The following is a 54,780-nucleotide window of genomic DNA, read 5'->3' as shown; positions in this document are numbered from 1 at the left end:
GAACAGCACCTTCGAGCCCTTGGAGAACGCCCACTCGAGGGCGCGGCGGGCGTTGGACGAGGTGCAGACCGTGCCGCCGTGGCGGCCGACGAACGCCTTGATGTCGGCCGAGGAGTTCATGTACGTGATCGGCACGACGTCGTCGGCGATGCCCGCGTCCTCTAGGGCCTCCCAGCACTCCTCGACCTGGTCGTAGGTCGCCATGTCGGCCATCGAGCAGCCGGCGGCCAGGTCCGGGAGCACGACCCGCTGGTCCGGCGAGGTCAGGATGTCGGCGGACTCGGCCATGAAGTGCACGCCGCAGAAGACGATGTACGGGGCCTGGGGCCGGGCCGCGGCTTCCTGGGCGAGCTTGAAGGAGTCGCCCGTCACATCGGCGAACTGGATGACCTCGTCGCGCTGGTAGTGGTGGCCCAGCACGAACAGCCGGTCGCCCAGGGCGGCCTTCGCCGCGCGGGCCCGCTCCACCAGGGCCGGGTCCGAGGCGGGCGGCAGGTCACCGGGGCAGTTGACGCCGCGTTCGCTCGCCGGGTCGGCGCCACGGCCGAGGAGCAGCAGGGGACTGCCGATGTCGATGGTCACTGGGAGGCTCCCTTGGCAGACTTATCGTCTATCTGACGATACGTCATCGTACGCGGCGGTGGTCAAGCCGTCTGAGACCGCCGTGAAAGAACCCGCCCATTGGGGAATGTCGCCCGGCAGCGGGTACGTTGTGCGGAGAGGCAAGCAACGACGACGGCCGCCACGGAGCGACCGAGCCAATCGGGAGTCAGCACATGACGGTTCCAGCAGAGACCAGCACGCAGCAGGGCGTGGTCCTCACCGACGCCGCGGCGGCGAAGGCCAAGAGCCTGCTCGAGCAGCAGGGCGAGGAAGGCCTTGCGCTCCGCGTGCAGGTCCAGCCGGGGGGGTGCTCGGGCCTGATCTACCAGCTCTACTTCGACGACCGCGAGGTGGACGGTGACCTCCTCCAGGACTTCAACGGCCTCAACGTCCGTGTCGACCGGATGAGCGTGCCGTACCTCACGGGCGCCACGATCGACTTCGTGGACACCATCGAGAAGCAGGGCTTCACGATCGACAACCCGAACGCCGGTGGCTCCTGCGCCTGCGGCGACTCGTTCCACTGAGCGTCTCTGATTAGCTAAGCGATCCCCCTCTGGATGAGGTATCCAGAGGGGGATCTGCCCATCGCGGTGGGGTGGCGTGGGCGTGCAGGTGGAAGCCTGCGCCCAGTGCCGCTCCTTTTGGCCGGTGCCGTGGGTGGTTCCGGCGGGTGGTGGGTGTGGTTGAGCTGATCGTGTGCACGCCCTGGTACCGGCAGGCCGCGCGGGGCGGTCTGTGGTCCGTGTGAGCGTGTCCCTCCGGACGCTGACCCGCTGGCCCGTGAGGGCTGGGGGTGGAGGGTGCCCCGCGTCGCCTGGGCGCGGGGCGTGGAGTTCGGCGCGGGGTGGGTCCGGTCTTGGACCGATCGCCCCCGCTGGCCTGGTGTTGCTCGGGTGCGGCCGGGGTGATGACCGCACCGGTTTCGAGTCTGTCGATCACGCGGGGGATTGCCATCTGGCAGGTGGCGCGGTCGACGATGGTGTTGGTCTGGTGGGTGAGGCCGCGAGCGGCGATGCGGCGCCATGCGCCGTGGTCGCGGTCGCCTTGCCAGCCGCAGTCGGGGTCGGGGCAGATCGCCCATTTCCAGCCGGGTGTGGTGGGGCGGTCGGGTGCCTTGCAGTGCCGTAGCGGCAGCAGGCAGTGCGGGCAGTGCTTGGAGGTGTTACGGGCTGGGACGGTGACGACGGCGATGCCGGTCTCGGCGGCCAGGTGCCGCATGTTGCCGACGATCTGCCCGCGCACGGCCTGGGACAGGCGGGTGTTGAGGGTGCGGCCCATGCCTTTGGCCTCTATGGACCGCAGATCCTCGACATAGATCACGCTTGCGCCCGCGGCGATCGCCTGATCTACTGCCCAGCGCGCCGCCGACCAGGCCAGCGCGTCATTCAGACCGGTACGGCGGTCGGCCACGTGCCGGTGTTCGGCCTTCAGCACGGCGTGCTTGGCGACCAGACGATGGTCCTCCCGGTCGGCGATGAGGTGAGCGTAGGTGTCGGTTTTGGCATGCAGGTGTTCGCCGTGGCGGCGAAGCCGGTGCTGGCGGGCCATCACTCCGGCGGCTCGGAACATCGCCCCGGTCCCTAGCGCGGTGATGGTGCCATCGGGACGCAACCGGCAGGCTCCGGCGCTGAGCAGGGTGTTCAGGCCCCAGTCGACGCCCAGCGCCGTGGTGTGGCCTTTCGGTTCGGTTTTGGGTGCGGGGTAAGAGAAGGCTAGGTCCGTGTGTACTTTCTGACGCTGCGGGCGGAGTGTGGGCAGGTGCAGTACCGCGTCGGGCGGGACGGTAGGCGGCAGGGCGAGCGGGCAGGCTACCCAGGTCCAGTCGGTGTAGGAGCGCGGGTCTGGGCGGGTGGGCAGTTGCAGGCGCAGCAACACCCTGGCCGGGTCGTCGTCGGAGCGTTGCAGGGTGGCCTGCTGGCGGTCGACGGCGGCCAGCACCAGCAACCGCGCCGCGTTCGGCGCCTCCTCCAGGTCGAACACATCGACCGGAAACCGCCCATGCCGGGCGAGGAATGCGGTGACCTGCCTGGTGCGCGCTCTGATCACACCGCTGGACAGGGACCGGCCGTCGGGGATCGCCTCACGGACGGCGCCCCACTCGACCACGGTGCGCTTGGCCGGGTCCGCGGGCCAGGTCGCCAGGACCCCGGAAACCATCTCGGCACGGTGCTGCACACCGCGCAGGATCCGGCCGGCCTGTTCTTGCGCCATCCGCACGATCCGATCATTGACCTTGATCCCATCGGGGATGGTCACGGCCCAGCCCAGGCGGCGCAACGCCATCCACGCATTCGACGGCAACACGCGGCCCGCCTCGTCCACCCCACCGGCCAGCCCGGCCACGTCATCGGCGTTCCAGTGCCCGGCCAGCAGACCGGCGGCCATCCCAGCGACCAGGTCCGCGGCCCAGCCCACCCGCTCGGCCACCACCCGCGCCGTCAGGGCCTCACCGGTCCTCTCATCCACCCCGCCGCGCAGCAGCACGCGAGCGGTCGCGGTCCGGGCCACCTGACCGGCGGCCAACGGAAGTTTCCGGCTCATGCGACACGACCGGACGGAACTCGTCCACTCTCGGCCAGCAGCCGCCTGCGCGCTTGGGCCGATCGCATACCGTACGGCCGCTCGGAGAAGGTCGTGACCAGGGACACGAGATCTGCTGCCAGCGCATCCTGGGCACCGGACCTGCCGGGATGCAGTACCTCCACCTCAACGCCATACGCCGCGAACAGGCGCTTGCGCCAGGTCGGGTAGCGGTCTGGCAGGGAGCCGCCCCCGACATGCCGGTGCGCGATGAGACATATGCGCAGGGTAGCGAATCTCATCGCCATCCCCCTCGATGATTCGAAAGTTCGAGCGATGCCAGTCCGTCAAGGCGTCGACCACCCAGTGGCGAAGCGTCGCGTATCCCGTAACAGAGGTATGACTGATTCCTGGGAAACCTGTCGGCCTTAAGGTCTCCTTATCGAGCCTTGAACGGTCTGCGCGATGATGTCCGTGACCGGGTCTGCCGGGCACGGGCATCTGGCGTGTTCGGAGCCGGTGAGGCAGTAACCTTGCCGGGTTTGGACCGCCATTCGAGATGGCCTCGCGACAATGACGGGGCCGCCGAACCGACGAGGAGATCGACGTCGTGCGCATCGCTGTTGCCGGCTCCATCGCAACCGACCATCTGATGAGCTTCCCGGGCCGGTTCGCGGACCAGCTCATCCCCGATCAGCTGCACACCGTTTCCTTGTCGTTCCTCGTGGACGAGCTCGAGATCCGGCGCGGCGGCGTCGCGGCCAACATCTGTTTCGGCATGGGCCTCCTCGGCCGGCGCCCGATCCTCGTCGGCGCGGTGGGCGACGACTTCGCCGACTACCGCTCCTGGCTGGAGCGGCACGGCGTCGACACGGCCTCGGTGCACGTGTCCGACCTTCACCACACCGCCCGGTTCCTGTGCACCACCGACCAGGACCACAACCAGATCGCGTCCTTCTACACCGGCGCCATGAGCGAGGCCCGCCAGATCGAGCTCCAGCCGATCGCCGACCGGGTCGGCGGTCTCGACCTGGTCCTCATCGGGGCCGACGACCCCGACGCGATGATCCGGCACACCGAGGAGTGCCGGGCCCGGGGCATCCCGTTCGCCGCCGACCCCTCGCAGCAGCTTGCTCGCATGGACGACGTGCGTGACCTCATCGACGGCGCCGCGTACCTGTTCACCAACGAGTACGAGAAGTCCCTCTGCGAGCAGAAGACCGGCTGGACGAGCGAGGAGGTCCTGTCCCGCGTCGGGGTCCGCGTGACCACGCTCGGTCCGAAGGGCGTTCGGATCGACCGCGCCGGCGAGCCGAGCCTGCACGTCGACGCGGCCCCCGAGGTCAAGAAGGTCGAGCCGACGGGCGTCGGTGACGCGTTCCGCGCCGGCTTCCTCACGGCGCTGTCCTGGGACCTGTCCCTCGAGCGCGCCGCCCAGGCCGGCAACCTCCTCGCCGCGCACGCCCTGGAGGTCGCCGGGCCCCAGGAGTACACCCTGCACGGCGAGCACTTCGTCGAGCGCTTCGCGGACGCGTACGGCAAGGACGCCGCCGGCGAGGTCGCCCAGCACCTCTGAGCCACCTCTCCAGCGCTCGCTCCGCTCCCCGGCGGGGCGAGCGCCCAGAGATTCACGGGTGCGAAAGACCCAAGGCGGATCGCTCGGTAATATCGCGTAGAGATCAACATCTTGGCCCCACTACCCGGTCGACGATCTGCAGGGGGCTTGACCATTGACGGCGTACGCGGCGGTCCTTCCGGTTCTGGCGTGCATGCTTCTCGCCCTCGCCGGACTGGAACGTGCCTGGGTCAGAATCACCGGCCGTGGAATACTGCCATGGCTTCGCCGACGCTCCGGAACTCCGCTGTCGGCGACCGGGTTCGACGAGTTGACCGCAGCCTTCCAAGGCAGCAAACGCACCGAACTGGAGCACCGGCAGATCGAGCTCGTCCTACGTCAAGATGACAGCGACGGCGCGCCGCCCGCCAACCGGGTCGACCTCGATCAAGGCGTCGCCTTCATCACCAGACCAGGCGGCTCTCCGGGACGATGAGCGCTGAACATGGCCGGATGCGATGGGCGGCCTACGGCACCTGCGTCTGCACCGCGGCGTACGGGCTGATGAAACTGGCCCAGGCCCTCGGCGCGACGGCTCTGGCCGACAAGGATCCACTCCGCCCCGACCTGCGCGAACGGCTCCTTGCCCGCGACCCGCTGTTCGTCGCGAGCCACTGGATCCTCTTCACCGCCGCCGTCGTCGGCATCCTGCTGGCCCTGGCCACCGTCCGCCCCTGGGGGAACCGTCTCCCCCGTAGACTCATCGCCTTCACGACCTGGGCGCTCGGAGTATTCATGGTCATCCGGTCGATCGGGCCGGTCGGCTTCGGGTTCCTCGGCGACGCCCTGATCCTTACCGGACTGCGCCCACCGCCGGCCCGGTATGCGGAGTTGACCCGACATCTAGCCCATTGGGACCTCATGCTCTGGTCCCCGTTCTTCCTCACCTGGGGAGTGCTCTGGATCGCCACCGCCTGGCACTTCACCCGCCGGAAAGGCGTTCGGCAAACGGGGACCCGACACCCGCTCGAGCCTGTGCCCTGACGCCGGAGAGCGCCAACGGGGCGAGCGCCGTCGGGATGCGAGAGCCCCGGGTGCCGCCGGGCTCGCCGCACCGGGGGAGCGCGCCGTTCAGTAATTACGGCGTATGTGGAACGCCCAGCCGCGGGGGAGTGTCTCCTCGCGGACGAAGTCCTGTGACTTCATGCGGCACCAGGCCGGCACGTCGGTGCGCGCGGCGACGTCGTCGGCCTGCACCGCGATGATCTGGCCGACCGGCACCTCGTGGATGCGCTCGGCCAGCATGATGATGGGAATCGGGCACTTGCGGCCCAACGCGTCGATGGTCAGGACCGGCATGGGTCCGTGGTACGCCGGGGGGGTCGCCTCCCGGGGGGTCTCCCGCTCGGCCCGGCGGCGCCTCAGCCCCATCGCATGATCTCCCTGTTCACTGACTGGTCACCCCCGCCGTACGGCGGAGACGGGCCACGGCGCCGGGCAGAACCGCAAGGAAACGGTCGACATCCGTCGCGCTTGTGCCGCGAGGGAGCGATACCCGGACGTTCCCATGGGTAATCACCCCCATCGCCTCGAGGACATGGCTCGGACGCAGCGTATCGGCCGTACAGGAACTGCCGGAAGAAACGGCGAAACCGAGTCGGTCGAGTTCGGTCAGGAGCGCCTCGCCCTCGACGTACAGGCACGAGAAGGTCACCAGGTGGGGGAGGCGGCGCACGGGATCGCCGATGACCTCGACGTCCTCGATGAGGTGGGGCACGCGTTCGCGGATCCGGTCGACGAGCGCGGACAGCCGGGGCCCGTCGCGGTCCATCTCCGCGGCGTACGCCTCCAGGGCCGCCGCGGCGGCCACCGCGCCCGGGACGTTCTCGAACCCGGGGACCCGGCGGCCCTCCCGCTCGTCCTCCGGCAGCGGCGACCGCCACCGGGTGTTCTTGCGGACGACGAGCACGCCGACGCCCGGCGGACCGCCCCACTTGTGGGCGCTGGCGGCCAGCAGCGACCAGCCGGCCGGGACCTCGGTGCGCCCGGCCGACTGGGCGGCGTCGACGAACAGCGGGACGCGTGCCGCCCGGCACGCCTCGGCCACCTCGGCGACGGGCTGGAGGGTGCCGACCTCGTGGTTGGCCGACTGCAGGCAGGCCAGCGCCGTGTCCGGGCGCAGCGCCGCCGCGAACTCCTCCGGGTCGACGCGCCCCGTACGGTCGACGCCGACCGTCGTCACCTTCCCGCCGTCCCGCTCGTGCAGCGCGGCGGTGTGCAGGACGCTGGAGTGCTCGACCGCGCTGACGACGAGGTGCCGGCCGGTCCGCCGGCGAGCGGACAGCGCGCCGAGCATCGCCAGGTGCACCGCCTGGGTGCCGGAGGTGGTGAAGAACGTCTCGTCGGGTCGTACGCCGAACGCGACGGCGATCCTGGCTCGCGCCTGGTCGAGCAGGAGCCGGGTGCGCCGGGCGTCGCCGTAGAGCCGCTGCGGGTCGGCCCAGCCGCCGTCCAGGGCTGTGATCAGGGCCTCCCGGGCCGCCGGATGCAGGGGTTCGGTGGACGCCGCATCGAAGTAGGCCACGGACAAGACACTAATGGGGGTCCCACATGGGTGTCCGCGACCCTCACGCTAATGTTTGGTCGACAAGCGTGAACATCGAACTGATCGCCCGGTGATTCGGGCTTCATCGTGGGAAGGCAATCCGTGAGTCCGACCCGCCGTAGGAAGCGGCACATGCCCGCGCGCACTGCAGCGCCGAGTCCGCGCCGGCGCATGCTGCAGGGCGCTGCGGCCCTCTCGATCCTGGCGCTCGCCGCGACGGCGTGCTCCGACCAGGAGAAGCGCCTCGGCCTGCCGACGCCGGTGACCGAGCAGGCCAAGCGCGTCGTGACCCTGTGGCAGGGGTCCTGGATCGCGGCGTTCGTCGTGGGCGCGCTCGTGTGGGGGCTGATCATCTGGGCGGTGTTGTTCCACCGCAAGCGTTCCGATCAGCTGCCGCCGCAGGTGCGGTACAACCTGCCGATCGAGATGCTCTACACCGTCGTGCCGTTCATCATCATCGCGGTGCTGTTCTACTTCACCGCGCGCGACGAGACGTATCTCAACAAGGTCAGCAGCACCACGTCGACCGGACAGGTCACCCAGGTGAACGTGACCGCCTTCCAGTGGAGCTGGCAGTTCGACTACCCGCAGTACCACACCAAGCCGATCGTCGGTCAGCCCACGTCCCCCGACGGCAACGACAAGCCCGTGCTCGTCATCCCGGTCGGACAGAAGGTGCGCTTCCACCTCGTCTCGACCGACGTCATCCACTCCTTCTGGGTACCCTCGTTCATCTTCAAGCGGGACATCCTCCCCGGAGCCAAGTCCGGCCAGGACTTCGAGGTCACCCCGACCAAGACGGGAACGTTCGAGGGACGCTGCGCTGAGTTCTGCGGTGTCGACCACAGCCGGATGCTCTTCCAGGTGAAGATCGTCTCGCCGCAGGAGTTCCAGCAGTTCATCTCGAGCCACCAGGCGAGCGGGAGCGCTCAGTGACCACCACCATCACTCATTCCACCCCCTCCGCCCCGGCCTTCCAGCCGCGGCCGAGCAAGGGCCGCGTCATCGTGTCGTGGCTCTCGTCCACGGACCACAAGGTGATCGGGTACATGTACCTGATCACGTCGTTCGTGTTCTTCGGCATCGGCGGCATCATGGCGCTGCTCATGCGTAGCGAGCTCGCCAAGCCGGGCCTGCAGATCATGAGCAACGAGCAGTTCAACCAGCTGTTCACCATGCACGGCACGATCATGCTGCTGATGTTCGCGACGCCGCTGTTCGTCGGCTTCGGCAACGTGATCATGCCGCTGCAGATCGGGTCGCCGGACGTGGCGTTCCCGCGCATGAACATGCTGAGCTTCTACTTCTTCCTGTTCGGCAGCACCATCACGCTCCTGGGATTCCTCACGCCGGGCGGCGCCGCCAGCTTCGGCTGGTACGCCTACACGCCGCTCTCGGACATCGTCCGGTCCCCGGAGGTCGGCGGTGACCTGTGGATCATGGGTCTGACGCTCTCCGGTCTCGGCACGATCCTCGGCGGCGTCAACTTCGTCACCACGATCTTCTGCATGCGGGCGCCGGGCATGACGATGTTCCGGATGCCGATCTTCACGTGGAACATCCTGCTGACCTCGATCCTCGTGCTGATGGCCTTCCCGGTGCTGGCCGCCGCGCTGCTCGCCCTGGAGGCCGACCGCAAGCTCGGCGCGCACGTCTTCGACCCGGCCACCGGCGGTGCGATGCTCTGGCAGCACCTGTTCTGGTTCTTCGGCCATCCCGAGGTCTATATCGTCGCGTTGCCGTTCTTCGGCATCATCACCGAGATCCTGCCGGTCTTCAGCCGCAAGCCGGTGTTCGGTTACATCGGCCTGGTCGGCGCCACGATCGCGATCGCGGGCCTGTCGGTGACGGTGTGGGCGCACCACATGTTCCCCACCGGCCAGGTGCTGCTGCCGTTCTTCTCGTTCATGACGTTCCTGATCGCGGTCCCGACCGGGGTGAAGTTCTTCAACTGGGTCGGCACGATCTGGCGCGGGCATCTGACGTTCGAGACGCCGATGCTCTGGTCGCTCGGCTTCCTGGTGACGTTCCTGTTCGGTGGCCTGACCGGCATCATCCTGGCCTCGCCGCCGCTGGACTTCCAGCTCAACGACTCCTACTTCGTCGTCGCGCACTTCCACTACGTGCTGTTCGGCACCGTGGTGTTCGCCATGTTCGCGGGCTTCTACTTCTGGTGGCCCAAGATGACGGGGAAGATGCTCAACGAGACCCTCGGCAAGATCCACTTCTGGCTGCTGTTCATCGGCTTCCACACCACCTTCCTGGTCCAGCACTGGCTGGGCGCGGAGGGCATGCAGCGCCGGGTCCCGGACTACGCCAAGCAGTTCACCTCGCTGAACGTCGTCTCGACGATCGGCGCGTTCATCCTCGCCGTGTCGATGATCCCGTTCCTGTGGAACGTCTTCATCACCGCCAAGAGCGGCAAGCGGGTCAACGTCGACGACCCGTGGGGCTTCGGCAACTCGCTGGAGTGGGCGACGTCCTGCCCGCCGCCGCGGCACAACTTCACGTCGATCCCGAGGATCCGCTCCGAGCGGCCGGCGTTCGACCTGCACTACCCGCACGAGGACAAGCCCGCGGTGACCGCCGCCGCCGGGGCGGAGGACTGACATGAAGATCGAGGGTTACCTGTTCGTCTTCTGCGCCCTGTTCTTCGCGATCATGGACGTCATCTACTGGCTGTGGTCGCACGACCCGACCGGTACGACGGCCCTGGCGCTGACCATCGGCCTCGCCGGCCTGACCGGCTTCTACCTGCTGTTCACCGGCCGGCGGATCGACCCGCGGCCGGAGGACGACAAGGACGCGGAGATCTCCGAGGGCGCCGGCCAGCTCGGGTTCTTCAGCCCGCACAGCTGGTGGCCGCTGTTCACGGCGCTGGCCGCCGCGACCGCCGCTCTCGGCGCCGTGTTCGGCTGGTGGCTGCTGCTGATCGGCATGCTCGCGGTCGTCCTCGCCGCGATCGGGTTCGTCTTCGAGTACTACCGGGGCCACTTCTCGCACTGAGAAGCCCCCGTACGCACGGCAGGAAGGCCGGCACCGCGCCTGCGGTGCCGGCCTTCGGCTTGTCAGTGGGGTGCCTCGCAGACGAGCGCAGGGCGCCGCGTACGCGGCCGTCGGCGGCTGCGGGGTCAGGCGGCTAGGGCGTGTCTGACAGATCCCGTTCGTAGCGAGCGGCGTCCAGGCGGCGCGTCGCAAGGCGAAGGAGGGAGTCAGCCTGGTTTTGGCTGGCGACTCCTCCCGGGGTCCCCGCGGAAACGCGGAGGTCGGCGAAGCCGTCTCTGCGCGTTTTCGTGGGGTGGGGGGCGACAACGCGGCGAGGCGTCGTCTGGGCGCCGCGCAGCCGGACAGCGGATTTGTCAGACACGCCCTAGGCGACGTGTGGCGGCGATCCAGCGGTCCAGGAGAGCGGTGGCGGCTCCGGAGTCGATCGCCTGCAGGGCCCGTGCGTACGCGTCGCTGAGCGTCTCGGTCAGCGCGTCCGCGGGCGGGGTGCCCTCGGCCGCCACGAGCGCCGCAGCGGCGTTCAGGGCCACGATGTCGCGTACGGGACCGTGCTCGCCGCCGAGCACCGCGCGGGCCACCCGGGCGTTGTGGGCGGCGTCCGCGCCGCGCAGGTCGTCGGGGGTGGCGCGGGGGATGCCGAGGTCCGCCGGGTCGAAGACGGTCTCGGTGGCGGTGCCGTCGCGGACCACCCAGATGATCGACGTCGAGGTGGTCGTCAGCTCGTCGAGCCCGTCGTCGCCGCGGAACACCAGCGACGAGCAGCCCCGCTCGGCGAACACCCCGGCGACGATCCCCGCCATGCGCGGGTGGAAGACGCCGACCGCCTGCGCGGTGGGACGCGCGGGGTTGGTGAGCGGCCCGAGGAAGTTGAAGACGGTCGGGACCCGCAGCTCGCCCCGGGTCTTGGCGGCGTACTTGAGCGCGGAGTGGTAGAGCGGCGCGAAGCAGAACGTGATGCCGACCTCGTCCGCGACCTTCGCCGTCGCCTCCGGGGGCAGGTCGATGACGACGCCGAGCTCCTCGAGGAGGTCCGCCGCGCCGCATGAGGAGGACGCGGCGCGGTTGCCGTGTTTGACCATGCGCGCGCCCGCGGACGCCGCGACGATCGCGCCCATCGTGGAGACGTTGACGGTGTGCGCCCGGTCGCCGCCCGTGCCGACGAGGTCGACCGCCGGCCCGGGAATGGTGATCCGCCGCGCGTGGGCGAGCATGCCCTCGGCGAGCCCGGCGACCTCGGCGACGGTCTCGCCCTTGGCGCGCAGCGCCACGGCGAAGCCGGCGATCTGCACGTCGGTCGCCTGGCCCGACATGATCTCGTTCATCGCCCAGGCGGTCTCGTCCGCCGACAGCGACTCTCCGTCGATCAGCGCGTTGAGCAGCGCGGGCCACGTCGTACGCGGGTCCATGGGTGCCCCTTCGGGGAGCGGACGGCTACTGGAGGGAGAGGCGTGGGTCGGAGTCGCCGAGGCGCCCCTCGAGGCGGCGGCGCATCAGGTCGGCGACGCCCTCGGCGAGCGCGATCGGGTCGATCGGCTGGCTCGCCACGGCGTCGGCGCGCGACCAGGTCGCCAGCCAGCCGTCGTCACGGCGGGCGATGATCACCATGATCGGCGGGCAGTGGTAGATCTCGTCCTTGGCCTGCCGGGCGATGCCCATGCCGCCGGCGGGGCGCGCCTCGCCGTCGAGGATCACCACGTCGATGTCGCCCCGGTCGAGGTGGACGAACACCGCAGGCTCCGTCGCGACCTCGACGAACTCGACCTTCGGCAGGCCGGGCGCGGGACGGCGGCCGATCGCGAGCATGACCTCATTGCGGGTGTTCGCGTCGTCGCTGTATACGAGGACCTTCATGGTCTCTTCGGTGCTCATCGGCTCATCCATGGGTGACGTGGTCGCGGGATACGAGCCGATGCTACCGGCAGATGACGCCGCGGGTCGGGCCGCCCGGCCCTGGCGTGCCGGGACGTGCCTCGTGAGGAGGGGAATCGCCTCTGCAGGGGGGTCCTGCACGGAGCACGGACAGGTGCCGCAATAATGCTGCCCGTGGCAACAGCAACAGCGACAGAAGCGGCACCCCGGTCCCACGCCAACCGGCCCAACCTCGTGAGCGTGGGCACGATCGTGTGGCTGTCGTCTGAGCTCATGTTCTTCGCAGCGCTGTTCGCGATGTACTTCACGATCCGGTCGGTGACCAAGGGGGACGGCGGCCCGTGGCCGGAAGCCCACTTGGACATCCCGTACGCCTCGGCCAACACCTTCATCCTGCTGATGTCCAGTGTGACCTGCCAGATGGGCGTGTTCGCCGCGGAGCGCTCGCAGGTCAGGCGCCTGGGGTCGATCTTCAACCTCAAGCGGTGGGGCCTGCGCGAGTGGTACGTCCTGTCCTTCCTGATGGGCGCGGTCTTCGTGGCCGGCCAGCTGAATGAGTACCGCACTCTCATTCACGAGGGCACGACGATCTCCAGCAGCGCGTACGGCTCGGTCTTCTACCTGACGACGGGCTTTCACGGCCTGCACGTGACCGGTGGACTGATCGCGTTCATCTTCATGCTCGGACGCACGTACGCCGCGAAGAAATGGACACATGAGCAGGCGACGAGCGCCATCGTCGTGTCCTACTACTGGCACTTTGTCGATGCGGTCTGGGTGGGGCTGTTCTTCACCATCTACGGGATCGACAAGATCTTCACCTGACCCAGAACGAGGGATCTTCCGTGAAATGGATCACCGCATGGCGACGGCGCCCATGGGCGGGCTACGCCGTTGTGCTGGCCGCGCTCGCGATCATCGGCGTCGCCTACGCCGGTGTTTCGCCGCGCACCGACCGGGCCCAGGCGGCCGCCGCGGCGGCGTCCGACCAGGACGTGGCCAAGGGCAAGCAGCTGTTCAACCAGGCCTGCTCGAGCTGCCACGGCGCGAACGCCGAGGGCACGAAGAACGCCCCCAGCCTTCTCGGCGTCGGCGCGGCCTCGGTCGACTTCCAGGTCAGCACCGGGCGGATGCCCGCCATGAACCTCGGCGCGCAGATTCCGCGTAAGAAGCCGGTCTTCAACGAGGAGCAGACGCGGCAGCTCGCCGCGTACATCGCCTCTCTCGGCGGCGGCCCCGCGGTCCCGTCGAAGGACCAGGTCAACCCGGACACCGGCGATGCGGCCATGGGCGGGAAGCTCTTCCGGGCCAACTGCGCGCAGTGTCACAACTTCGCCGGCTCGGGTGGCGCGCTGACCGGGGGCAAGTACGCTCCGCCGCTGGACAAGGCGACGCCTCAGCAGATCTACGAGGCCATGCTCACCGGTCCGCAGGCGATGCCGGTCTTCAACGACACGACGCTGACGCCCGCGCAGAAGCGCGCCATCATCGCGTACGTCACCCAGACCCGTGACGAGCCGAACCCGGGTGGCAACGGCCTCGGCCGGATCGGCCCGGTGGCCGAGGGCCTGACCGGCTGGCTGCTGGGTCTCGGACTGATCATCATCGCGGCCATGTGGATCACCGCCAGGAAGCCCAAGAAGAAGCACAATGTCTGATACCAACGACACCCACGGCGCGCCCTCCGAAGAGGAGGAGCGGACGCCCAAGCGCGTCATCGGCACGCCGCCGCAGGTGCAGAGCCAGGACCTGCTGCCGTCCGAGGAGAAGGGCGGGGAGAGCGACCAGTACGTGCTCGACCCGGTCAAGGCGCGTAAGGCCGAGCGCGCGGTCGCGTTCTTCTTCACGCTGACGTTCCTCGCGGGCGTCGCGTTCATCGTCTTCTACGCCGTCTGGCCGGGCTACGTCGGCAACGACGACATCGTCCGGGCGATGCACTCGAACTACGCCCTGGGCAGCGCGCTGACGGTGATCTTCCTCGGTCTCGCGGTCGGCATGACGATCTGGGTCCGTCACCTGATGACGACCAAGGAGATCATCCAGGAGCGGCACGAGCTGTCCTCCCCGTCGGAGGACCGCGAGGTCTTCAACGAGTACTTCATGCAGGGCACCGACGAGAGCGGCCTCACCAAGCGGCCGCTGCTGCGCCGCACCCTGCTGCTCGCCTCCGCGCCGCTGGGCCTGCTGCCGCTGATCCTGCTGCGTGACCTGGGCCCGCTGCCGGAGAAGAAGCTCCGCCACACCACGTGGAAGAAGGGCACCCGGCTCGTCGTCGACGGCACCGGTCAGCCGCTGAAGCCGTCCGACTTCAACTCCCCGGGCAGCATCATCACCGTGATCCCGGAGGGCGCCGAGGACAAGCTCGACGAGCTCGCCAAGTCCACGGTGCTGCTGATCAACGTGCCGGAGGACCAGCTCAAGGTCAAGAAGGGCCGGGAGAACTGGAACGTCGGCGGCATCATCGCCTACTCCAAGATCTGCACGCACGTCGGCTGCCCGGCCGCGCTGTACGAGCAGACGACGCACCACATCCTGTGCCCGTGCCACCAGTCGACGTTCGACGCGCTCGACGGCGCCAAGGTGATCTTCGGCCCGGCGGCCCGGCCGCTGCCGCAGCTGCCCATCGGGGTCGACTCCGAGGGCTACCTGATCGCGACGAGCGACTTCCACGAGCCGGTCGGACCCAGCTTCTGGGAGCGGGGGAGGCCGAAGGCATGACAACTCTCATCGACGACCGACTCGGTGAGCGAGGATCGGTGAGCGACCAATGACGACGCAAGCACCTCCGAAGGCGGTCGACGCCCCGATCGGGTGGCTGGACGAGCGCTTCGGCACCGCGGGATTCCTCCGCGGGAAGATGAAGAAGGTCTTCCCCGACCACTGGTCGTTCATGCTGGGGGAGATCGCGCTCTACTCCTTCATCATCCTGCTGGCGACCGGGACCTTCCTGACGCTGTGGTTCAAGCCCAGCATGTCGGAGGTCGTGTACAACGGGCACTACACCAAGCTCGTCGGCGTGAAGATGAGCGAGGCGTACAGCTCGACGCTGCACATCAGCTTCGACGTGCGCGGCGGTCTCCTGATGCGGCAGATCCACCACTGGGCCGCGGTCCTGTTCCTGGCCTCGCTTACGGTGCACATGCTCCGCGTGTTCTTCACCGGCGCATACCGCAAGCCGCGTGAGGTCAACTGGCTGATCGGCCTGGGCCTGTTCACGCTCGCGATCTTCGAGGGCCTGTTCGGCTACTCGCTGCCGGACGACCTGCTGTCGGGTACCGGCCTACGGGTCACCCAGGGCATCCTTCAGGCGACCCCGCTGATCGGGACGTACGCGTCCTACTTCGTCTTCGGCGGCGACTTCCCGGGCCAGGACGTCATCCCGCGTCTGTACACGGTGCACGTGCTGCTGATCCCCGGCATCCTGTTGGCGCTGATCGGCGCGCACTTCATGATCCTCTGGCACCAGGGGCACACGCAGTTCCCGGGCAAGAACCGCGCGGAGAAGAACGTCATCGGCAAGCCGTTCTACCCGGTGTTCATGATCAAGGCCGGTGCCTTCTTCATGTTCACCTTCGCGGTCACCGCGCTTCTCGGGACGTTCGCCCAGATCAACCCGATCTGGCTGTTCGGCCCGTACACGCCCGACTCGATCACGGCGGGCTCGCAGCCCGACTTCTACATGGGCTTCCTCGACGGCGCTCTCCGAATCATGCCCAACTGGGAGACCAACCTGTGGGGCCACACGATCTCGTGGAACGTCGTCGTTCCCGCGATGGTGCCGCTGGGGCTGATCATGACCGGCGCCGCGTTGTGGCCGTTCATCGAGCAGTGGGCCACCGGCGACAAGCGGATCCACCACATCGCCGACCGTCCGCGGAACGCCCCGTTCCGCACGGCCGTCGGTATGGCCGCCGTCACCTTCTACGGCCTGCTGTGGGCGGCCGCCGGCAACGACCCCATCGCCGACAAGTTCCACGTCAGCCTCTTCGCGATGACCTGGTTCTTCCGCGTCACCGTGTTCGTTGGCCCGGCCATCGCGTTCTTCGTCACCCGGCGGATCTGCCTGGGCCTCCAGGCCAAGGACGCGGACATCGCGCACCACGGCGTGGAGTCCGGCAAGATCGTTCGGCTTCCGAGCGGCGAGTTCATCGAGGTCCACGAGCCGGCGAGCGACGAGCAGAAGGCCGTCCTCACCGGCAAGGTCCCGCTTCCCGAGTTGAAGCTGGAAGAGGAGGACGGGAACGGCATTCCCGCGCCGTCGGCGCACGGCCCGCTGGGCAAGCTGCGCAAGGGCCTCAACCGCGCCCTTACCGAGGACGGCGTCTCCCCCGACGGGCACGACGAGGGTCACGACGACACGAGTTCGCACGGCGACGAGGAGATCGAGCCGGGCGGCGTCGAGTCCGACGGCAGCAGGGCGATCAGCCGCCACTGACGGTCACCGTCCCACGTGATCGGCCCGCCACCCGGATCCGGGTGGCGGGCCGATTCGCGTTTCGGGCCCGTGCCGCACGGGGCGGGCCGTGGGTTCGGGCGGCCGCGCGCCGAGGGCGGGCGCCGGCGCCGAGAGGAGGCGGTCAGTCCGCGTCGGGCAGGCCGAGCGCGAAGGCGGCCTCCAGGTCGTGCTGGGAGTACGTGCGGAAGGCGATGTGCGTCTCGGTGTGCGTCACGCCGGAGACCTTGTTGAGGGCGCCGGGGATGACGTCCGCGATCTGCTCGTACTGGCGCACACGCACGAGCGCGACCAGGTCGAACTCGCCGGTCACGGAGTAGACCTCGCTCACTCCGTCGAGCCCGGCGATGGTCTCGGCGACCTCCGGGATGCGCGAGACGTCGGCCTTGATGAGCACGATGGCGGTGATCACGGTATGCCTCCTGCGGTGGTTGCGCGCGGCGTCGGGTCGCCCGCCGCAAAGCCTAGTGGAGCCCTCTGAGCCGCCCGTTCACCGTGCCCGCGATTGAGGAGGCGCGCCTATTGCCAGCTGAGAGCGGCCGACTTCCGGGCGACGGTGCCGCGCCGCACGAGGAAACCGGCGATCATTCCGGCGACGAAGCCGTAGATGTGCGCGACGTACGCGGTCTGGCTCTGGCTGTCCCCGAGGCTGAGCCACTGGAACACGAAGAACTGGGCGAGCAGCGCCCACGAGGGCAGCCGGAACGGGAAGATCGACAGGATCAGCGCGATCGTCCGCGACCGCGGGTAGAGCACCAGGTGCGAGCCGAGCACGCCGGCGATGGCGCCGGACGCCCCGACGAGCGGGGTGTTCGAGTCGGGGTAGGTGATCGCGAAGCCGTACGCCGCGATGTAGCCGACGAGGAGATAGAAGGCCAGGAACCGGAGCCGTCCGAGCCGGTCCTCGGTCGCCGCGCCGAAGATGAACAGGTAGACCATGTTGCCGAGGATGTGGGCGACGCCGCCGTGCAGGAACATCGACGACAGCGCCGACAGCCACGGCCGCTTGTGGTACGGCTTCGGGTGGCAGGCGGCGGTGACGTCCTCCGGCACCGGGTTCTGCCGCTCGGAGAGCAGTTCGTTCGGGACCGCGCCGTACTTCAGCAGGAACGTCACCTGCTCGCACTTGCGCTGCTCCATGCTCTCGTCGTGGTGCCCGATCGAGGCGATCGGCGACAGCAGGAAGACGACGACGTTGGCGGCGATCAGGAAGTAGGTGACCAGGGGCGCGCGCCGCGTCGGCTGGTTGTCGTACAGCGGCAGCGCCACACCTGCTCCTATCGCATCGGCCGACCGGCGCGGTCAACCTTACGGGAATCGGGGCCCTGTACGGCATTCTCGATCCACCGGCGGACGCTCTCCGCGCCGTGGGGCGGGCAGGTCCACGTGCCGTCGACCTCGACCAGGCGCACGCCCGGGGAGTCCAGCCAGCGCAGGACGCACTCCATCTCCTCGGCGGAGGCCCGCGGGGTCGCCCCGATGCCGGGACGGACGGTCTCGGCGGTGGCGACGAGCGCCTCGACGTAGGGGACGGGGTGGGCGTTCGGCGGGACGGTGCCGGCGGCCGCGAGCCGGCCGTGGCGGACGACGTGCAGCTCCCAGCCGCCGTCGAAGGCCGGGCGGGCCGCGACGAGCTGCGCGAGCCCGGCCAGGGCCGACAGGCGCTGGCAGCGGGCGGCGCCGCGGACGAAGGCGGCCAGGCGGTCACGCTGGACGGCGGCCTCCTCGTAGCGCAGCTCGGCGGAGAGCCGGTCGATGCGGGCCCGCGCGGCGGCGACGACCGGCCGGACGTCGCCCTCCAGGACCGTGCGGGCGAGTGACGCGTGCCGGGCGTACTCCTCCGGCGGCTCCCGGCCGTCGCACGGTGCGCCACAGCGCCCGAGCTCGGCCAGCGCGCACGTGGTGGCACGGCCGCTCTCGACGAGCCGCAGGGTGAGCCGCTGGGTGCACTGGCGGAGGGGGACGGCGTCGTGGACGGCGGCGCGCGCCTCCTCGGCCGTCCGGACGCTGCCGAACGGGCCGAGGTAGGTGGCGCCGTCGTCGCGCACCTCCCGGACGATCGACAGCCGGGAGAACGCCTCGGCGGTGAGCTTCAGCCACACCGCCCGCTCCGGGTGGCGCGACCGCCGGTTGTAGCGCGGCTTGTGCGCCGCGATGAGCCGCAGCTCGCGGACCTCCGCCTCGAGCGGGCTGGCGCACACGATGGTCCGGACCCGCTCGGCGATCCCGATCATCTCGCGGACGTGGCGGCGGGTCTCGGAGGCGGTGAAGTAGGAGGTGACGCGGCTGCGCAGCCGGCCGCTCTTGCCGACGTACAGCACCTCGCCGCGGGCGTCCTCGAAGAGGTAGACGCCGGGCGCGGCGGGCACGTCGTCGGCCAGGTGGCGCTTGCTGCGCTGCTCCGGCGTCGGCGCGTGGGTGAAGCCGGTCAGCTCCTCCAGGGTGTCGACGCCGAACGCGCCGGCGCGCTCCAGCAGCCCGTGCAGGACGTCGACCGTGGCCCGCGCGTCGGCGAGCGCGCGGTGGCAGGGCTCGACGCCGGTCCGGAAGAAGCGGGCGAGGGTGGCGAGCTTGCAGTTGGGGACCTCGTCGCGGGTGAGGAGGCGGCGCGCGAGGTCGGCGGTGTCCACGACCGCCGGCGTCGGCCAGGGACGCTCCTGCGCGGCGCAGGCGGCCTTGAGGAAGCCGATGTCGAACGGCGCGTTGTGCGCGACCAGCACGGCGCCCCTGGCGAACTCCAGGAACGAGGGCAGGACCTCGCCGATCCGGGGAGCGGCCACCACCATCTGCTGCGTGATGCCGGTGATCACCGAGATGAACGGCGGGATCGGCATCCCCGGGTCCACCAGCGTGGCGAACTCGCCGACGACCTCGCCGCCGCGCACCTTGACCGCGCCGATCTCGGTGATCGCGTCCTCCTTGGCCGAGCCCCCGGTGGTCTCGAGGTCGACGACGACGAAGGTGACGCCGGCCAAGGGGGTGCCGAGGTCATCGAGGGTGCCCTGCACGGCAGGGCCGACGGAGGCCATGGCGGCACCGTACGCGGGACTGCCGACAATCGCCCCTGCGGACCAGCGCCGGATACCGCGCGGTATTCGTCGGGGGGATTGCGGACCGAAGGTCGCCAGGGCGTCTACGCTGGGCAGCGACGGCGACACGGAGCCCGGTGCACGCGTCCCGCACCAGCCCCATCCGCGCGACACGTGAGGAGTAGATCATCGACACCGGCCCGGGCGAACACCTCGATCAGCCGCTCCCCGAAGCGGTCCGGCAGCGCGTCGTGGAGGCCGCGGCCGACGTGATCGGCGCGCTCCGGCCCGACGAGATCCCTCCACCGCTCCGGCGCGTCGCCCGCTTCGAGCCGCGCCGCCGCGCCCGGCTCGCCGCCACGCTCATCGCCACCCAGCTCGAGGACGACGGCCCCTTCCGCGAGCGCGTCGCCGACGTCGTACGGGAGAGCGAGCCCGTGCTGGGCGAGGCGATCCTGTCGGGGACGGTGCCCCCGGCCGCCGACCCCGTCACCGTCGCCGCCCTCGCCTACCTGCTCCGCCCGGACGGCTGGACCGAGCGCGTGGACACCGCGCGCCGCGACCTCGAGCAGTCGGCGACGGCGGCCGAGGAGGCCAAGGTCATCCGGCAGGTGGCCGAGCTGCGCGAGCAGATCGCCGCCGCGAAGGCCACCCGCTCCGAGGAGGCCGACCGGCTCCGCGCGGAGCTGCGCGACCTCCGCGGCGAGAACACCGAGCTCCGTAAGCGCCTGCACGAGGCACGGGGCAAGGCCAAACGCGAGCACGCGCGCGCGGAGGACCTCGATCGCCGCCTCGGCGAGGAGCGCGCCGCCGCGTCCGTCGCGGCGGCCACCGCCGAGGCCGAGCTGCGCCGGCTGCGCAGCCGCCTGTCCCACGCCGAGTCCTCCGCGGAGAACGCCCGGCGTGCCGCCCGGGAGGGCCGCAACGTCGACGAGGCCCGGCTGCGGGTCCTCCTGGACGCCCTCACCGACGCCGCCAAGGGGCTCCGCGACGAGATCGCTTTGCCCCCGGGCATCACCCGGCCCGCCGACAGCGTCGGCGGCATCACGCCGAGCCGCCCCGGGCACCGCACGCTGCCCGGACGCGCCCTCGCCGACAGCGACCCCGCGCTCCTCGACCAGCTGCTCACCCTGCCGCAGGTCCACCTCATCGTCGACGGATACAACGTCACCAAGACCGGCTACGGCGACCTGCCGCTCGCCGACCAGCGGACCCGCCTCGTGTCGGGCCTGGGCGTGCTGCACGCCCAGACCAAGGCGGAGGTGACGTGCGTGTTCGACGGCGCGGAGCTGAACGCCCCGGTCGCGGTCCAGGCGCCCCGCGGCGTGCGCGTGCTGTTCAGCGCGCCGGGCCAGACCGCCGACGAGCTCATCGCCCAGCTCGTACGCGCGGAGCCCAGCGGACGCGCCGTCGTGGTCATCTCCTCCGACCAGGAGGTCTGCGACTCCGCCCGGCGGGCCGACGCCCGGCCGGCCCCCTCATCCCTCCTCCTGCGCCGCCTCGGCCGCACCTGACGGCCGCTCGGACGTCCTACGGGTCTTCGGGTCGCTCTTTTGTCGGTGGGTGCTCTTAACGTCTCGTCATGACGAAGACACGAGGAGGAATTCGTGCTCATCGACTGCGAGAAGTGTGAGGTACGCAACGTCGCCTGCGACGATTGCGTCGTTTCCGCCATGCCGTTGATCCCGGCGTCGGGCCTGGAGATCGGACCACTGGAACGTCGGGCGCTGGGAGTTCTCGCCGCCGAGGGGCTCGTTCCGCCCCTGCGGATGACGATCTTCGTCGACCGCGCATCGTGACGATTCGCGCGCGCACTGTTGCGTGAATGACATGAATTGCTGGAATTCCAGGAGAAGCGGTTGTTACCAGCGTGAGACTTGACTAGTCTCACGCGCTGAGCCGCTCGCTGGTTCGTCGCCCCCCAGGCGACGGCGACGGCTACCGCCGAGTCGTCACGTTCGGTGGGGTCGCCCGAGGTTCGGGCCCCAGCCCCTCACCGACACGACGAGCCGGGGAACCAGGTTTCCGGGGTGAATCGGAGCACCACGCGCTCCGTAGGGCGCCTTCCACGCCCGAATCCGTCAGCTAACCCGGTAGGCGGTCAGTGGGAGAGGGGCGTGCCGCAATCGTGGCAACACAGCGCAGTGCCGACGGCTCAGCCGTCGGATGGTCGGTGAGCGGCGGCATCAGCGGTCGTGTGCTGGCCACCCTGTGCATCGCCGCCTCAGCGGCCCTGGCTTTGCCCGCCGGCACGGCGGACGCGAAGCCGAAGGAGACGCTGAGCCAGGCGAAGGCCAAGCTGACCAAGCTGAACTCTCAGGTCGATCACCAGGACAACGTCTACAACAAGGCCAAGTCCCAGTGGGAGGCCGCGGACAAGCGGCTGAAGGCGCTGAACTCCTCGGTGAAGCAGCAGCGCCAGTCCTGGGCGGACCTGCGGGTCCGCGTCGCGCAGATGGCCGCGTCGGCGTACAAGGACGGTTCGAACGGTGCGGACATCCCGACCTTGGTGTCGGCCAAGGATCCGCAGACCGTGCTCGACCAGATGTCGGCGTTCGCGCAGGTGTCGAAGAACCGCTCCACCGAGCTCACCCAGTTCCTGAACGCCGCACAGCTGCTGCAGCGGCAGGAGGCGCAGGCCAAGCAGGCCGCCACCGACCTGGCGCAGAAGAAGAACGCGGCCCTCGCCGAGAAGAAGAAGATCGAGAAGTCGATCGAGCAGCAGAAGGCGCTGATCAAGAAGCTGGGTCCTGCGGCCGACACCGGCGGCGGTGACGACGGCGGCCCCGTGTCGAGCAGCTGCGGCAGCTACAGCGGGTCGGCGACCGGCAAGGCGCGCACCGTGCTCGTGTGGGCCTACAGCAAGTGCGGCATCCCGTACCTCTACGGCGGCACCGGCCCGCGCTACGACTGCTCGGGCCTCACGATGAAGGCCTACGCGGCCGCCGGGGTGAGCATCCCCCGCGTCGTCCCCGACCAGTACAACGCGACCAGCCGGGTCTCGCGGGCCAACCTGTCGCCCGGCGACCTGGTGTTCTTCGACAACCTGGGGCACGTCGGCATCTACGTCGGCGGCGGCAAGTTCATCCACTCGCCGCACACCGGGTCGTTCGTGAAGATCGACAGCCTGAGCAACCCCTGGTACAGCTCGCACTACGTCGGTGCGGGCGCGCTCTAGGAACACGATCATCATGGCCAAGGAGCGTACGATCATGTCCAGGACCGGTCGCTGGTCCGTCACGACGGCCGGGCTCATCGCCGTCGCGGGGCTGTCCCTGCCCGCCGTTCCGGCGCACGCCGACCCGGGCAACTCGCTGAGCGCGGCGAAGAAGTCGCTCGCGAAGCTCAACGACCAGGTCGACCAGCTCGGCAACCAGTACCAGAAGACGAAGGCCGACTACAAGGCCGCCCAGGGCCGGGTCAACGCCCTGGCCAAGTCGGTGCAGGCCGAGCGCCAGACGTTCCAGGCGCTCCGGCTGCGGGTCGCCCAGCTGGCCGCCGACGCCTACAAGACCGGGGACAACGGCTCGATCCCCGCCCTGGTCGGCTCGAAGGACCCGGACGCCGTGCTCTCGCAGATGTCGGCGTTCACGCAGATCGCGCACAACCGCACCGCCGAGTTCCAGCAGTACCTCGCCTCGGCTCAGCGGCTGGAGCGCGAGCAGGCGCTGCGCGTGCAGGCGGCCGAGCAGCTCAAGGCGAAGAAGGCCCAGCTCGAGCAGCAGCGCAAGCAGGCCAACGCGGCCCTCAGCAAGCAGCTGAAGCTGATCCACAAGCTCGGCGGCAACATCGACCCGGGCAGTTCGAAGGAGAACTGCTCGATCCTGGCCACGGGCAAGGCGGAGATCGTCCTGAAGTTCGCCTGCGCCCAGCTCGGCAAGTCGTACGTCTTCGGCGGCGCGGGCCCGAACGTCTGGGACTGCTCCGGGATCACGATGGTGGCGTTCGCCAAGGTCGGCATCAAGCTCAACCACTGGGTGCCGGACCAGTACGACGCCAGCAAGCGGGTGTCCAAGGCCGACCTGCAGCCCGGCGACCTGGTCTTCTTCCACGACCTCGGGCACATGGGGATCTACGTCGGCAACGGCAAGTTCCTCCACGCCCCGCACACCGGCGACGTCGTCAAGATCTCCAACCTGAGCGACGCCTGGTACTCCTCCACCTGGGTGGGCGGCGGCCGCCTGCTCTGAGGACCGCCGACAACTTAACAGCGACGTGGGCGGGCCGGGCAGAGACTCCCGGCCGGTTCGACCGAGGCACGGAGAGCATCCGGCCCGCCTGTCACGTCATCTCGATCTTCCGCACCGGGCCACGGTGCGGGGTGTCATCGGCGCACGCCATGCGCCGCTCTACCGGAAGGGTCTCCGCCGACGGCGGCGCTATGGGACAGCGCCCTGATGGCGGGCCGGTTCCGGTTTGTCAGAAATGCAGAGAAAACGGTCATCACTGACGTGGTCCAACGGGGGCCACGGGTGGCCGTTAACGCCTAATCCGCGGGCACGCGGAACCGGGGACCCAACCGCGCGTGAGCGCGGCTTTCACGGGGGTGAATCGGGGCGCCTGTTCTCCCGCAGGCATGCCGTAGGGCGGCTTCCACGTCCGAACCCGACAGCTAACCCGGTAGGCGTAGTGGAAGGAGAGACCCCTGTCTCGCAACCCCTCGACCGCTTCGTCCCTGCGCCTTCGCCTCGCCGGAGGCATGGTGGCCGCGGGTGCGGTCCTCGCACCCGTCGCCCTGACGGTCCCCGCGGCCCACGCCGCGACCCCCCAAGCGGCCGTCGTCAAGGCGCAGAAGAAGCACAAGTCCTGGAGCGAGCGTCACAAGGTCGGTCTGAAGGCGGTCTCCGTCGCGCGTAAGCAGATCGGCAAGTGGTACCGCTACGGGGGCGCCGGCCCCAGGACCTTCGACTGCTCCGGTCTGGTGCAGTTCTCCTACCGCAAGGCGGGCATCCGCCTGCCGCGCACCGCGGGCCAGCAGCACCGGCACATCAAGCGGCACGTGCGGTGGCAGAACCTCGCGGTCGGTGACCTGGTGTACTTCAACGGCAACAACCACACCGGGATCATCTCCAAGGTGAAGGGCCACAAGGTCTGGATGATCCACGCGTCGCACACCGGCACGCAGATCAAGCAGGTCCGGATCGACAACAACAGCTACTACCGCAGTGAGTTCTACGGCGCGGCGCGTCCGTACTGAGCCGGCCCAACCGGTTCGATCCGCCGGGGTCGCCCATGTGGGCGGCCCCGGCTTTCTCAGCTTCGCCCGCTACCATCACGCGCATGTCGTCGGCAGGCTCCGGGCAGTCACGGGTCGCCGCGCTGGCCGGGGTCGCGATCGTGTTGCACCTGGTCACCGCGGTCGGCTACGTCGCGCTGCACCACGGGGCCGGCCGTACGGCCGCGTCGCTGCGCAGCGCCACGGCGGCGCCCGTGCCCAGCACGGCCACGGTGACGGCCATCCTGCAGCGCCGCTCCCGCGCGGTCCTCGCCCATGACCGCGCGGCCTTCCTCGCCACCGTCGATCCGTCGGCCCAGGCGTTCCGCGCCGGGCAGGAGACGTTGTTCGACAACCTGACGAAGATCCCCCTGGCGACCTGGCGTGAGTCGCTCGCGGACACCCGCGCCGCGGCCGCCGCCGACGACGGCTGGACGGCCCGGCTGACGCTCACCTACCGGCTGCGCGGTTTCGACGCGGCCGACGTCGCCTACACCCAGTACCTCACCTTCGGCCGGCGCAAGGACGCGGGCTGGTTCGTGTCCGGCGACGGGTCCACGCACGGCCTGCGCGACGACCCGCAGATCTGGGACGGCGGCGGCCTCACCGTGATCCACGGCCGGCGCAGCCTCGTCATCGGCGAGGACGGCGCCGCGGTCGGGGACGGCACCGGCACCGCCGACGCGTCGGAGACGCGGACGGCCGAGCTGCGCGACATCGCCCGCCGGCTGGACACCGGCGTCGGCCTGGTCTCCGACGTCGTCGGCGACCGCTGGTCACGCGAGGTCGTCGCCCTCGCGCCGGCGACGGAGCAGGAGGCCGAAGAGCTCGTCGGCGACGTCCGGAACCTCGGCGACATCGCCGCGCTCGCCACCGTCAGCGGCGCGGCGGGCGACCCGGAGCACGGCGCGGACCGCGTCATCATCACCCCCACGGCGTTCGACCGTCTGAACGGACTGGGGCGGCACGTCGTGCTCACCCACGAGCTCGTGCACGTGGCGATGGGCGGCGCCCGCGACAGCCGCACTCCCATGTGGCTGATCGAAGGACTCGCCGACTACGTCGGCTACAAGAAGGCGGGTGTCTCGACGCGGGCGGCGGCGCGCGAGCTCGCCGCACAACTGGCCTCCGGCGACGTGCCGGCCGCGCCTCCGGGCCGGAGCGCGTTCAGCGGCTCGGGCGAGCGCCTGTCCGCCGCGTACGAGGAGGCGTGGCTGGCCTGCCGCATGATCGCGGAACGCTATGGTGAGGGTCGGCTGGTGCGGTTGTACCGGACCGCCGCGTCGGAGCCGGGCGACGCGGGGGACCCGCGGATCGAGGACCGCGCCCTGCGGTCCGTGCTCGGCATCGGTTCCAGCGAGTTCGCCGCGCAGTGGCGGGCCTACCTGCGCAAGGAGCTCACGTGACAGCGCCGAACGGCATGCGGCCCACCGCCCCGCGCGAGGAGCTCACGTGACGGCGCCGGGCGGCGCGGAGCGCACGGCGCCACCCGCCACCGCGTCCGACCGCGAGCCCGGCCGCGGACGGCCGTCGAGGGGGTCCCGGCAGGCCGCCGCCGTCGCCGCCGCGGTGCTCGGCGCGCTGCTGGTCGCCGTGGCCGCGATGGTGACGCCCTGGCATCCGCTGCCCGGCGGCCGGATCGCCGCCGACCCGACGCTCGACTTCACCCGGGACCAGATCGCGCGCAGCGAGGCGTTCACCGCCGCGCTCGATCCCCCCGCGTACGCCTCGCTCGTCGCCGGCCTGGTCGTCGTCCTCGCCCTGGGCCTGACATCCTGGGGCGCCCGGCTGCTCGGCCTGGTCACCGGATCGCGCCGGTCCGCCGCGATGGGCGAGAGCGTCCCACTGTGGCGGCGGACCGTGCGGGTGGTCGCCGTCGCGGTCGTGCTGTCCGCGCTGACCCAGCTCATCGCGCTGCCCTTCACGGCGTGGTCGGAGTCCGTGCTGCGGCGGTATCACCTGTCGACCCAGAACTGGGGGTCCTGGCTCACCGACCAGCTGACGGGATTCGGGGTGAGCCTCGTCATCTGGACCGTGGCGCTCGTGGGTCTCCACCTGCTGATCCACCGCTTCCCCCGCCACTGGTGGGCGGCCGCGGCCGCGGGCGGCTTCCTGCTCGTCACCGCGGTCTCGTACGCCTACCCGGTGGTCGTCGAGCCGCTGTTCAACTCCTTCACCTCGATGCCCGCCGGTCCGCTGCGGACGGATCTGCTCCGGATGGCCCGCACCGACGGCGTGCCGGTCCGCGACGTGCTGGTCGCCGACGCGTCCAAGCGCACCACCACGCTGAACGCCTACGTCTCCGGGTTCGGATCGACCCGGCGGATCGTGGTCTACGACACCCTCCTCGTGTCGGAGTCGCCGAAGGAGGTCGAGGCCGTCGTCGCGCACGAGCTCGGCCACGCCAAGCGGAACGACGTGCTGACGGGGACCCTCGTCGGCGGGATCGGGGTCGCGGCCGGAGCCTGCGTCCTCTACCTGGTGATGACCTCGCCGCGGCTGCTGCGCCGCGCCGGCGTGCGCTCGGCGGCCGACCCGCGCTCCACCGCGCTGCTGCTCGCCACGGTGACCGCGCTGACCCAGCTCTCCGGGCCCGCGCAGAATCTCGTGAGCCGCCGCATCGAGGCACGGGCCGACGTGCACTCCCTCGACCTGACGCGCGATCCGGCGACGTTCACGGCGATGCAGCGGTCCCTCAGCGTGAGCGACCTCGACGACCTGTCGCCGAACCCGTTCGCCTACGCGCTGTGGAACACCCATCCCTCGGGGCCGGAGCGCATCGCGATGGGACGGGCCTGGGCGCGTCTGCACCACGTTCCCGAGCCGCCGCCCGTACGCCCCTGAGCCCCGATCCCAGTGGCGTACGGGCGGTGAGCGCGACGGCTACTCGGTGACGGTGGCGACGGCCGGGCGTGCGCCGAGCGGCGCGCCGACGGGCAGGGCGAACCGGCCGCCCATGCCGTTCACGACGCCGGCCGCCGAGGTGTACCACGCGACCAGGGCGGTGAGGACGCCGATCCAGCCGCCGAGCTTCACCGTGCCGCTGCTGTGGGAGAGGTTGCCGATGAACAGGATGATCTCGGTCAGCTCCAGGGTGAGGAACACCCCGAACACCGCCGTGTTCACCTGGGTGCTCCAAAGGAGCATGTACGCGTTGAAGATCGCGAACGCCAGCAGGATCCAGCCGAGGTCGTTCTGGATCAGATCCTCCGGGTTCGCCTTCGTGGCCGCCGCGGTCGCGGCGGCCGTCGGCACGACCCAGTGGACGTACAGGGCCAGGCCGATCCAGAACCCGCCGTACGAGGCGAAGGCGGTGGCGCCGAAGACGTTCCGGTTGCGGAACTCCCACATGCCGGCGAGCAGCTGGATCAGCCCGCCGTAGGCGAACGCGTACCCGAGCCAGGCGTCCGTGCCGTCGGTCCACCCGGCGTTCTTGGCGGAGAGAAGGAATGTGGTGAGGGCGAACGCCGCGAGCCCGAGCGGGGCGGGGTCGGCGATCCCGGATATCGGGGTGGTCGGGGGTCGGGGGGTCTCGGTCACGGGTGGCTCCTCCTCGTCGTGAAGCTCCCACCGCCGTGCCTCGTCAGGTCCGCATCTCCCATATCGCAGGCCGGGCGTGGATGGGCGGCCACGAATGACGCGTCTTAACATTAACTCCGTGTTTCGCATTGGTCACGGGGGTGCGTCAGGTCGATCCGATCACTCGTGCGATGCTGGCAACGATGACGAAGACGCTCGTCGTGACCAACGACTTCCCGCCCCGGCCGGGCGGCATCCAGGCGTTCGTGCACAACCTGGCGGTCCGCCGGCCGCCGGGCTCGCTCGTCGTGTACGCGCCCGCGTGGGAGGGCGCGGCGGAGTTCGACGCGGCGCAGCCGTTCCCGGTGGTCCGGCATCCGACGACGCTGATGCTCCCCGTGCCCGCGGTGCTGCGGCGCGCCCGTGAGATCGCCCGTGCGGAGGGCTGCGACTCGGTCGTCTTCGGCGCGGCGGCGCCCCTCGGACTGCTCGCCGCGCCGCTGCGGCGGTCGGGCGTCGAGCGGTTCGTCGGCATCACGCACGGCCACGAGGCGGGCTGGGCGGCCCTGCCCGGGTCGCGGCGGCTGCTGCGCCGCATCGGCGACGAGGTGGACGTCCTGACCTACCTGGGGGACTACACCCTCAGCCGGATGGCCCGCGCGCTGTCGCCCGCGGCGGTCACCCGGATGCGGCGGCTCGCCCCCGGCGTCGACGAGACCGTCTTTCGCCCCGGCGCGGCCGGCGAGGAGATCCGGGCGCGGCACGGCCTGGTGGACCGCCCCGTCGTCGTGTGCGTCTCCCGCCTGGTCCCGCGCAAGGGACAGGACGCGCTGATCCACGCCTGGCCGCACGTGCTGCGCGCGGTGCCGGACGCCGCCCTGCTGATCGTCGGCGGCGGCCCGTACCGCACCGAGCTGGAACGGCTCCGCGTCGGGCTGGGCGTCGCCCACGCCGTGCGGCTGACCGGCGCCGTTCCCTGGGAGGAACTGCCGGCGCACTACGACGCGGGCGACGTGTTCGCCATGCCCTGCCGGACCCGCCGGCGCGGCCTCGACGTCGAGGGACTCGGCATCGTCTACCTCGAGGCGTCCGCCACCGGCCTGCCGGTGGTGGCGGGCGACTCGGGCGGCGCGCCCGACGCCGTACTCGACGGCGAGACCGGCGTCGTGGTCGACGGCCGTTCCGTCCGCGCGGTCGCCCAGGCCGTCATCGGCCTGCTGCGCGACCCGTCCGCGGCGCAGGCGATGGGCAAGCGGGGACGTTCCTGGGTGGAGCGGGAGTGGCGCTGGGAGGTCCAGGCCGCCCGCTTCTCCGCCCTCCTGTGACGGCCGCGACGGCACGCGGCTGATCAGCAGCCGCAGAACGCGCTCGCCACGGGGGCGGTCAGCGGGTCGGGGGGCGTGCTGATCCGCCCGGCCGCGGTCTCGACGGCGAACCCCTCGCGCGCCCAGTACTCGTAGCCGCCGATCATCTCCTTCACCCGGTGACCCAGGCGGGCGAAGGCCAGCGCGGCGCGGGTCGCCCCGTTGCACCCGGGGCCCCAGCAGTAGGTGACGACGGTCGCGTCGCGGGGGATGAGCAGGGGCGCCCGCTCGGCGATCAGCGCCGTCGGCAGGTGCACGGCACCCGGCAGATGACCCTGCTCCCAGGACTCGTCGCTGCGGGAGTCGACGACGACCAGGCCGGGCACGCCGGCCTCCAGGTCGGCGTGGACGTCGGACACGTCCGTCTCGAAGGCCAGGCGTGCGGCGAAGTGGCGGGCGGCGTCCTCCGGGGACGCCGGCGCGGTGGCGAGAACGTTCGACATGCCGACGATCGTGGCCGACGGCGTGCATCTTCGGACAGTGGCGTGGATGCCGCCCATCGATAGGATCCCGCCATGCGGATCCAGTCGAGGCCCGGTTCGACGGTCGCGGTGCTCGCCTACGAGGGGATGTCGCCGTTCGAGACCGGCATCGTCACCGAGGTGTTCGGCCTGCCGAGGCCGGAGCTGGACGTGCCGTGGTACCGGCTGACGGTGTGCGCCGAGCGGCCCGGCCCGGTGCCCATCGTCGGCGGCGCGACCGTCCACACCGAGTACGGTCTGGACGTCTTCGCCGCGGCCGAGACCGTCATCGTGCCCGGCGTGAGCGACGTACGGGGCGAGTGCTCGCCGGAGCTGGTCGCCGCCCTGCGCCGCGCGCACGACCGGGGCGCCCGGATCGTCTCCATCTGCTCGGGGGCGTTCGCGCTGGCCGCCGCAGGCCTGCTGGACCACCGCCCGGCGACCACACACTGGCAGTACGCCGACCTGCTGCGCCGCCGCTTCCCGCTCGTCCGGGTCGACCCCGACGTCCTCTACATCGACGACGGCGACGTGCTGACCAGCGCCGGAAGCGCGGCGGGCCTCGACCTGTGCGTGCACCTGGTCCGCCGGGACCATGGGCCGAGCGTCGCCAACGCGGTGGCGCGGCGGCTCGTCGTCCCGCCGCACCGCGACGGCGGGCAGGCGCAGTTCATCGAGGCGCCCGTGCCCAGGGACGCCGGCGACGACCGGATCGCCCAGGCGATGACCTGGGCGATGGCCAACCTGCGCGAGGAGATCACCGTCGACGTCCTCGCGCGTCGCGCGCACATGTCCGCCCGTACCTTCCTGCGGCACTTCGCGCGCTGCACCGGGACCAGCCCCACCCGCTGGCTGATCGATCAGCGGATCCAGGCGAGCCTGCCGCTCCTGGAGAAGACCTCCGCCCCGGTCGAGGAGATCGCCCGCACCGTCGGGTTCGCCAGTCCGGTCACCTACCGGTCGCACTTCGTACGGGCGATGCGCACGTCGCCCTCGGCCTACCGCCGCGCCTTCACCGCGACGACGTGACGGGAATTGAGGTCGGAAACCGACCGCATTGCCGCGTAGCGTCGTACGAAGACGGTCCTGAACGGCCTATGGAGGCGGAGACCATGACGACGAGCGGCGAGACCACCCTTTCCGGCGAGCGGGCGGACCTGCTGGCGAGCCTGCGGAAGAGCCGGCACTTCCTCCGGTTCACCGGCCGCGACCTGACCGACGAGCAGGCGGCCCGGCGCACGACGGTCAGCGAGCTGTGTCTCGGAGGCCTGATCAAGCACGTCACCGGATGCGAGCGCCGGTGGGTGGACTTCATTCTCGAGGGGCCGACGGCCATGGAGGCCGATCCGCAGGCCTGGGCGGAGCAGTTCCGCATGGGAGAGGGGGAGACCCTCGCCGGGCTGCTCGAGGCCTACGACGAGGTGGCGCGCCGTACCGAGGAGGTCGTGGCCACACTGCCCGACCTGGACGCCACGCAGCCGCTGCCGGAGGCCCCGTGGTTCGAGCCGGGCGCCCGGTGGTCGGCGCGTACGGTGCTGCTCCATGTGATCGCCGAGACCGCCCAGCACGCCGGCCACGCGGACATCATCCGCGAGTCCCTCGACGGCGCGAAGACCATGGGCTGAGCTCCGGCACCGAACGGGTCCGGGATCCCCGCTGGGGATCCCGGACCCGGTGTGGGGGTTCAGCGGCGGGCGGTCAGGGTGAGCGTCGCGCCGAGGGCCAGCAGGGCCCCGAGGACGTACGCCAGGGCGGGCAGGCCGTGGGCGCTCAGGGCCCCGGCGACCTGGGGGCCGAAGCTCGCGCCGACGAACAGGATGAAGGTGAACAGGGAGACCGCCGTGCCCCGCGCCGGACCGGCGTGGCCGCCGATGGTCTCGATCAGGGCCGGAGCGGTGAGCCCGATGCCGGCGACGAAGGCGTTCAGCAGGATCGCGAGGCCCAGGGTGCCCGGGTGGGCGAACCCGATGAGCGCGGCGGCGACGGCGGTCAGCGTCAGCGCGCCCGTGGCCCGGTGCGCGCCGTGGAAGCGCTGCAGGGCGGGGGTCACGAAGGGGATCGCGATGATCGCCGGCAGCGCCGCCGCGCGCAGGGCGAGCAGGGCCGCCGCTCCGCCGGCCGCGCCGGTCAGGGCCAGGCCGGTGTAGAGGGCCACGAACGAGCCGAGGACGACCGGCGTGGCGAGGTAGAGGGGGATGAGCCGCCGGTGGGCCAGGAGCCTCGGCATGGCCCGGTAGGCGTCCAGCGGGGAGCCCGCGGTGTCGGGACGGCCGGGCAGCATGACCTTCCGGAGCGCCGCCGCCACCAGGGCGAAGGCCACCGCGAAGACGGCGAACACCGCGCGCCAGCCCGCCACCGCCGCGATGCCCTGGGCCGCGAGTTGACCGAACACCGCCGAGGCGAGGAACGCTCCGATCACCGCCGACAGCAGCGTGGCGCGGTGCCGCTGCTCGGCGCGCTCGGCGATGTAGGTGAACGCGACGGGCGCGAAGGCGGCGGTCGTCACCCCCTGCAGGACCCGCAGGGCGATCGCCGCGCCGAGGCCGGGGGCCAGGCTCACGAGGGCGGTCGTCACGGCCGTCGCGGCGATGCCCGTCACGATGATCCGGCGCCGCCCGAAGCGGTCCGACAGCGGCCCGAACACAAGGAACCCGGCGGCGTATCCGAAGCCGAACGCGCTCGCCATCCACGTCAGGGCCGAGGCGGGGGCATGCCACTCGCGGCCCATCGCGCCCAGCAGGGGGATCACGCCGTACAACTGGCCGGTGGCCAGGAGCGCCGTCGCCACAAAGGTCACCAGGGTCGGCAGGAACGGGGCGTGGGCCGTCTTCGCCGGGGCGCCGCCCTCCGCGGCGGGGGCGGCGATGCGATGCGAGGAGATCAACGTCGTCATGGCCGGAACCGTAGCCAACCAACCAGTTGGATGTCAACCAACCAGTTGGGTGGGCTGATCGGGTAGGCTCGGGGCATGCCGAGAGACACCGCCGCCTCCACGAAAGAAGCCCTGCTCAAGGCCGCGCGAGCCGAGTTCGCGGCCTACGGCATCGCCGGGGCCCGCGTCGACCGCATCGCCGAGCGCGCCGGCGTGAACAAGGAACGCATCTACGGCCACTTCGGCAACAAGGAGAAGCTGTTCGACGCCGTCATGGGCACGGTCCTGGACGAGGTCGTCGAGATGGTCGCCCAGGACGTCGACGACGTCGGCGACTACGTCGCGCGCATGTACGACTACCACCGCGCCCACCCGGACCTGCTGCGCCTCCTGCTGTGGGAGGCGCTCCAGTACGGCGAGCAGCGCGAATTCGAGGAGGGACGGCGCGAGCACTACCGCGCGAAGCTGGAGCGCCTCGCGACCGGTCTCGGCGCCGAGCCGTCGGTCGACGTCGGGCGCACGCTCCTGACGATCTGCGGCATGGCCACCTGGCCCAACGCGGTGCCGCAGATGGCGCGGCTCATCCTGGGGCCGGACGCCGACGACAAGGACGCCATGCGCGCCCACCTGATCGACTTCGCGCGGTCCGCGGTCACACGGAAGACGCCGGTCTGAGCGTCGGCCCGGGCGGTCGGCTCACGCCCGGGCCATCGGGTCGCCGGTCAGGCGTAGAGCGCCTCGATCTCGGCGGCGAAGTCCCGCTCGACGAGGTTCCGCTTGACCTTGAGCGTCGGGGTGAGGTGCCCGGACTCCTGCGTGAAGTCGACGTCGAGAAGGCGGTACTTCTTGATGGCCTCCGCGTGGGAGACCGTGCTGTTGGCGTCGGCCACCGCCGCGTCGATCTCCTTGATCACGTCCGGGTCCTTGACCGCCTCGGCGATCGACAGCGACGTCTTGCCGTGCTGCTGCTTCCACTGCTCCAGCGCCTCGGGGTCGAGGGTGACGAGACAGCCGATGAACTTCCGGCCGTCCCCGACCACCAGGCACTGGCTGACCAGCGGGTGGGCGCGCAGGCGGTCCTCCAGCGGCGCGGGCGCGACGTTCTTCCCGGCGGTCGTGACGATGATCTCCTTCTTCCGGCCCGTGATCTTCAGGTAGCCGTCGCCGTCGAGCTCACCCACGTCGCCGGTGTGGAACCAGCCGTCCTCCAGGCACTGCTTGGACGCCTCTTCGTTGTGCCAGTAGCCGACGAAGACGTTCGGCCCCTTGGCGAGGACCTCCCCGTCGTCGGCGATGCGGACCGTGGTGCCGGGGATCGGCTTGCCGACCGTGCCGATGCGGTTGCCGCCGGGCATGTTGACCGCGATCGGGGCGGTCGTCTCCGTCAGGCCGTACCCCTCGAGGATGCTGATGCCGACGCCGTCGAAGAAGTGGCCGAGCCGCTCGCCGAGCGCCGCGCCGCCCGACACCGCGTGGGTGACGTGACCGCCGACCGCGGCGCGCAGCTTGCCGTACACGAGCCGGTCGAACAGGGCGTGCTTGAGCCGCAGCCCGAGGCCGGGGGACTCGGCCCGGCTGTAGGCGATCGCGGTGTCGGCCGCGATGCGGAAGATGCGGCCCTTGCCGTCGGCGATGGCCTTCTGCTCGGCGCCGATGTAGACCTTCTCGAACACGCGCGGCACCGCGAGCAGGAACGTCGGCTGGAAGGACCCCAGGTCGTCGACGATGTTCGTCACGTCGGGGGTGTGGCCGAGGATGAGCCCGGTCTCGACGAAACCGACCTCGATGAGGCGCGCGAAGACATGGGCGAGCGGGAGGAACAGCAGCGTCGAGCCGTCGTGGATGCCGAAGACCTCCGTGAGCGCGCCCTCGGCGACGTTCCGCGCCGTCGCGAGGAGGTTGCCGTGGGTGAGCTCGCAGCCCTTGGGGCGGCCGGTGGTGCCCGAGGTGTAGATGATCGTCGCCAGGTCGGCGGCGGCCCGCGACTCGCGCCGCTCCGCCAGGTCCTCGTCGGAGCCCTCGCCGGTCGGCAGGGCGTCGATCCGCCAGACGTGCGCCAGCTCGGGCAGCCGCTCCCGGACGCTCTCGACCGCCTTCTCGTGGTCGTCGGCCTCGACGAAGACCGCCTTGGCGCCGGAGTCACCGAGGATCCACTCGACCTGCGACGCCGAGGACGTCTCGTAGATCGGCACGGCGATGCCGCCGGCGGTCCAGATGGCGTAGTCGGCGATGGTCCACTCGTACCGGGTGCGGGACATGATGGCGACGCGGTCGCCCGGCTCGACGCCGGCGGCGATCAGCCCCTTGGCGACGCCGGCGACCTCGTCGGCGAACTCCCGGGCGGTGACGTCCCGCCATCCCGCGCCGTCCTTGCGGCGGAGGACGACGCGATTCGGCTCCTCGGCGGCCCGCGAGAAGAGCGTGCCGGTGAGGTTCGCCGAGTCGACGATCGTCACCTTCGCGGGAACGCTGTACTCACGCACGACTACTCCTCAGCTGAGTGCGGCGGCCATCGGTCGCACGGACGCTACCGCTTCCACATACTGATCGGTAGCCTTCGACGCGTGACACGTCTCGCATTTCTTCTTACCACGCGTGAACGAGTCCGTTGATCGCCGTTCCCCTTCTCGTCGCCTGGGCGTGCTCGGCGCGAAGCGCGCGGCGGCCCCGGCCCGGAGCCGGGTCCGGTAACGGGATCGCCGGGAAACGCCAAAGGCGGGCCAGGTCGGAGGCGGTGCGGGCCGGGCGGGGCCAGAATACGCGTCGGCCGCGGTGGTCGCGGGGCCGAACCCGGGGGGAGACGATGGCGCTGCTCGAGGTGGTCGCGATGAACGAGGTGGACGCCGAGGAGGCCGAGGCGGGAGGCGCCGACCGGATCGTGGCCGTCGCCGAGCGGCAGTCCGGCGGATTGTCGCCCGATCCGAAGACGGTCGCCGCGATGCGCAAGACGACATCGCTCCCGATCCGGGTGATGCTCCGGGCCAAGAGCGGCTTCCGCACGACCGAGCCGGAGCTCGACCGGCTCTGCCGGGCCGCCTGCGCGCACGCGTCCGCCGGGGCGAACGGCTTCGTGTTCGGCTTCCTCCACGCCGACGGGACCGTTGACCTGTCCGCGGCCGCGCGGCTCGCCGACGCCGTCCTGCCGCTGCCGTGGACGTTCCACCGAGCGATCGACCACACCGTGGACCCCGAGGCCGCCTGGCGCGCGATCCGTGTGCTGCGCGGCCTCGACTCCGTCCTGTGCGCCGGAGCGGCGGGCGGCGTCGAGCCCGGGATCGACGCGCTGGTACGCAGGGCCGCCTGCGAAGCGCGGCTCATGCTCGTGGGGGGCGGCCTGCGGCGCAGGCATGTCGCGGCTCTCGCGGCGGCCGGGGTGCGCGCCTTCCAGGTCGGGGACGCCGTACGTCCGGCCGCCGCGGGACAGGCGCCCGTCGACGCCGCCCGCGTCCGCGAATGGCGCACCCTCGTCGACGCCGCCGCCGAGCCCTGAGCCGGGCCACCTGCCTGCGGGACAGGCGGACGCTGGGCCCTGGCGCCGGGCGGTGGGCACGGCCGTGCGGCCGGCGGGTCGGGTGAGCGCTGTCCTCTGTCGCGGAGCGGCCGGCCGCGTGCCGTACGGCCTGCGGGCCGGGCGGACGCCGGGCCTTGGCGCCGGGCGGTGGCCACGGCCGTGCGGCCGGCAGGTCTTAAAGTTGGCGCATGCGGGTTCATGTGGTGAGCGACGTGCACGGACGGGCCGACGCGCTCGCCCGGGCCGGTGACGGGGCCGACGCGTTCATCTGTCTCGGCGATCTGATCCTGTTCATCGACTACGAGGACCACGGCAAGGGCATCTTCGCCGAGCTGTTCGGCGAGGAGCACGCCGAGACCTTCATCGAACTGCGCACCCAGAAGCGCTTCGAGGAGGCACGGGCGTTCTCCCGGTCGATGTGGGCGACGCTGGAGGGCGACGCCGGGCCGTACATCGAGGCCGCGGTGCGCCGGCAGTACAAGGAGCTGTTCGGCGCGATGCCCACGCCGGCGTACCTCACCTACGGGAACGTCGACATCCCCCGCCTGTGGCCGGAGAGCCTGCGGGCCGGCCAGCGGGTGCTCGACGGAGAGACGGTCGAGATCGGCGGCCTGCGCTTCGGCTTCGTCGGCGGCGGACTGCGCACCGAGTACCGCACCCCGTACGAGCTCGACGACGACGTCTTCGCGGCCAAGGTCGCCGCGGTCGGCGAGGTCGACGTGCTGTGCTGCCACATTCCGCCCGCCGTGCCCGAACTGCTGTACGACACGGTCGCGCGGCGTTTCGAACGCGGGAGCGAGGCGGTCCTGCGCATGATCCACGAGACCCGGCCGAAGTACGTGCTGTTCGGGCACGTCCACCAGCCGCTCGTCCCCCGGACGCGCATCGGCCGTACAGAATGCGTGAACGTCGGACACTTCCGCGCGCGGGGGGTTCCCTACGTTCTCGAGTGGTAGCCGCTACGCTCCGCTCAAGGCAGTGACGCCGCGCCCATTTCCGCCCGATAACCAGCTTGAAAGAGGGAAACGCCGATGGCGGACCGTACGAGCTCCAGTATCGCGATCAAGGCTGGAAAGCCGGAGATCATGGCGGTTATCGCCGATTTTGCGGAATACCCTGAATGGGCGGAAGGAATCACCGCGGCCGAGGTCGTCACCACCGGAGACGACGGCCGCGCCGAACAGGTGCGGATCACGCTGGAGGCCGGACCGATCAAGGACACCTACGTCCTGGCCTACGACTGGGACGACGACGAGGCGGTGCACTGGCACCTCGCGGAGCGCGGCACGATGTTGACCGGCATGACCGGCGCCTACCGGCTCGCCGAACACGGCGGCGAGACCGAGGTGACGTACGAGCTGGCCGTCGACGTGCGCGTGCCCATGATCGGCATGGTCAAGCGGAAGGCGGAGAAGCGCATCATCGAGACGGCCCTCAAGGGGCTCCGGCGACGCGTCGAGGAATAGCCATGCGACGGGATCCGACGATGGGCGAGGCCGCGACCGGCGCGGGCACCCCATGGCGCGGGCATACGCCGCGGGGCGGTACGGTTTCACGCCGAACGATAGGTAGATGATGACCAATGAGTGAGCAGCCAGCATCCGTGCTCTTCGAGGCCGTGCGTCTCGCCGACACGCTCCGCCGGAGGTTCAACGCGGGCGGCGCCCCCAAGGGCGACGTGTGGAGTGAGGCGACCAGCGAGGCCTGGGGCGACCACATCGCGACGGGAGCGGCGGAGTGCCGCTACTGCCCGGTGTGCCGTGCGATCGCGGCGTCCCGGGAGTCGGGCCCGGAGGTCCTCTCCCACGTGATGGCGGCGGGTGAGCAGCTCTACTCGGCGGTCCGCGAGGCGATGGCAGGGTTCGAGCGCACGCGGCCGCGCCCCCAGGCGGCGGGCGACGACCCGGCGGGCGCCGGCACGGCGACGGGTTGACGGAGGAGAAGCGTCCATGACGCTGACCATTGGTGTTGATGTCGGCGGTACGAAGGTCGCCGCCGGTGTGGTCGACGACCATGGGCGGATTCTGGAGAAGGTACGGCGCCCGACGCCGTCCACCAGCCCGCACGAGACGGCCCGCGTGATCGCGGAGGTCGTCGACATTCTCAAGGCGCGCTTCGGCGAGGTCGAGGCGGTGGGCCTCGGCGCGGCCGGGTTCGTGGACGAGAGCCGGTCCACCGTGCTGTTCGCGCCCAACCTGGCCTGGCGCGACGAGCCCATCAAGAAGAAGGTCGAGGGCGAGGTCGGCCTGCCCGTCGTCGTCGAGAACGACGCGAACGCCACCGCTTGGGGCGAGGCGAAGTTCGGCGCCGGCCGGGGCGAGGAGCACATGGTCCTCATCACCCTCGGCACGGGCATCGGCGGCGGCCTGATCCTCGGCGGCGAGCTCTACCGCGGCCGGTTCGGCATCGGCGCCGAGTTCGGGCACTACCGCGTCGTCCCCGACGGCCGGCGCTGCGGCTGCGGCAACCGCGGCTGCTGGGAGCAGTACGCCTCCGGCAACGCCCTGGTCGCCGAGGCCCGGGAGCTCGCCCGGGTGTCCCCGGCGCTCGCCGGCCGGCTCCTCGAGCTCGGCAACGGCAGTCCCGAGGGCATCAGCGGCCCGGAGATCACCGAGGCGGCGCGCGAGGGCGACAGCGCGGCGCTGGAGTGCTTCCGCAGCGTCGCCCGCTGGGTGGGGCAGGGCCTGGCCGACCTGGCCGCCATCCTCGACCCCGGGGCGTTCGTCATCGGCGGCGGCCTGTCGGAGGCGGGCGACCTGCTGCTCGAGCCGGCACGCGCCGCGTTCGAGAACGCCCTGACCGGCCGGGGCCACCGGCCCTTCGCCGACATCAGGATCGCCGAGCTCGGCCCGGACGCCGGCATCGTCGGCGCCGCCGACCTCGCCCGTTCCCGGTAGATGGCGACCGTTCGACTGGTCAGCTACAACATCCGGTCGATGCGGGACGACCGGGCGGCGCTGGTGCGCGTCGTCCGGCGCCTGCGGCCGGACATCCTCTGCGTGCAGGAGGCTCCGCGCTTCCTGTTCTGGCGGCGGAGACGGATCTGGCTCGCCCGGCGCGCGGCGCTGGTCCCGGTCGTGCTCAAACGGGCCGCCGGGCTGCAGCTGTACGCCGGGCCTCGGGCCACGAACGCGAACGGGCGGCACCGCCTGCTGTCGCCCGTGCCCGGCCTGCACCGCCGCGGGCTCGCGCTCGGCCTGTTCGAGATCCGCGGCGTCCGCCTGCTCGCCGCCAGCGTCCACCTCGACCTCGCCACCGAGCCGCGCCGCCGGCACGCGGAGGAGGTCGCCGACGAGCTCGACCGGGTCCGCGCGGAGACCGGCGCGCCCGTCGTCGTCGCCGGGGACATCAACGAACAGCCGGGCGGCCCCGCCTGGGACCTCCTCGCCGGGCGCTTCCAGGACGCGGGCGCGACCGCGCCGTACGGGCTGCCGGAGACCTACAGCGCGGCGAACCCGAGCCGCCGCATCGACGGCGTCTTCGCCGACGAGGGCATCGAGGTCCTCCGCTGCGGCGTGCCGGACGACCCCGACCTGCTCGCCGACTACCCGGCCGCCACCGACCACCGCCCCGTCCTCGCCGAACTCCGCCTGTAAACGGCGCTCGCCGGCGCGAGCGCGGTTCGCGGCCGCCCAACGCGCCGTCTTCCCTCGTGTCTGAAGGCTCGCCGGCGCGGTTCGCGGCCGCCCAACGCGCCGTCCTTCCTCGTCTGGTCGCTGCTCCCGGCTCCTCGGTACAGACGAGCGCGCCCGCTCACGCGCGGTGAGCGGACGCGGAGGCCGGCGGAATCAGACCACGGCGCCGTCGTCGTCCGGAGGGTCGTCGCCCATGCGGAGGACAAGTGCGACGAAGCCGCCGATGAAGGCCGCGACCGCGGCGAACGCCGCCCAGCTCGGGACCGCCCAGCCGAGGAACACCGACAGCACCAGGTACAGCGGCCCGCCCAGCAGCGCGATCCACGCGAACTTGGTCATCGGGTCCGCCTTCGGCAGCGGCGGCGGGGGAGGGGGGATGAAATGCTCTTCCTCGTCCTCGGAGGCGGGTTTGACGACCCGGGCCGTCACGGTGCGCTCCGGCCCGGCTTCGTCACCGGGCCCGCCACCGGCCTCCTCGGGCCCCTCGTCGATGTTCTCCTCGGCGGGCCAGGGCACCTCGTCGCCGTCCGCGGGCCGGTCGAAGCCCGCCACGATCTCGGCGAAGATCTCGTCCTCGTCGCGTGAGGCGGCGTAGTCCGCGCGCAACTCGGGGAGGCGTCGTTCGAGGATGTCCTCGGCGGCCTGCTTGGCCGCCGCGTCGGCGTACAGCCGGTCGGTGGGCTCCTCGGGCAGCCGCACGTCGAGGTAGCCGCCGGTCGTGCCCGGCGCCGGCGCCGCGTAGGCGGCGATGCCCGCCTCCCGGAGCGCGGCCAGCATCGCGTCGGCGAGCTGTGGAGCCAGGTCGGCCAGTGGAATGTAGGAGTCCGCCGTGAGCCCGTTGCCGCGCCGACTCATACCCCGGTCTCCCGTCGCATCATGGCCAGGCCGTCGTGCGGCACGTCGGTCGTGCGCGACCGGACGTACGGCGTCAACGCCATGGCGCCTCCCCTCGAACTGCCGTCGCCCGACGCTTCAAGATGAGCCTACGGCCCCCGCGCCGTGCAATGACGAAAACGTGCCGTGTGTGGATGTGGGTGTGTCCGGCCTGAGATGGGAAGATGATTATCATCCCACGGACGGGTTAACGGCAGGGGGTAGGGGAAGGCGGGACGTTGTTCTACTGGGTCGTCAAGGCGATCTTGGGTCCCATCCTGTACCTGGTCTGGCGACCACGGGCACAGGGGACGCGTAACGTGCCGCGCCGTGGCCCCGCGATCCTGGTCGGCAACCATCTGTCGTTCGCCGACCACTTCTTCGGGCCCCTGCCGCTGCCCCGCAAGGTCACCTTCCTGGCGAAGGCGGAGTACTTCACCGGAACCGGCGTGAAGGGCCTCATCAGCCGGATGTTCTTCCGGGGCGTCGGGCAGGTGCCCATCGACCGTACGGGTGGCCGGGCGAGCGAGGCCGCGCTGCGGACCGGCCTCCGCGTCCTGGGGGAGGGCAGGCTGCTCGGCATCTACCCGGAGGGGACGCGCGCGCCGGACGACCGGCTCTACCGTGGCAAGACCGGGGTGGCCCGGCTCGCCCTGGAGTCGCGTGCGCCGGTCGTCCCGATGGCCATGATCAACACGTTCGAGCTGATGCCCTCCGGGCGGACGCTGCCCCGTCTGCGCCCGCGGCCGGAGGTGCGGTTCGGCGAGCCCCTCGACTTCTCCCGGTACTACGGCATGGCGCACGACAGGGTTGTGCTGCGCGCGGTCACCGACGAGATCATGTACGCCATCATGCGGCTGTCGGGCCAGGAGTACGTCGACCGGTACGCCTCCGACGTCAAGAAGGACCTGACGGCCGAGAAGGACGAGACCGTGAAGGCGGAGGACGGCCCAGGCCGTACGGTGGAGCGTGAGACGGGCTCCGGAGACCTTCCCCAGGGGAGAGTGACGAGAGTAAGGCCCCTGAAGGGCTGATCAGGGCCCTCTCTATCCGATATGGTCTAGACCAATCGGGATGGTCGTGTCCTGAGGACGCGCCGCTTCGAATACGTCCTACCCGCGCCACTAGTCTGGTCGGGTGAACCCAGGGTTACAAAGAGGAGTTGGGCATGCGTGTCGGAGTGCTGACCGGTGGCGGTGACTGCCCCGGCCTGAACGCCGTCATCCGCGCCGTGGTCCGCAAGGGCATCCAGGTCTACGGATACGAGTTCGTCGGCTTCCGCGACGGCTGGCGTGGTCCGCTCGAGGGCGACACCCGGCCGCTCGACGTGCAGGCGGTGCGCGGCATCCTGCCGCGCGGCGGCACCATCCTCGGCTCGTCCCGGACGAATCCGATCAAGATCGAGGGCGGCGTCGAGCGGATCAAGGACAACCTCGCCGGGCTGGGCGTCGACGCGCTCATCGCCATCGGCGGGGAGGACACCCTCGGCGTGGCGCGCCAGCTGTACGACAAGGGGGTGAAGGTCGTCGGCGTCCCCAAGACGATCGACAACGACCTCAACGCCACCGACTACACGTTCGGGTTCGACACCGCGGTGAACATCGCGATGGAGGCCATCGACCGGCTGCACACCACGGCCGAGTCGCACCACCGCGCGCTGATCTGTGAGGTCATGGGCCGGCACGCGGGCTGGATCGCGCTGCACGCCGGCATGGCGGCGGGCGCGAACGTCATCCTCATCCCGGAGAAGCCGTTCGACATCGAGAAGGTCTGCGGCTACGTCGAGAGCCGTTTCAAGACGCGCTACGCCCCGATCATCGTGGTCGCCGAGGGCGCCCACCCGGTCGACGGCCAGATGGACACGCAGACGCAGGAGCTCGACGCCTTCGGTCACGTGCGCCTCGGCGGCATCGGTGAGCGCCTCGCCGCCGAGATCGAGAAGCGCACCGGCAAGGAGGCCCGTACGACCGTCCTCGGGCACATCCAGCGCGGCGGCACCCCGACCGCGTTCGACCGGGTGCTGGCCACCCGGTTCGGCGTGCACGCGATCGACGCGGTGCACGACGGCGCGTTCGGCAAGATGGTCGGCCTGCAGGGCACCGAGATCGCCCGGGTCGACCTGAGCGCGGCCACCGACCAGCTCAAGACCGTCCCGGTCCAGCGGTACGAAGAGGCCGAGGTCTTCTTCGGCTGATCGGAGGCCGGGGCGACCCGGTCCCGTACGGACGTGATCATCGGCCCGTGGCGCGCGTCATGCCACGGGCCGGTTCGCGTCACCGCCGGGGAAGAGCGGCATGTGCCGCCCGGGATGGTACGGGTAGTCGCCATCGTGCGCGACACTTGAGGGGCACCCGTCAGTGTCCGTTGGAGGTAGGACGCATGCCCACGCTCGAAACCGCGACGCAGCCCCAGAACGCCGAGCGGCCCGCCGTCGCCGGTGAGCCCTGCGTTCTCCTCAAACTGGGCGAGATCGTCCTCAAGGGTAAGAACCGCGAGCTGTTCGAGCGGCGGCTGCAGAACAACATCCGCGCCGCCGTCAAGGGGCTCGGCATCAAGATCCAGATCTGGCAGCGCGAAGGCGTCATCGTCGTCCGCGCCGAGAGCGGCGAGCTGGCCGACGTCGACGCCGTGGCCCGGCGGCTCACCGACGTGATGGGCATCGTGTGGGTGCACCGCGCCTGGCGGGTGGCCAAGGACGTCGACGCGACCGTCCAGGCGGCCCTCGATCTGGTCGCCCAGCACCCCGCCCTCGCCCGCAAGGGCGCGTTCGCCATCCGGGCGCGCCGCCGCGACAAGCGCTTCCCGATCACCTCCTCCGACCTCAACACCCTCGTCGGCGCGAAGGTCAAGGAGCGCTACGACCTGCCGGTCAACCTCAAGCACCCGGACCTCGCGGTGTTCATCGAGGTCGACCAGCGCGAGGTGTTCGTCTTCACCGACGGCATGCCCGGTGCGGGCGGCCTGCCGGTCGGCATGAGCGGCCGGGCGCTGGTGCTGATGTCGGGCGGCATCGACTCGCCCGTCTCGGCGTACCGCATGATGCGCCGCGGCCTGCGGGTCGACTTCCTGCACTTCTCCGGGATGCCGTTCACCGGCCCAGAGTCGATCTACAAGGCGTACGCCCTGGTGCGCGAGCTCGACAAGTTCCAGGGCGGCTCCCGGCTGTTCGTCGTGCCGTTCGGCAAGGCGCAGCAGCAGATCAAGTCCTCCGGCGCCGACCGGCTCCAGATCATCGCGCAGCGCCGGCTGATGCTGAAGACCGCGGAGGTCGTCGCGCACAACCTCGGCGGCGCGGCCCTGATCACCGGCGACTCGCTCGGCCAGGTCAGCAGCCAGACCATGCAGAACATCACCGCGCTCGACGACGCGGTGAGCCTGCCGATCCTGCGCCCGCTCATCGGCATGGACAAGACCGAGATCATGGCCGAGGCGCGGAAGATCCACACCTTGAGCATCTCGGAGCTGCCCGACGAGGACTGCTGCACCGTGCTCACCCCCCGCCGCGCCGAGACCCGCGCCAAGATCGACGACCTGCGCCAGATCGAGAAGCGGCTCGACGCGGGGGAGATGGCCGAGCAGCTCGCCGCCAACCTCCAGGAGCACCGCCCGTCGTACGGCGAGCCCGCCGCCTGACGCGAGGGCCGGGGCTCACCGGGTCAGCCGCGCCGGTGCCTCGGCAACAGGAAGCCGACCACCGCGATGGCCAGGCCGAGCCCGGCCGCGATGAGGAAGACCCGGTCGTAGCCGGCGGCGAGGGCATGCGGGATCGGACGAGGCCCAGGCAACGCCGGGAACGGCTTGCGCGTGAGGCCCCCGGCGTTGCCGGGGGCCTCACGCTCTGTGGCTACTTGATCGAGTTGAGGTCGAGTTCGGCGACTTCGACGCAGGTCGCGTTTCCGCTCCCGCTTCGGCTGCTCTTCCGCCAGGGCAGACTGCGTACGGCGCTCTCAGGGATCACCACGGACTGGACTACTCCTTGATCACAGCGGCGATGAACTCCGTCGATTCCTCCGGGTCCAGCGCCACAGCTGAAATGTTCCCGAAATCCACCCTAAACCGGCGTACGTCCGCAGCGCTTTCCGCATAGATGTCGCCGCCCTTCGTCTCGACGTACGCCACTTCCGGTGCCAACTGCTCGGGGAAGCTCAGGATGATGAACGGCCCATCGAGGCCGGGGTGTGCGCCAGCCGTGTACGGCAGCACGCGCAGACTGACGTTCGGTCGCCGAGCGGCATCCAGTAGCACGCGGAGCTGGCTCCGCATCACCTCCGGGCCGCCGATCGGCCGCCGTAGCGCGGCTTCATCGATGATCGCGGTGAACGTTGGTGCCGGCCGGTCGGTACGGCCGAGCAAGATCCGGCGTGCGGAGCGCGCCTGCACTCGCCGCTGCACCACCGTTTCATCCCCAGGTAGTGATGCGCGGATGACCGCCCGGGCGTAGTCGTCGGTCTGGAGCAGCCCGGGAATCAGCTGTGGGCTCCATTCCTCGATCGTCGCCGCGTCATCCTCCAACGCCACGTAGGAGCCTCGGAACACGTCGGAGTAGTCAGTCCACCAGCCGCGCCGCCAGGCATTCTTGTGGAGTTCCGTGAGGGCGGCGCGGTTGGCATTGTCTACGCCGTAGAGGTCGAGCATCGTACGAAGATCGGCGACCGTTGGCTTGGTCTGGGCTTTCTCGATCCTGCTGACCTTGAAGCGGCTCCATCCGAGCTGGGCGGCGGCCTCCTCGACGGCGAGGCCGACATCCTTGCGAAGGCGGCACAGTTCGCTCGCGAGCTTGCGTCCGCGCACGGTGGGGCTGTGGGGCTGGGTCATGGCTGAGGTTACCCGATCACTACATATTGCTACGAGATGGTGGCCGACTGTGGTCGAATATGTTCGCCGTCACCATGCTAGGTGCATGGTGGTCGTGCACACAGCTCGTTCGACATTCAGACTTCCGACAAGGGAGATGGTCCCCCGTGGTCCCTGATCGTCCGGCGATCGCCGACCGCATCGGATTGCCGCCGTCGTCGTCCTGGCTGGCGCTTCGCGCTCGCCCTGAGTACGCCGGTAAGGCTCGTCGATTCGCGTCCACCGCCGTGTTCGGCTATCCGCACGACCCCTACGACATCGGCCTCATCGCGAGCGAGCTCGTTACCAACGCGATCGTCGCCACCGCAGCTCTACGCTCGTGGCCGGACGAGGTGCATCCGATTCGTGTGGAACTCAAAGTCACCGAGCGATACGTGTATCTGGCCGTCACCGACCCCGACCACCGGCCGATGCCCGGCTCTGACCGGGGCGGCCAACTGGCAGAGCACGGGCGCGGTCTCACAATCGTTGATCAGGGCGCCGCTGCGCGATGGGTCACTTACACGGAGCACGGGAAGACCGTGCACGTCATCATCGTCGCACCCGAAATCACCCTGACGGCCGATGAGGCCGCGCAGATCGGAGCACCGACGTGAAACCGGTCGAAGTGACCTTGCAAACGCTCGGGCCTACATACGAGAACAAGGCCGTCTACTCAGACGAGGCGTTTTCTCGTCTGAGTAGACGGCGCGGACAACGACGGGCGGCTCGTGCCTAGCGGCAGGTCTTGCCCGAGCACTTCTCCAGGCGGTGCAGCAGCGCGGTGAGCTGCTTGAGCCGGGCCGCGGGCACGCGGGTCACGGCGTTGTCGAGTTCGTTCGGGTCGCGGCTCAGGTCGTAGTACTCGCGCTCCCCGTCGGCGTACTCGACGTACACCTCGTGTCCGGTGCGGACCGCCTCGTAGCTCGGCGGGTTGCCGCTCGCGGCCGCCTGCAGGTCCGGATCGCCCGCCAGGTGGTCGGGGCCGTGATGCTCGATGAGGACCCCGTCGCGGCTCTTCGCCGCGGGCCCGGCCTTGAAGAACGGCGCGAGGGAGCGGCCGTCGACCGCCGCGGGGACCTTCACCCCGGCGAGGTCCTCGAAGGTCGGGCACAGGTCGGTGTTCTGCGCGAGCGTGCTCGTCTGGTGACCGGCCGCGACGCCCGGGCCCTTGACGACCAGCGGCACCCGGATGTCCGTGTCGTAGGCGGTCATCTTCCCCTGCGCGAGCCGGTGCTCGCCGAGGTGGAAGCCGTTGTCGGAGCTGAAGACGAGGTAGGTGTCACGGTCGACGCCGTTGTTCTTCAGCGCGGTCTGGATGTTGCCGATCATCCGGTCGACGGCCTGCACGGCCTGGGCGCGCTTGCGGAACACGGTGTCGATCGTGGTGATCTGCTTCGCGGTGAGCCGCTTGTGGTTCTTGATCCACGCCGGTTTGTCGGACATGTCGGCCTCGTTGAACGCCGGTCCGCGCGGGGCCTTCAGGCCGGGGAACTTGTTCTTGTCCTGTGGGGCCGGGGTGTACGGGGCGTGCGGGGCGAAGGTGGCGATCTCCAGTACGAAGGGCTTGCCGGCCTTGGCCGACTGGCCGATGAACTGCTGCCCTTTGCCGCTCAGGACGTTGGTCAGGTAGTCCTTCGGCTTGTTGCCGTACTTCACGACCCGGCCGTTCTCGTTGAGCGAGTAGTTGAACTCGGGGTAGCCGTTGCCCGCGACGTCCCATTCGCTCCAGCCGGGCGGCACCGGGTCCGTCGGCTGGTAGCCGTTGAGGTACTTGCCCATCATGGCGGTGCGATAGCCGGCCGCCTGAAGCGCGGTGGCGAAGGTGTGGTTCTGGTTCCCGCGAGCGTTGAACGTCTGGTACCCGCCGTCCTTGCCGCCGTTCGTGAACACGCCGGTGTTGTGCGGGAGGCGCCCGGTGAACGTCGTCGTCCGCGACGGGCAGCACAGCGAGTCGGTCACGAAGTAGTTGGAGAACGTGGTGCCCTGCTGCTGCATCTTCTGCACGTTCGGCATGTACGGGACGAGGTTCATCGCGAGGTCGTCGGTGAGGACGAAGACGATGTTGGGCGGGGGTTTCTTCTGAGCCGTGACTTGCTGCGAACTTCGCTCGGCGGCCGCCGCGCCACAGGCGCTGAGGGCGAGACAGGCCGCGCTGGTCAGAGCCAGGATCCGTTTCATGTCAGACCTTTCGTCGACTCCAGTCAGCCTCCCGTAAGAGTCTTGGAAAATGATCGGAGCGGCTTGGCATGATCATGGGAGTGTGAGTCGGGTCACCTCCGCGCGACCGGCGAGGCGTCACTCGTCGGAGGAGCGCGGCGGGACGCTGAGGATGGAGTGGTAGTAGCCCGGCGGGTCGGGCTCGTCGACGGGACGGCCCTCGGCCTCCACCCAGGCGTGCGCCATGAAGGGTTCGGTGCGGACACCCACGTGCCAGGTGGGCCAGACTCCGTACGCGCGGCACACCAGCGCCGTGGCCAGCGACCGCTGCAGGCACCCCTCGCCCGCGCACAGCACGCTGGTCGTCACGACGGCGTGCCGGGCCCGGCGGGCCCGGTCGTAGTCGGCCGGCCCGGCTCCCGCCCGCAGGACCACGAGGACCGCCCGGATGCGCCGCGGTGGCAGCCGTGCCAGTACCCGCGCGGCCCCGACGGCCAGGAACGTCAGCGAACGCAGGACCAGCGGCAGCCTGCCACCGCTGGTCACCGTGACCGGGGTGCTCACTGCGCGGCCTCCTCGACCACCTTGGCGGCGCGCAGGCTCTCCACGAGGGCGGTGACGTCCGTTCCGGCGCGCTCGACCTCGATCGCGTGCCGCTCGGCCAGGGTCCGGGCCACCTCCGGCTCGGTCACTCCGTCGAGGAGCATCCGCAGGACCAGCGCGCCGGTGGGGTTGAGCTGCCAGTACCGTCCCGCCGCCTGGTCGAGCAGCACGAGCCCCGTGCCGGTGTCGGCGGTGGACACGTCCCGGCGAAGTCGCAAGGTCATGATCGTCCTTTCACTACGGCGTCGCGTGACGTACGGGCGGCGCGCAGCCACACCTCGCAGGCGAGAGTCGCGTCCAGCGCCGGCAGGCCCAACGTCGGTGGATAGAGCGAGAGGCAGGCGGAGCGCAGCGCCTCGGCATCGACCAGCCCGAGCCGGGCCAGCAGCGGGTCCTCCAGCAGTTCGGCGAAGCGAGCGCGGAACCGGCGCAGCCCGGCGTGCCCGTCCACCGCGTAGTGGCCCTTGGTGGTCCTCTCCAGGAGATCCCGCGGAACGGTCCCGGCCATCGCCTCGGTCAGCAACGGCTTGTACAGGCGAGGGTCGGTCCGTTCCTCCATGCGCACGGCGAGGCACGCCTCGAGCACCCGGTCGTCCAGGAACGGCACCGCGAGCGTCAGTCCGGCTCGGCGGGCCTGCCGCACCGCCTGGCGGTACGTCTTCGCGCCTTGGCGCGCGAAGACGAGGGCTTCGTGCCGGGCCCGGTCGAGGGCCAGCGGCGCCGCCGTTCCGGCCGCCTCGCGGATCACGCGGCGTACCGTCTCGACGGCCTGATCGGTGGCCCAGGGCGGCAGCCGGAACGCGGGCTCCCAGCGATGCGGTTCTCCGGCGAGGGACACCGGCCGGTCGATGTCCTGCGCCGCCTCTGCCAGCCATCGGCCGTACGCGCGTGTGTCCGCGAGCGCCCGAAGCGATCCGCCGAGCGGCCATCGGTACCGGGCGCGGTATCCGCGCAGGTGGGACAGGGTGGTGAGGGGACGCCGGCGCGCGAGCGTATGCAGGTAGGCCGGTGGGGACTGCAGGACCTCGTCCCCGCCGAAGCCGCTCAGGTGGACCCGCGATCCTCGGCGGGCCATCCGCTGCCAGACCGCGTCGGAGCGGGCGATGTCCCGGAAGGCGCCGAACGGCTCGTCCATGGGCGGCACCCCGACGATGCCCTCGTACGGCAGGGGGACGTCCCCCGGGTCGATGACCTCGTGGACCACCCTGCCCCGCGTCGTCAGACGATCGGCCGCGCGTACCGCCCACGCCACGTCGTCGTTGCCCGGATCGGTCGTGGCGACCGTCACTCCGAGCAGGTCGACGCCTCGATCGGCCGCCAGAAAGCACAGCGTCGTCGAGTCCAGGCCCCCGGACAGGTCGGCGCTGACGATGCCACCGCCGGTCGTACGGATGGCCACCGCCTCGGCCAGTCTGTCGGCCAGAACTCCGGCGCCCTCGGCGAGAGAGAGGTCCGGCTCGGGAGGCCGCCACCACGGGACCGTCCGGGCGGCCCCGTCGTCGTCGAGGAGAAGGTAATGGTCGGCGGCTACGCCCTGTACGCCGCGCCATGGCGTCAGGTCCGTCAGCGCGAAGGGGAGCCACGGATAGAGCAGATACAGGGCCAGGTGTTCTTCGTCGACGTCGGAGCCGGCCAGGGCGGCCAGGGTGTCGGACCGGTCACCCGCCACCGTCACCCGGCCGATACGGGTCTGGAAGACCCTCCTGAGTCCGGAGACGGTTCCCTGTACGCGGACGCGGCCGTCAACGCTCGCGATCAGGTGGAAGCTGCCCGCCAGGGCGGAGGCCGGCCGGTCGAGGTCGGCCACCGTACGCGTCCCGGCGACCTGGTCGGCGAGGAGGGCGGCGGTGCCGCGGCACGGCCCCAGCACCGCCACCTGTACGCCGTCGGCACCGGCGAGCCGAAGTTCGTCCGGTGACCAGTTCCCGATGAGAAACGGCCGCCCGGAGGGATGAGGCACCTCTTGCGAGGCCTCGGGCCGTAGGACGGCCACCGCGTCCGCGGCGTCCTCCCGATCGGGAAGGGCCACGAACCACGTCTCATCGGAACCGTTCACGACGGGTCTCAGTGGGGGATGTGGCCGTGGTACTCGGGGATCAGACCTCCGGAGCCCTTCGTCTGTTCGGCGAACGATCCCGCCTCGGCCAGCATCGGGGGTTCGTAGGGAAGCGGCTCGTCAGGAACGCGATCCATGGTCCTCCTTCACCTTTCGTCGGACCGTTTCCCCGGTTTTACCCCGGCCACGACCGCATGATCAACTTCCCTTTGCCCAATCTTTGCGGTAGATCGGCAACGGCCACCGGCGCCAACCCCACGCCCCGCGTCGATCCAAGGGCCGCACCGGTGCGTCGCTACGGCCCTTGGACGCCTCAGCGGGAGCGGGCGGGCAGGGTGAGGATGACCAGGCTGGCGGCGAGGAGGGCCAGGCCGGCGAGGGCGACGGCGCCGAGGTGCTCGCCGAGGACGACCAGCCCCAGGACCGCCGCGACCGCCGGCTCGGCGAGGGTGAGGGTCGTCGCCGCGGCGACCGGCGTCGTCCGCAGCCCCCGGCCGTACAGCAGGTAGCCCACCCCGGTCGTGATCACGCCGAGGTAGAGCGCCGCCGCCGCGCCGGGTCCGGTGAGCAGCCAGCCGGAGCCCGCGATCAGCAGGACCGGCAGCAGCAGCACCCCGGATCCGCCGAACAGCGTGCCGAGCACCGCGCGGCTGTCGTCGCCCCGGGTGATGAGGTACGAGGCGACGGTGGCGTACGCCGCGTACCCGAAGCCGGACAGCAGGGCCAGTGCGACGCCCACCGGCTCCACGCCGGCTGCCTGGCCGCCGAGGGTGAGGGCCGCGCACCCGGCGACCGCGCCCGCCGTCGACAGCAGCCAGCGCGGGGTCAGCGTCCCCATGCCCAGCAGCCGGGACAGCAGGCCGGCGAAGACGGGTCCGCTGCCGATCGTGACGACCGTGCCGGTCGCCACGCCGGTACGGGCGACGGCGCTGAAGAACGCCGTCTGGTAGACGGCGGCGAGCACCGCGCCCAGCAGAAGGATCAGCCGGGTCCGCGTGCCGCGGGCGAGCAGGGGCCGCAGGCCGCCGCTCCGCAGGGCCACGGCGAAGAGGAAGGCGCCGCCGATGAGCAGGCGCGCGGCGCCGACCGCGACCGGGCCGGCATGGACGAAGCTGCGGACGGTGCCGGTCGTGCCCCACAGGGCGGCGGCCAGGACGATGTCGGCGGATCCGCCGAGCCTCCGGCGTACGGGCACGGCGGAGGAGACCTCAGAGGTGGTCAAGGAGAACGCTCCAGATTGGTGAACCGTATCGGGTACGCGAATCCGGGGCGCGCCGAAAGAGCCGCGTCAGCGCGGCGTCAGAGAAGGCGCCCGGCGGTGCCGGGCGTGCGTGCGGTGGCCCCGGTCAGAACCGGGGCGGCCCGAGCTGGGCGGTGTAGTACGCCATGCCGGAAAGACTACCGGGAGGTCGGTCGGGGTGGGTTGGTCGGGTGAGACCCGGGAGGTCGGTCGGGGTGGGTTGGTCGGGTGAAACCCGTCCGCCTGCCCGCGGCGCGCCGCCCGGGGGTCCGGACGGCACGCCGCGCGGCGTCGGATCAGACCTGGGTGAGGGTGCGGCCGACCACGGGCGGCAGGTCGCGCACGGTCGCGGCCAGCTCCCGTACGTCGCCGTCCACGAGGGCCTGCGGGCCGTCGCACAGGGCGCTCTCCGGGTGCGGGTGCACGTCGATGATGACGCCGTCGGCGCCGACCGCGATCGCCGCGCGGGTCAGCGGGAGGACCAGGTCGCGGCGTCCGCCGGAGTGGGACGGGTCGACGATGACGGGCAGGTGCGACAGGCGCTGGGCGACCGGGACGGCCGAGATGTCCAGGGTGTTGCGGGTGGCCTTCTCGAACGTGCGGATGCCGCGCTCGCACAGCACGATGTCGAGGTTGCCGCGCTGGGCGATGTACTCGGCCGCCATCAGCCACTCCTCGATGGTGGCGTTCATGCCGCGCTTGAGCATGACCGGCCTGCCGGCGGCGCCGACCGCCTGCAGCAGCGCGAAGTTCTGCATGTTCCGGGTGCCGACCTGGAGCATGTCGGCGTAGGAGGCGACGAGCTCGACGTCGCGCGCGTCGACGACCTCGGTCACGATGGGCATGCCGGTCTCGGCGCGCACGTCGGCCAGGATCCGCAGGCCCTTCTCGCCGAGCCCCTGGAAGGCGTACGGGGAGGTGCGCGGCTTGAAAGCGCCCCCGCGCAGGAGGGTGGCGCCCGCGGACTGGGCCAGCCGCGCCGCCCCGAGGGTCTGCTCCGGCGTCTCCACCGCGCAGGGACCGGCGATGAGGGTCATGGTGCCCGGGCCGATCGGGACCCCGCCGACCCGGACGACCGAGCGGTCGGGGTGGTTCTCCCGGCTGACGAGCTTGTACGGGACGGAGATCCGTACCACGTCGGTGACGCCGGGCAGGGCGTGCAGGTTCAGCGTTCCGAACTGCTCGACGTCGCCGACCAGCCCGACGATCGTACGGTTGACGCCCCGGCTGACGAACGCCTCGCCGCCCGCGTTCTCCACCAGCGCGACGACGGCCTGGATATGCGCTTCCTCCGCCTCGGCGGACATGACCACGACCATGGTGCTCCCTCTCCCAGAAACGACAGATGCCCCGGACCCATCGGGCCCGGGGCATCTGTCAGTGGTTGCCTTTTAGCGCAGCGTCCTCCTGGCAGCCACCCGAGTCCCGGGCCCGCCATAGGTAAAGGAGAAGACGTTGCTCACGGAGCACAGCCTAGCCGATGCGCGGAGCGCCCGTGGGGGAGGGGCTCGGCGCGTACCGTCGGCGGGGGGTGGCAGGATGGCCGATGACCATGAGCGGGGATTCGAAGAGTCGAGGACGCGGTGGGGCCTGAGGATCGCCTCCCGCCGGGGCAGTACGTCCCGCGCGGCTGGCCCGTCCTGCACTACGGCCCGGTGCCGAAGTTCCGGCCCGAGCGCTGGGACCTGCGCGTGTACGGCGCGACCGAGGCGGGCCGGGAGTACCAGTGGACCTGGCCGGAGGTCGAGGCGATGCCGCGCGCGAAGGTCACCGCCGACTTCCACTGCGTCACGAAGTTCACCGTCCCCGACGTGGGGTGGGAGGGCATCCTCACCGCCACCCTCGTACGGCTGGCGCCGCCGGCCGGCGAGGCCACGCACGTCATGGTGTGGGCGGAGTACGGCTACAGCGCGAATCTCCGGATGACCGACTTCCTCGCCGAGACGACGCTGCTGGCCACCCACCGGGACGGCGAGCCGCTCGCTCCGGACCACGGGGCGCCGCTGCGGATGGTCGTGCCGCACCTGTACGCCTGGAAGAGCGTGAAGTGGGTGCGCGCCATCGAGTACCTCACCGTGGATCGCCGCGGCTTCTGGGAGGAGCGCGGCTACCACAACGTCGCCGATCCGTGGCGCGAGCAGCGGTACTCCTACCAGGAGGACGACCTCCCGGCCTGAGGGAGTTGGCGAAAAACCCGCGTCTCCGTGACGGTGGCATTACCGTCTGTGGTCATGCTGGGGATTTCGGTCGAGGCCGTACTCGCCGCCACGGCCGCCCTGATGGCGGCCGCCGCTGGATGGTCGCTGGGGTCGGCCCGCCGCCGTGACGGACACGACGTGCCGGGCGGTGAGTCGTCCTTCGCCGTTCTGCACACCATCTCGCTCGCGTCGGCGTCGCTGCGCACCGGCCTGAGCGAGGAGTCGGCGCGGCGCGCCGCTCGTCACCTGCGGGAGCTCCTCGGTGTTCCGGCCGTCGCGGTCACCGACACCGAGCGGCTGCTGGCCTGGGAGGGCGTCGGGGAGGCCCATGCGGGGCAGGTGCTCGGGCTCGCCTCCCCGGTGCTCGGCACCGGGCGGCCGCGCGTCGCGGCGCCGGCGCTGGTCGCCTGCGGCGATCCCGGCTGCCCGCTGCGGGTCGCGGTGATCACACCGCTGACCATCGAGGGGCGCGTCGCCGGGACCCTGGCCGCCTTCGGCGAGGGCGTCCGGGACGAACGCCTGCAGACGGTCGGCGAGGTCGCCCGCTGGGCCTCCGGGCAGTTGGAGTTGGCCGAGCTGGACTCCTCCAAGACGCGA

General features: G+C 70.9%; 59 protein-coding genes and 2 riboswitches (2 of these 61 running past the window's edge). Of the genes, 34 read left to right on the top strand and 25 right to left on the bottom strand.

Going from position 1 to position 54,780, the window contains the following annotated elements; genetic code table 11:
- A protein-coding gene (nadA, locus tag ABEA24_RS15040; protein WP_345431399.1) for a quinolinate synthase NadA crosses the window boundary here: on the bottom strand, window positions 1–582 show its 5' portion. Its footprint begins 570 nt before the window's first position; the window shows 582 of its 1,152 coding nt (coding positions 1–582); it begins with the start codon at window positions 580–582; its stop codon lies off the left edge, out of view.
- Window positions 583–776: 194 nt separating this feature from the next.
- Here nadA and ABEA24_RS15035 point away from each other — a divergent pair, with 194 nt between their 5' ends.
- Window positions 777–1,130 carry a HesB/IscA family protein gene (locus tag ABEA24_RS15035; RefSeq protein WP_345431398.1) on the top strand — a complete coding sequence of 118 codons (354 nt, stop codon included), beginning with the start codon at window positions 777–779 and terminating at the stop codon, window positions 1,128–1,130.
- A gap of 10 nt (window positions 1,131–1,140) precedes the next feature.
- Here the strand turns inward: ABEA24_RS15035 and ABEA24_RS15030 are convergent, their stop codons facing one another.
- Entirely contained in the window at window positions 1,141–3,147 is a 2,007-nt protein-coding gene (locus ABEA24_RS15030) for a zinc ribbon domain-containing protein (protein ID WP_345431397.1), read from the bottom strand.
- The gene (locus ABEA24_RS15025; protein WP_345431396.1) at window positions 3,144–3,428 is read right to left on the bottom strand and encodes a recombinase family protein; all 285 of its coding nucleotides are present in this window, start codon (window positions 3,426–3,428) and stop codon (window positions 3,144–3,146) included. The genes ABEA24_RS15030 and ABEA24_RS15025 overlap by 4 nt, the downstream gene beginning before the upstream one ends.
- A gap of 308 nt (window positions 3,429–3,736) precedes the next feature.
- Here ABEA24_RS15025 and ABEA24_RS15020 point away from each other — a divergent pair, with 308 nt between their 5' ends.
- From ABEA24_RS15020 to ABEA24_RS15010, 3 genes are all read left to right on the top strand, one after another.
- A complete protein-coding gene (locus ABEA24_RS15020; RefSeq protein ID WP_345431395.1) occupies window positions 3,737–4,702 on the top strand; it encodes a carbohydrate kinase family protein in 966 nt (321 codons plus the stop codon).
- A 193-nt stretch (window positions 4,703–4,895) separates the two neighbouring features.
- Window positions 4,896–5,177 (top strand): DUF6191 domain-containing protein, encoded by a 282-nt coding sequence (locus ABEA24_RS15015; RefSeq protein WP_345431394.1) that lies wholly within the window; start codon window positions 4,896–4,898, stop codon window positions 5,175–5,177.
- 17 nt (window positions 5,178–5,194) lie between these two features.
- A complete protein-coding gene (locus ABEA24_RS15010; RefSeq protein WP_345431393.1) occupies window positions 5,195–5,725 on the top strand; it encodes a DUF3995 domain-containing protein in 531 nt (176 codons plus the stop codon).
- A gap of 87 nt (window positions 5,726–5,812) precedes the next feature.
- Here ABEA24_RS15010 and ABEA24_RS15005 read toward each other — a convergent pair whose 3' ends face one another.
- Window positions 5,813–6,040 carry a sulfurtransferase TusA family protein gene (locus ABEA24_RS15005; RefSeq protein ID WP_345431458.1) on the bottom strand — a complete coding sequence of 76 codons (228 nt, stop codon included), beginning with the start codon at window positions 6,038–6,040 and terminating at the stop codon, window positions 5,813–5,815.
- An 88-nt stretch (window positions 6,041–6,128) separates the two neighbouring features.
- Window positions 6,129–7,265, bottom strand: a complete 1,137-nt coding sequence (locus ABEA24_RS15000) for a cysteine desulfurase family protein (RefSeq protein ID WP_345431392.1) — start codon at window positions 7,263–7,265, stop codon at window positions 6,129–6,131.
- Between the two features lie 153 nt (window positions 7,266–7,418).
- Between ABEA24_RS15000 and ctaC the strand changes: the two genes are divergently transcribed.
- From ctaC to ABEA24_RS14985, 3 genes are read left to right on the top strand one after another with little or no spacing between them, the layout of a single operon-like run.
- On the top strand, window positions 7,419–8,222 hold the full coding sequence (ctaC, locus tag ABEA24_RS14995; RefSeq protein WP_345431390.1) for an aa3-type cytochrome oxidase subunit II: 804 nt from the start codon (window positions 7,419–7,421) through the stop codon (window positions 8,220–8,222).
- Complete coding sequence (gene ctaD, locus ABEA24_RS14990; protein ID WP_425551187.1) at window positions 8,219–9,895, top strand: aa3-type cytochrome oxidase subunit I; 1,677 nt, start codon at window positions 8,219–8,221, stop codon at window positions 9,893–9,895. Before ctaC ends, ctaD begins: the two co-directional genes overlap by 4 nt.
- Window position 9,896: 1 nt before the next feature.
- A complete protein-coding gene (locus ABEA24_RS14985) occupies window positions 9,897–10,292 on the top strand; it encodes a cytochrome c oxidase subunit 4 (RefSeq protein WP_345431389.1) in 396 nt (131 codons plus the stop codon).
- A gap of 353 nt (window positions 10,293–10,645) precedes the next feature.
- Here the strand turns inward: ABEA24_RS14985 and trpD are convergent, their stop codons facing one another.
- Both trpD and ABEA24_RS14975 read right to left on the bottom strand, forming a co-directional pair.
- Entirely contained in the window at window positions 10,646–11,698 is a 1,053-nt protein-coding gene (trpD, locus tag ABEA24_RS14980) for an anthranilate phosphoribosyltransferase (protein ID WP_345431388.1), read from the bottom strand.
- 25 nt (window positions 11,699–11,723) lie between these two features.
- Window positions 11,724–12,161, bottom strand: a complete 438-nt coding sequence (locus ABEA24_RS14975) for a hypothetical protein (RefSeq protein ID WP_345431387.1) — start codon at window positions 12,159–12,161, stop codon at window positions 11,724–11,726.
- 165 nt (window positions 12,162–12,326) lie between these two features.
- Between ABEA24_RS14975 and ctaE the strand changes: the two genes are divergently transcribed.
- The 4 genes from ctaE to qcrB are packed head-to-tail and all read left to right on the top strand — an operon-like array spanning window position 12,327 to window position 16,596.
- Window positions 12,327–12,986 carry an aa3-type cytochrome oxidase subunit III gene (gene ctaE, locus ABEA24_RS14970; RefSeq protein ID WP_345431386.1) on the top strand — a complete coding sequence of 220 codons (660 nt, stop codon included), beginning with the start codon at window positions 12,327–12,329 and terminating at the stop codon, window positions 12,984–12,986.
- A gap of 20 nt (window positions 12,987–13,006) precedes the next feature.
- A complete protein-coding gene (gene qcrC / locus ABEA24_RS14965; RefSeq protein ID WP_345431385.1) occupies window positions 13,007–13,819 on the top strand; it encodes a cytochrome bc1 complex diheme cytochrome c subunit in 813 nt (270 codons plus the stop codon).
- Entirely contained in the window at window positions 13,812–14,879 is a 1,068-nt protein-coding gene (qcrA, locus tag ABEA24_RS14960) for a cytochrome bc1 complex Rieske iron-sulfur subunit (RefSeq protein ID WP_345431384.1), read from the top strand. Before qcrC ends, qcrA begins: the two co-directional genes overlap by 8 nt.
- Before the next feature lie 49 nt (window positions 14,880–14,928).
- Entirely contained in the window at window positions 14,929–16,596 is a 1,668-nt protein-coding gene (gene qcrB, locus ABEA24_RS14955) for a cytochrome bc1 complex cytochrome b subunit (protein WP_345431383.1), read from the top strand.
- Window positions 16,597–16,738: 142 nt separating this feature from the next.
- Here the strand turns inward: qcrB and ABEA24_RS14950 are convergent, their stop codons facing one another.
- The 3 genes from ABEA24_RS14950 to ABEA24_RS14940 all read right to left on the bottom strand — a co-directional run bounded on the left by ABEA24_RS14950 (window position 16,739) and on the right by ABEA24_RS14940 (window position 19,643).
- Entirely contained in the window at window positions 16,739–17,026 is a 288-nt protein-coding gene (locus ABEA24_RS14950; protein WP_345431382.1) for an Lrp/AsnC family transcriptional regulator, read from the bottom strand.
- A gap of 107 nt (window positions 17,027–17,133) precedes the next feature.
- Window positions 17,134–17,883: a rhomboid family intramembrane serine protease gene (locus ABEA24_RS14945; RefSeq protein ID WP_345431381.1), complete on the bottom strand. Its 750-nt coding sequence runs from the start codon at window positions 17,881–17,883 to the stop codon at window positions 17,134–17,136.
- An 8-nt stretch (window positions 17,884–17,891) separates the two neighbouring features.
- On the bottom strand, window positions 17,892–19,643 hold the full coding sequence (locus ABEA24_RS14940; RefSeq protein WP_345431380.1) for a DEDD exonuclease domain-containing protein: 1,752 nt from the start codon (window positions 19,641–19,643) through the stop codon (window positions 17,892–17,894).
- Between the two features lie 251 nt (window positions 19,644–19,894).
- On the opposite strand from ABEA24_RS14940, the gene ABEA24_RS14935 reads away from it, so the two are divergent.
- From ABEA24_RS14935 to ABEA24_RS14905, 7 genes are all read left to right on the top strand, one after another.
- Window positions 19,895–21,157: an NYN domain-containing protein gene (locus ABEA24_RS14935; protein ID WP_345431379.1), complete on the top strand. Its 1,263-nt coding sequence runs from the start codon at window positions 19,895–19,897 to the stop codon at window positions 21,155–21,157.
- 93 nt (window positions 21,158–21,250) lie between these two features.
- Window positions 21,251–21,442, top strand: coding sequence for a hypothetical protein (locus ABEA24_RS14930; RefSeq protein WP_345431378.1), 192 nt, complete (start codon window positions 21,251–21,253; stop codon window positions 21,440–21,442).
- A gap of 185 nt (window positions 21,443–21,627) precedes the next feature.
- Window positions 21,628–21,759, top strand: a riboswitch (cyclic di-AMP (ydaO/yuaA leader).
- Window positions 21,760–21,816: 57 nt separating this feature from the next.
- Window positions 21,817–22,821 (top strand): C40 family peptidase, encoded by a 1,005-nt coding sequence (locus ABEA24_RS14925; protein WP_345431377.1) that lies wholly within the window; start codon window positions 21,817–21,819, stop codon window positions 22,819–22,821.
- A 34-nt stretch (window positions 22,822–22,855) separates the two neighbouring features.
- A complete protein-coding gene (locus ABEA24_RS14920; protein WP_345431376.1) occupies window positions 22,856–23,833 on the top strand; it encodes a C40 family peptidase in 978 nt (325 codons plus the stop codon).
- 283 nt (window positions 23,834–24,116) lie between these two features.
- Window positions 24,117–24,285, top strand: a riboswitch (cyclic di-AMP (ydaO/yuaA leader).
- Window positions 24,286–24,342: 57 nt separating this feature from the next.
- Window positions 24,343–24,840 (top strand): C40 family peptidase, encoded by a 498-nt coding sequence (locus tag ABEA24_RS14915; protein WP_345431375.1) that lies wholly within the window; start codon window positions 24,343–24,345, stop codon window positions 24,838–24,840.
- A gap of 83 nt (window positions 24,841–24,923) precedes the next feature.
- The gene (locus ABEA24_RS14910) at window positions 24,924–26,264 is read left to right on the top strand and encodes a basic secretory protein-like protein (RefSeq protein WP_345431374.1); all 1,341 of its coding nucleotides are present in this window, start codon (window positions 24,924–24,926) and stop codon (window positions 26,262–26,264) included.
- 46 nt (window positions 26,265–26,310) lie between these two features.
- Window positions 26,311–27,702, top strand: coding sequence for a M48 family metallopeptidase (locus ABEA24_RS14905; RefSeq protein ID WP_345431373.1), 1,392 nt, complete (start codon window positions 26,311–26,313; stop codon window positions 27,700–27,702).
- 39 nt (window positions 27,703–27,741) lie between these two features.
- On the opposite strand, the gene ABEA24_RS14900 is transcribed toward ABEA24_RS14905, so the two are convergent.
- On the bottom strand, window positions 27,742–28,398 hold the full coding sequence (locus ABEA24_RS14900) for an acetate uptake transporter (RefSeq protein ID WP_345431372.1): 657 nt from the start codon (window positions 28,396–28,398) through the stop codon (window positions 27,742–27,744).
- A gap of 182 nt (window positions 28,399–28,580) precedes the next feature.
- Between ABEA24_RS14900 and ABEA24_RS14895 the strand changes: the two genes are divergently transcribed.
- Window positions 28,581–29,702 carry a glycosyltransferase family 4 protein gene (locus ABEA24_RS14895; RefSeq protein ID WP_345431371.1) on the top strand — a complete coding sequence of 374 codons (1,122 nt, stop codon included), beginning with the start codon at window positions 28,581–28,583 and terminating at the stop codon, window positions 29,700–29,702.
- Window positions 29,703–29,725: 23 nt separating this feature from the next.
- Here the strand turns inward: ABEA24_RS14895 and ABEA24_RS14890 are convergent, their stop codons facing one another.
- Window positions 29,726–30,184: a rhodanese-like domain-containing protein gene (locus tag ABEA24_RS14890; protein WP_345431370.1), complete on the bottom strand. Its 459-nt coding sequence runs from the start codon at window positions 30,182–30,184 to the stop codon at window positions 29,726–29,728.
- Window positions 30,185–30,256: 72 nt separating this feature from the next.
- Between ABEA24_RS14890 and ftrA the strand changes: the two genes are divergently transcribed.
- Both ftrA and ABEA24_RS14880 read left to right on the top strand, forming a co-directional pair.
- On the top strand, window positions 30,257–31,231 hold the full coding sequence (ftrA, locus tag ABEA24_RS14885) for a transcriptional regulator FtrA (protein WP_345431369.1): 975 nt from the start codon (window positions 30,257–30,259) through the stop codon (window positions 31,229–31,231).
- 83 nt (window positions 31,232–31,314) lie between these two features.
- On the top strand, window positions 31,315–31,827 hold the full coding sequence (locus ABEA24_RS14880; RefSeq protein WP_345431368.1) for a DinB family protein: 513 nt from the start codon (window positions 31,315–31,317) through the stop codon (window positions 31,825–31,827).
- Window positions 31,828–31,886: 59 nt separating this feature from the next.
- Here ABEA24_RS14880 and ABEA24_RS14875 read toward each other — a convergent pair whose 3' ends face one another.
- Complete coding sequence (locus tag ABEA24_RS14875) at window positions 31,887–33,095, bottom strand: MFS transporter (RefSeq protein ID WP_345431367.1); 1,209 nt, start codon at window positions 33,093–33,095, stop codon at window positions 31,887–31,889.
- 75 nt (window positions 33,096–33,170) lie between these two features.
- Between ABEA24_RS14875 and ABEA24_RS14870 the strand changes: the two genes are divergently transcribed.
- Window positions 33,171–33,749, top strand: coding sequence for a TetR/AcrR family transcriptional regulator (locus ABEA24_RS14870; RefSeq protein WP_345431366.1), 579 nt, complete (start codon window positions 33,171–33,173; stop codon window positions 33,747–33,749).
- Between the two features lie 47 nt (window positions 33,750–33,796).
- Here the strand turns inward: ABEA24_RS14870 and ABEA24_RS14865 are convergent, their stop codons facing one another.
- Window positions 33,797–35,557 (bottom strand): AMP-dependent synthetase/ligase, encoded by a 1,761-nt coding sequence (locus ABEA24_RS14865; RefSeq protein ID WP_345431365.1) that lies wholly within the window; start codon window positions 35,555–35,557, stop codon window positions 33,797–33,799.
- Window positions 35,558–35,877: 320 nt separating this feature from the next.
- Between ABEA24_RS14865 and ABEA24_RS14860 the strand changes: the two genes are divergently transcribed.
- The 6 genes from ABEA24_RS14860 (at window position 35,878) to ABEA24_RS14835 (ending at window position 40,181) form a co-directional block, all read left to right on the top strand.
- Window positions 35,878–36,564: a copper homeostasis protein CutC gene (locus ABEA24_RS14860; RefSeq protein WP_345431364.1), complete on the top strand. Its 687-nt coding sequence runs from the start codon at window positions 35,878–35,880 to the stop codon at window positions 36,562–36,564.
- Between the two features lie 209 nt (window positions 36,565–36,773).
- On the top strand, window positions 36,774–37,541 hold the full coding sequence (locus ABEA24_RS14855; RefSeq protein ID WP_345431363.1) for a metallophosphoesterase family protein: 768 nt from the start codon (window positions 36,774–36,776) through the stop codon (window positions 37,539–37,541).
- 75 nt (window positions 37,542–37,616) lie between these two features.
- Window positions 37,617–38,051 carry an SRPBCC family protein gene (locus ABEA24_RS14850; RefSeq protein ID WP_345431362.1) on the top strand — a complete coding sequence of 145 codons (435 nt, stop codon included), beginning with the start codon at window positions 37,617–37,619 and terminating at the stop codon, window positions 38,049–38,051.
- Window positions 38,052–38,167: 116 nt separating this feature from the next.
- Complete coding sequence (locus ABEA24_RS14845) at window positions 38,168–38,518, top strand: hypothetical protein (RefSeq protein ID WP_345431361.1); 351 nt, start codon at window positions 38,168–38,170, stop codon at window positions 38,516–38,518.
- 16 nt (window positions 38,519–38,534) lie between these two features.
- Complete coding sequence (locus ABEA24_RS14840; RefSeq protein ID WP_345431360.1) at window positions 38,535–39,482, top strand: ROK family glucokinase; 948 nt, start codon at window positions 38,535–38,537, stop codon at window positions 39,480–39,482.
- Window positions 39,483–40,181: an endonuclease/exonuclease/phosphatase family protein gene (locus tag ABEA24_RS14835; RefSeq protein ID WP_345431359.1), complete on the top strand. Its 699-nt coding sequence runs from the start codon at window positions 39,483–39,485 to the stop codon at window positions 40,179–40,181.
- 192 nt (window positions 40,182–40,373) lie between these two features.
- On the opposite strand, the gene ABEA24_RS14830 is transcribed toward ABEA24_RS14835, so the two are convergent.
- Window positions 40,374–41,075 carry a hypothetical protein gene (locus tag ABEA24_RS14830; RefSeq protein WP_345431358.1) on the bottom strand — a complete coding sequence of 234 codons (702 nt, stop codon included), beginning with the start codon at window positions 41,073–41,075 and terminating at the stop codon, window positions 40,374–40,376.
- A 257-nt stretch (window positions 41,076–41,332) separates the two neighbouring features.
- Here ABEA24_RS14830 and ABEA24_RS14825 point away from each other — a divergent pair, with 257 nt between their 5' ends.
- From ABEA24_RS14825 to thiI, 3 genes are all read left to right on the top strand, one after another.
- Entirely contained in the window at window positions 41,333–42,127 is a 795-nt protein-coding gene (locus ABEA24_RS14825; RefSeq protein WP_345431356.1) for a lysophospholipid acyltransferase family protein, read from the top strand.
- 134 nt (window positions 42,128–42,261) lie between these two features.
- Window positions 42,262–43,287, top strand: a complete 1,026-nt coding sequence (locus ABEA24_RS14820) for a 6-phosphofructokinase (protein ID WP_345431355.1) — start codon at window positions 42,262–42,264, stop codon at window positions 43,285–43,287.
- Window positions 43,288–43,472: 185 nt separating this feature from the next.
- Window positions 43,473–44,726 (top strand): tRNA uracil 4-sulfurtransferase ThiI, encoded by a 1,254-nt coding sequence (gene thiI, locus ABEA24_RS14815; protein ID WP_345431354.1) that lies wholly within the window; start codon window positions 43,473–43,475, stop codon window positions 44,724–44,726.
- Window positions 44,727–44,749: 23 nt separating this feature from the next.
- Here thiI and ABEA24_RS14810 read toward each other — a convergent pair whose 3' ends face one another.
- From ABEA24_RS14810 to ABEA24_RS14800, 3 genes are read right to left on the bottom strand one after another with little or no spacing between them, the layout of a single operon-like run.
- The gene (locus ABEA24_RS14810; RefSeq protein WP_345431353.1) at window positions 44,750–44,878 is read right to left on the bottom strand and encodes a hypothetical protein; all 129 of its coding nucleotides are present in this window, start codon (window positions 44,876–44,878) and stop codon (window positions 44,750–44,752) included.
- 59 nt (window positions 44,879–44,937) lie between these two features.
- Complete coding sequence (locus ABEA24_RS14805; protein ID WP_345431351.1) at window positions 44,938–45,054, bottom strand: DUF397 domain-containing protein; 117 nt, start codon at window positions 45,052–45,054, stop codon at window positions 44,938–44,940.
- An 8-nt stretch (window positions 45,055–45,062) separates the two neighbouring features.
- The gene (locus tag ABEA24_RS14800; RefSeq protein ID WP_345431350.1) at window positions 45,063–45,908 is read right to left on the bottom strand and encodes a helix-turn-helix domain-containing protein; all 846 of its coding nucleotides are present in this window, start codon (window positions 45,906–45,908) and stop codon (window positions 45,063–45,065) included.
- Between the two features lie 146 nt (window positions 45,909–46,054).
- Here ABEA24_RS14800 and ABEA24_RS14795 point away from each other — a divergent pair, with 146 nt between their 5' ends.
- A complete protein-coding gene (locus tag ABEA24_RS14795; protein ID WP_345431348.1) occupies window positions 46,055–46,543 on the top strand; it encodes an ATP-binding protein in 489 nt (162 codons plus the stop codon).
- A 118-nt stretch (window positions 46,544–46,661) separates the two neighbouring features.
- On the opposite strand, the gene ABEA24_RS14790 is transcribed toward ABEA24_RS14795, so the two are convergent.
- The 7 genes from ABEA24_RS14790 to aroF all read right to left on the bottom strand — a co-directional run bounded on the left by ABEA24_RS14790 (window position 46,662) and on the right by aroF (window position 53,304).
- A complete protein-coding gene (locus ABEA24_RS14790; RefSeq protein ID WP_345431347.1) occupies window positions 46,662–48,107 on the bottom strand; it encodes a sulfatase family protein in 1,446 nt (481 codons plus the stop codon).
- A 117-nt stretch (window positions 48,108–48,224) separates the two neighbouring features.
- Window positions 48,225–48,650, bottom strand: coding sequence for a lasso peptide biosynthesis B2 protein (locus tag ABEA24_RS14785; RefSeq protein ID WP_345431346.1), 426 nt, complete (start codon window positions 48,648–48,650; stop codon window positions 48,225–48,227).
- Window positions 48,647–48,913, bottom strand: a complete 267-nt coding sequence (locus ABEA24_RS14780) for a lasso peptide biosynthesis PqqD family chaperone (RefSeq protein WP_345431345.1) — start codon at window positions 48,911–48,913, stop codon at window positions 48,647–48,649. The genes ABEA24_RS14785 and ABEA24_RS14780 overlap by 4 nt, the downstream gene beginning before the upstream one ends.
- The gene (locus tag ABEA24_RS14775; protein ID WP_345431344.1) at window positions 48,910–50,745 is read right to left on the bottom strand and encodes an asparagine synthase-related protein; all 1,836 of its coding nucleotides are present in this window, start codon (window positions 50,743–50,745) and stop codon (window positions 48,910–48,912) included. Before ABEA24_RS14775 ends, ABEA24_RS14780 begins: the two co-directional genes overlap by 4 nt.
- Window positions 50,746–50,753: 8 nt before the next feature.
- On the bottom strand, window positions 50,754–50,882 hold the full coding sequence (locus ABEA24_RS14770; RefSeq protein ID WP_345431343.1) for a lasso RiPP family leader peptide-containing protein: 129 nt from the start codon (window positions 50,880–50,882) through the stop codon (window positions 50,754–50,756).
- Window positions 50,883–51,058: 176 nt separating this feature from the next.
- A complete protein-coding gene (locus tag ABEA24_RS14765) occupies window positions 51,059–51,967 on the bottom strand; it encodes an EamA family transporter (protein WP_345431342.1) in 909 nt (302 codons plus the stop codon).
- A 314-nt stretch (window positions 51,968–52,281) separates the two neighbouring features.
- On the bottom strand, window positions 52,282–53,304 hold the full coding sequence (aroF, locus tag ABEA24_RS14760; RefSeq protein WP_345431341.1) for a 3-deoxy-7-phosphoheptulonate synthase: 1,023 nt from the start codon (window positions 53,302–53,304) through the stop codon (window positions 52,282–52,284).
- A 264-nt stretch (window positions 53,305–53,568) separates the two neighbouring features.
- Here aroF and ABEA24_RS14755 point away from each other — a divergent pair, with 264 nt between their 5' ends.
- Both ABEA24_RS14755 and ABEA24_RS14750 read left to right on the top strand, forming a co-directional pair.
- Window positions 53,569–54,162, top strand: a complete 594-nt coding sequence (locus tag ABEA24_RS14755; protein WP_345431340.1) for a sulfite oxidase-like oxidoreductase — start codon at window positions 53,569–53,571, stop codon at window positions 54,160–54,162.
- A gap of 54 nt (window positions 54,163–54,216) precedes the next feature.
- Window positions 54,217–54,780: the beginning of a histidine kinase gene (locus tag ABEA24_RS14750; protein WP_345431339.1), read on the top strand. It continues 639 nt past the right edge of the window; the window shows 564 of its 1,203 coding nt (coding positions 1–564); the start codon lies at window positions 54,217–54,219; its stop codon lies off the right edge, out of view.

It is taken from the genome of Actinoallomurus vinaceus (assembly GCF_039542055.1).
Lineage (GTDB): Bacteria > Actinomycetota > Actinomycetes > Streptosporangiales > Streptosporangiaceae > Actinoallomurus > Actinoallomurus vinaceus.
This window is presented reverse-complemented; position numbering and strand designations above follow the sequence as displayed.

Excerpts from the sequence above, each read along its gene's own strand:
- ABEA24_RS15035 (WP_345431398.1), top strand. The coding sequence starts at position 777 with ATGACGGTTCCAGCAGAGACCAGCACGCAGCAGGGCGTGGTCCTCACC.
- ABEA24_RS15030 (WP_345431397.1), bottom strand. The coding sequence starts at position 3,147 with ATGAGCCGGAAACTTCCGTTGGCCGCCGGTCAGGTGGCCCGGACCGCG.
- ABEA24_RS15025 (WP_345431396.1), bottom strand. The coding sequence starts at position 3,428 with ATGAGATTCGCTACCCTGCGCATATGTCTCATCGCGCACCGGCATGTC.
- ABEA24_RS15015 (WP_345431394.1), top strand. The coding sequence starts at position 4,896 with ATGCTTCTCGCCCTCGCCGGACTGGAACGTGCCTGGGTCAGAATCACC.
- ABEA24_RS15010 (WP_345431393.1), top strand. The coding sequence starts at position 5,195 with ATGCGATGGGCGGCCTACGGCACCTGCGTCTGCACCGCGGCGTACGGG.
- ABEA24_RS15005 (WP_345431458.1), bottom strand. The coding sequence starts at position 6,040 with ATGCCGGTCCTGACCATCGACGCGTTGGGCCGCAAGTGCCCGATTCCC.
- ctaC (WP_345431390.1), top strand. The coding sequence starts at position 7,419 with ATGCCCGCGCGCACTGCAGCGCCGAGTCCGCGCCGGCGCATGCTGCAG.
- ABEA24_RS14985 (WP_345431389.1), top strand. The coding sequence starts at position 9,897 with ATGAAGATCGAGGGTTACCTGTTCGTCTTCTGCGCCCTGTTCTTCGCG.
- trpD (WP_345431388.1), bottom strand. The coding sequence starts at position 11,698 with ATGGACCCGCGTACGACGTGGCCCGCGCTGCTCAACGCGCTGATCGAC.
- ABEA24_RS14975 (WP_345431387.1), bottom strand. The coding sequence starts at position 12,161 with ATGAGCACCGAAGAGACCATGAAGGTCCTCGTATACAGCGACGACGCG.
- ctaE (WP_345431386.1), top strand. The coding sequence starts at position 12,327 with ATGCTGCCCGTGGCAACAGCAACAGCGACAGAAGCGGCACCCCGGTCC.
- qcrA (WP_345431384.1), top strand. The coding sequence starts at position 13,812 with ATGTCTGATACCAACGACACCCACGGCGCGCCCTCCGAAGAGGAGGAG.
- qcrB (WP_345431383.1), top strand. The coding sequence starts at position 14,929 with ATGACGACGCAAGCACCTCCGAAGGCGGTCGACGCCCCGATCGGGTGG.
- ABEA24_RS14940 (WP_345431380.1), bottom strand. The coding sequence starts at position 19,643 with ATGGCCTCCGTCGGCCCTGCCGTGCAGGGCACCCTCGATGACCTCGGC.
- ABEA24_RS14920 (WP_345431376.1), top strand. The coding sequence starts at position 22,856 with ATGTCCAGGACCGGTCGCTGGTCCGTCACGACGGCCGGGCTCATCGCC.
- ABEA24_RS14915 (WP_345431375.1), top strand. The coding sequence starts at position 24,343 with ATGGTGGCCGCGGGTGCGGTCCTCGCACCCGTCGCCCTGACGGTCCCC.
- ABEA24_RS14910 (WP_345431374.1), top strand. The coding sequence starts at position 24,924 with ATGTCGTCGGCAGGCTCCGGGCAGTCACGGGTCGCCGCGCTGGCCGGG.
- ABEA24_RS14895 (WP_345431371.1), top strand. The coding sequence starts at position 28,581 with ATGACGAAGACGCTCGTCGTGACCAACGACTTCCCGCCCCGGCCGGGC.
- ABEA24_RS14890 (WP_345431370.1), bottom strand. The coding sequence starts at position 30,184 with ATGTCGAACGTTCTCGCCACCGCGCCGGCGTCCCCGGAGGACGCCGCC.
- ftrA (WP_345431369.1), top strand. The coding sequence starts at position 30,257 with ATGCGGATCCAGTCGAGGCCCGGTTCGACGGTCGCGGTGCTCGCCTAC.
- ABEA24_RS14880 (WP_345431368.1), top strand. The coding sequence starts at position 31,315 with ATGACGACGAGCGGCGAGACCACCCTTTCCGGCGAGCGGGCGGACCTG.
- ABEA24_RS14875 (WP_345431367.1), bottom strand. The coding sequence starts at position 33,095 with ATGACGACGTTGATCTCCTCGCATCGCATCGCCGCCCCCGCCGCGGAG.
- ABEA24_RS14870 (WP_345431366.1), top strand. The coding sequence starts at position 33,171 with ATGCCGAGAGACACCGCCGCCTCCACGAAAGAAGCCCTGCTCAAGGCC.
- ABEA24_RS14860 (WP_345431364.1), top strand. The coding sequence starts at position 35,878 with ATGGCGCTGCTCGAGGTGGTCGCGATGAACGAGGTGGACGCCGAGGAG.
- ABEA24_RS14855 (WP_345431363.1), top strand. The coding sequence starts at position 36,774 with ATGCGGGTTCATGTGGTGAGCGACGTGCACGGACGGGCCGACGCGCTC.
- ABEA24_RS14850 (WP_345431362.1), top strand. The coding sequence starts at position 37,617 with ATGGCGGACCGTACGAGCTCCAGTATCGCGATCAAGGCTGGAAAGCCG.
- ABEA24_RS14845 (WP_345431361.1), top strand. The coding sequence starts at position 38,168 with ATGAGTGAGCAGCCAGCATCCGTGCTCTTCGAGGCCGTGCGTCTCGCC.
- ABEA24_RS14840 (WP_345431360.1), top strand. The coding sequence starts at position 38,535 with ATGACGCTGACCATTGGTGTTGATGTCGGCGGTACGAAGGTCGCCGCC.
- ABEA24_RS14835 (WP_345431359.1), top strand. The coding sequence starts at position 39,483 with ATGGCGACCGTTCGACTGGTCAGCTACAACATCCGGTCGATGCGGGAC.
- ABEA24_RS14830 (WP_345431358.1), bottom strand. The coding sequence starts at position 41,075 with ATGAGTCGGCGCGGCAACGGGCTCACGGCGGACTCCTACATTCCACTG.
- ABEA24_RS14820 (WP_345431355.1), top strand. The coding sequence starts at position 42,262 with ATGCGTGTCGGAGTGCTGACCGGTGGCGGTGACTGCCCCGGCCTGAAC.
- thiI (WP_345431354.1), top strand. The coding sequence starts at position 43,473 with ATGCCCACGCTCGAAACCGCGACGCAGCCCCAGAACGCCGAGCGGCCC.
- ABEA24_RS14800 (WP_345431350.1), bottom strand. The coding sequence starts at position 45,908 with ATGACCCAGCCCCACAGCCCCACCGTGCGCGGACGCAAGCTCGCGAGC.
- ABEA24_RS14790 (WP_345431347.1), bottom strand. The coding sequence starts at position 48,107 with ATGAAACGGATCCTGGCTCTGACCAGCGCGGCCTGTCTCGCCCTCAGC.
- ABEA24_RS14780 (WP_345431345.1), bottom strand. The coding sequence starts at position 48,913 with ATGACCTTGCGACTTCGCCGGGACGTGTCCACCGCCGACACCGGCACG.
- ABEA24_RS14770 (WP_345431343.1), bottom strand. The coding sequence starts at position 50,882 with ATGGATCGCGTTCCTGACGAGCCGCTTCCCTACGAACCCCCGATGCTG.
- aroF (WP_345431341.1), bottom strand. The coding sequence starts at position 53,304 with ATGGTCGTGGTCATGTCCGCCGAGGCGGAGGAAGCGCATATCCAGGCC.